The following is a 45,767-nucleotide window of genomic DNA, read 5'->3' as shown; positions in this document are numbered from 1 at the left end:
TCGGCATCCATGCCTCAGCCACGTTATTTGCGCCAACGGCTTTCGGCGACACCGAGGGGGAATCGGTGCAACTCTGTTAGTCCTGAGCAGCTTGAAATATTTGAGCGATTTGCAGACATACGCCTATTTTCCAGTCACAGGATCACCTGTGCGAAAGCTCTCCCCAGGTGCAAAGCCGAGGCTTTGCAGAAACACTCATTAGTGGCTTTTATACCGATTAAGATAAATACACCTTTGAAGCCATCTTTGGGCTTGACTTCAATGACAGTTTCTCTAGTATGTGGACATATAGACGTCCAAACGTCCAGATAGACAGTTGAGGGAATTTTCAATGGCTTTTCATCACGCACAACATGCGCACTCGCTGAACCAGAGCTTGTCCGAGCTCAACGGCGACATCAATGTTTCTTTCGAGTTCTTTCCGCCCTCAACACCTGAGATGGAAACTTTATTGTGGAACTCAATTCAGCGCCTGGAGCCACTGAATCCCAAGTTTGTTTCTGTCACCTATGGTGCCAACTCAGGAGTGCGGGATCGCACTCACAGCGTGATCGAGCGGATCCAGCAGGAAACCGAGCTGGTGGCGGCGCCGCACCTGACATTGGTGGATGCCAGTGATGAAGAGTTACTGGAGTTGGCGCGTCACTACTGGAACAGCGGTATTCGTAACATTGTGGCGCTGCGAGGCGATCTGCCGGAAGGCAGCCCCAAGCCGACACGTTTTGCCTCAGATTTGGTGCGTTTGCTGCGCTCGGTCGCCGACTTTGATATTTCGGTGGCTGCCTATCCTGAGGTGCACCCGGATGCGACCAATGCTCAGGCCGACCTTATCAACCTGAAGCGCAAGATTGAGGCCGGTGCCAGCCGTGCCATCACCCAGTTTTTCTTCGATGTGGAGTCTTATCTCAGGTTCCGCGACCGTTGTGTGGCCGCCGGCATTGATGTGGAAATTGTTCCCGGGATATTGCCTGTGGGCAACTTCAACCAGCTTAAGCGTTTCGCAGCCATGACCAATGTGTCTTTGCCAGGATGGCTGCACCGCCAGTTTGAAGGTTTGGATAACGATCCCGGTACCCGGGCGTTGGTGGGCGCCAACGTGGCCATCGACATGGTCAAGGTGCTTTCCCGTGAAGGAGTGAAAGATTTCCACTTCTATACCCTGAACCGCGCCGAGCTCACCTATGCCATCTGCCATACACTGGGAGTGCGTCCAGGCAAGTGATGGCCTCTCAGTGAACCTTTGATAAAAGGAAGCCCACCAACAGGTGGGCTTGTCTTTAGTGAGTTAAACCTTGAATTGGCTGACCAACTGCTTGAGGCGTACCGACAGCTGCGCCAGCTCTTCACCGGCGACGGCTATCTGGGCTGCGCTTTCACTGCCCTGAGCCACGCCATCATTGATATTATTGAGATTGCGATTGATCTCGGCCGAGACGGCGCACTGCTCGTTGGCGGCGCTGGCTATCTGGATATTCATCTGGGTGATGGCGGAAACCGCGGCGCGGATCTCATTGAGAGCCGCATCGGCGTTTTGCACTTCGGCAACACACTTATCCATGGTTTGATTACTGCTCTGCATCACACCGACGGCTGACTGCGCCCCTTGTTGCAGGGTTTCAATCATCTGTTGAATTTCGGTTGTCGATGCCTGGGTGCGGCTCGCCAGGGTGCGTACTTCATCGGCTACCACGGCAAAGCCCCGTCCCTGCTCGCCGGCCCTGGCCGCTTCAATGGCGGCATTGAGTGCCAGCAGGTTGGTTTGATCGGCAATGTTGCGGATCACTTCCAACACTGAGTCTATCGCCTGACTGTCCTGCTCTAGCTGGTCGATAGCAGCCGCGGCGCCGCGGATCTCTGACTCCAGCCCGGCCATCAGCTCAACCACACTGTTGACCACCTGTTTACCTGAATCTGTGGCGGTATCGGCTTGCTCTGCCGAGTCGGCGGCAACAGTGGCATTTTGGGCGACCTCCTGAACCGTGGCGGCCATCTCGTTCATGGCGGTAGCCACTTGTTCGGTTTCCCTTTGCTGCTGCTCGGCGCTGTGGCGGCTGTCGCTGGTGATGCCGGACATCTCTTCGGCCGAGGTTGCCAGTGAGTCCGTGGCTTGAGTCACCTGCTGAATAGTTTGCTGGATTTTGGCGACAAACAGATTGAATGCCCGCGCCAGATCGGCAATTTCATCCTTGCTGCTCACTTCGATACGCTTGGTCAGGTCGCCTTCCCCTTGAGCGATATCTTCCATGGCGCTGGTGGTTTGCGCTATAGGGCGGGTGATGCTGCGGGCGATAAAGAAGGCGATAACGGCGCCCGCCAACAGCGCTATGGCACCAATGGCTACCAACTTGAGTTTGATATACCAGAGGCTGGCTTCCGAGTGGCTGCGATCCATGGCGATCGCCAGTACGCCAATGGGATTATCGGAAAAGTCAGTCACCTGATGCAGGTAGAGGACATGACTATTGTTATTCAGACTTATCAAAGACTTGTCAGCTTTCCCCTGTTGTACTTTCTGCAGCAGCGCCGTGTCTTTGAAAGCCGCGGTTTCAAAGGTTCCGCCAAAACGGCGGTAACCGCTGCTGTCAGGTGTCAGCAGGGCAATTTCGGCCTGGTAATTCTGTTTGAAGGCATCGAAGAAAGGTTGGCCGAATGACATGCCAAATTCAACCGAACCTGTATGTTGTCCCTGATAAGTCATAGGAGCCAGGCCGCGGATCCCGAGGCCGGCTACCCCCTTCTCGAGTCCCATTATCGGTTGCTTGCTGTTGTTGGTTTGCACTACCGTTTGGCGAAACCCAGAGAGATCGTCACCGAACTTTTCCGGTTTATGTACCCTGAGGAAGGAGGTGGCCGGTGGCAGATGGAATTGAAACTGCTGCACGGCAAAATCCCGCTTCAACGGGACAAACAGTTGTTGGCTGCGGTTGTTGAGTGAATCCCGGTCGCCGAAGGCGAATTCCTGTTGCATTTCCGGGGTATTGGCCACCACAGTGGCCAACGCCTCGGCCAATTTGCCTGAAGAGTCTATTTCAGCAATCGCGGTTTGATATAGCTTATGCAGTTCACGCTGCTCGGCATTATCAATTTGGCCGGAAAATTCCGACAGTACCAAGGGCATGATAAAGCTCATCATGGCGATAAGCACGGCGCAGATCCCCAGCACGATTCGAGTGCCGATTTTTAGATGTGAGAACAAGTTAGCCTCCAGGCATGGGAGTGATGAAACGAGTGCGGCGGCTTGACGTGGCCTGGTAATCGCCACGATCTTGCGCCGGGCTCATTGTACCTTCCCAGGTTCAAACAAGGTTGAATAATTATAGTGAGCCAGGTGTTAAGCAATTGCGACTTATGACAAATTTTTGCTCCGATCCGTTTACTTACTGAGCAGATGTGCGAGGCAGATCGGGTTTATTTTCGATCGGCTATTTACTTAGCAGGCTAAATAAATAAAATGCTTAGCCTGCTAATTAATTAGTGAGTCGAGATGCACAGATATATAGAACAGCTGACCGAGACCTCTCTGGGAGAGCGCTTGGGGCGTTTACACCGTTTATGGCGCATGGTCGCCGACAATGAATTGGCTCCTTTGGGGCTGACCCATCCCCGTTGGACCGCGCTGTGGAAGTTGAGACGCATGGGCGACCACATCAGTCAAAAGCAGTTGGCCGAGTCGCTGGAAATTGAATTGCCTTCTTTGATGCGGACCCTGGGTCAGTTGGAGCAGCAAGGGCTAATCTCCCGCCACAGCTGCGAGCATGACAAAAGGGCTCGCATCGTTTCCATGACGGCTGAAGGTGAAGAAGTTATTCGCTCCATGGAGGCCAGAATCATCCAGGTACGGGCCAAGTTGTTGGCGGGCATAGATCCGAATGAGCTGGCTCATTTTGAAGCTGTGATCACCAGGATTTGCGATAACGCCCAACATCAGCTGCAGCAAGAGCAAGCGAAATGAGAGAGACTTTATGACGCCAGATCAACAATTTGCCAGACTCGTTAAATTTTCCATGGTGGGCTTTGTGCTGGTCTTCGCCTATTTCATGTTGGCGGATCTGGAGATGCCGCTGACGCCACAGGCGATGGCGACCCGCACAGTGGTCAAGGTAGCCCCCCAAGTGAGCGGCCCGGTGCAATCTGTGGCCGTAGCCAACAATCAACATGTAGAGGCCGGGCAGTTACTCTTCGCCATTGACCCGGCTCCTTTTGAGCTCGCGCTGGAGCAAGCCAAACTGGCGCTGGAGCAGGCGGTGCAGGATAACGCCGAGCTGGATGCTGCCATAGAGGCTGCCAGCGCCGATGTCAGCGCCAATGAGGCCATGTTGCAACAGAAACAACGTGAGGCCAGGCGCCTGGATGCCCTCTATGCCAGTAATGGTGTGTCACGCCAGCTCAAGGATCAGGCCGATACCGATGCCAGCTCGGCACAAGCAAAGTTGGTGGCTTCCAAGGCGCAGTTGGCTAAACTCAAGGTTTCCCGGGGAACAGCCGGGACAGAGAACCTCAAGTTACGTCAGGCCCGCAGCCGTTTGGCTCAGGCTGAATTGGATCTGAGTTACACCAAGGTGCTGGCAGAACACGAAGGCATAGTGACTAATCTGCAACTGGCGAGTGGCAGCATGGCCAACAAGGGCCAACCTGTATTGGCCCTGGTGTCGGAGCAGATGGATATCATTGCCGATTTTCGCGAGAAAACTCTCAGGGGAGTTGAGCCGGGCACTGAAGCCTGGGTGGCGTTCGATGCCGAACCAGGCAGACTCTACCCCGCCAGAGTCAGTAGCCGCGATGCCGGTGTCAGCGCCGGACAATTCGATGCTAACGGCATGTTGGCGACGCCGACCGAGTCGGATCGTTGGGTGCGGGATGCTCAGCGTCTGCGACTGCACTTTGAACTTCTGAGTGAAGAACACCCCATGTTGGCCGCTGGCTCCCGTGCTACCGTACAACTGCTGCCGGACAATAGTTTCTATCGTTTCATGGCCAAGCTGCAGATCAAGGCAGTCAGCCTGCTGCACTACATTTATTGAGGTGGCCGATGATCTTGCGTCACCACCCCTTGACTCAGAATGAGCTGCGCCAGTGCCTGCGCATCGCCACAGGTGCCAGTCTGGGCTTTCTGATCTGTAAGCTGATGAATTGGAACTATGGGGTGTTTTACACAGTTACCCCCATGTTGTTGCTGGGGCTGGTGCCAGTGATGAACGGCCATGCCGCGCGCCAGTTGCTGGCCGCGGCTGTTGTCTGTGGGATCGAGGTGGGCATCATAGGCGGTTTGTTTGGCAGCCATCCGGCACTGATGACCTTGATTGTCTTTGTGCTGTTTCTGTATCGCTTTGCCTGTATGTCCCGTGGCGCCCTGTTTCTGTTTGGTGCCAATGGAGTGATCAGCCTCAGCATCATGCTGCATTTTGCCAGCTATCCGGATACCGATCTTAACGATCTCATCTTCGGTAACTTTTGGGCCAGTGTACTGTCTGTGTTGATAGCTTATTTGATGACAGTGTTGATCCCGGATGTTGAACCTCGCAGCGCTTATGTGCCCGGGCCCAAGCAGCCCCACAGAATGCGCCATGAAGCGCTGATGGGGGCCAGCGTTGCAACCCTGTCCTTTCTGATATTCCAGGCTTTTGATCTGCGCGACTCCATGTCGGCTCAGGCAACTACCTTACTGTTGCTGTTCCCCATGCATTGGAATGGGGCTCTCGACTACGCCCGCAAACGGGCAATGGGCACTGTACTCGGGGTGGTATACGGGATGGCGGTGCAGCTGTTTCTGTATGATTGGTCCGGTGTGCTTTTGTTGGTCGTACCCATGCTCTGGTTTGGTACCCTGTTGTTTGCCCAAGCCCATGTCAAAGAGGCCAGCGGCTCGGCGGTGGGCTTTGGTGCCATGACCACCTTGGGAATACTGTTCGGCCAATACCTGACTCCGGGGAATGATCTGATCTTCAGTGCCCTGTATCGGGTGAGCAGCATTCTGGTGGCCATAGTCGGTACTTTACTGGCCTGTTACCTGTTACATCATTTTCTCAACAGTTTTGAGGCGACCCGCTTTGGAGAGTAATTACCTCTAAACGAGAATCGTTATCCAATACATTGTTAGAAAAGGGTTTTTTATAAAACTCAAATCGTAAGCAAATATTTCAAAGCCTGGGATTTATTTGAGCTGCAAACCTTATGGCATCTGGATTGTGCCCGGTTACTCTGGTTTTTTGATATTTATCGCAAACTTCTCATATATGTGATTTGGATCTATGCTATAGCCCTTACTCATAATGGGGGATAACAGATGAAATCAATCACGCTCGCCGCAGGTGGCCTGCTGCTGTTGGCTCAGTCCATAGGGACAGCCATGGCAGCACAACCGGCTATGCCACCACAGGCCGCGCTTTGTGGCAGTTGCCACGGCCCTCAGGGACAGGGCGTAGAGCCGCTGGGCCCAAGGCTCGCCGGACTTTCCAGCCAATATATTCAACAACAGATCAAGCTGTTCCAGGCGGGAACCCGCCAAAACGCCACTATGATGCCGATGGCAATGACTCTGCAGGGTGATGAGGTTATCGGTCAGGTGGCGAATTACTTCTCTGCCCAGAGCGTCGCCGAGGTCAAACCCAAGCTCAGAGGTGAGCAAGTGGTATTTGCCGATCCGACTGAAAAACTGGTGTATCAGGGCGACTGGACCCGGAACCTACCCGCCTGTGTAACATGCCATGGCCCGTCAGGCCTGGGTGGCGGCACTTTCCCAAGGCTTGCCGGTCAGCAAGCCAGCTACATCAAGACTCAACTGCACGCCTGGCAGGATGGCAGCCGTAAAGGTGATGTCGATGGCATGATGGAGCATGTTGCCAAACAGCTCAATAGCGCCGAAATCGACGCCATCGCCAGTTATTTTGCCAATCTCAAGTAAGGACGCAGCATGAAAAAATCTACTCTGTTTATCATGGGTGCTGTGGCCGCAATGACAGCTCAGGCCCAGGCCGAGAATCTTCCCGATCGCCAGGCGCAATTGCCTTCTTCTCCCAAGGTGGAGGGACAGGAATATCTTATCCCCAGACCGCTGGATACCATTCCGGCCGGTGCCTTTGGTGACAAGGTGCGCAAGGGCTATCAGCTGTTCGTCAATACTCAGCAACTGCGGGATAAATACGTCGGCAATGAGCTGAACTGTGTCAACTGCCACATGGATGCCGGCCGTGAGCCCAATGCTTCTCCTATCTGGGGTGCCTATTTCGCTTATCCTGCTTATCGGAAGAAGAATGATAAGGTCAACAGCTTCGAAGAGCGTATCCAGGGCTGTTTTACCTATTCAATGAACGGCAAGGCGCCAAAGAGCGGCAGCCCTGAGTTGGTGGCCTTGTCTGCCTATGCCTATTGGCTTGGGGTAGGTGGCTTGATGGATCAATACGGCGTCAAAGGCGAAGTGCCTGAACTGGCCGATGCCGAGCTTATCAAGGGCGGAAAACGGGAAGACTTCCCTATTCCTGAAGCCATTAAGCAGCAATTGACGGTAGAGCAACGCGCCAATCTGCCGGGCCGGGGTTACCCTTCAATCCCCAAACCTGAGCAGGCCTATGACCCTGCCCGTGGTGAGCAGGTTTATCAGGCCCATTGTCAGGCATGTCATGGTGCCGATGGCCAAGGTCAGGCGATAGCAGGTGTATATGCCTTGCCACCTCTTTGGGGGCCTCAGAGCTTTAACTGGGGCGCCGGAATGCACAGGGTTAACACGGCTGCCTTCTTTATTCACGAGAATATGCCACTGGGTAAGAGTATGCAGCTAACCACTCAGCAAGCCTGGGATGTGGCTGCCTATATCAACTCCCATGAGCGTCCTCAGGATCCCCGCTTCAAAGGAAAACTCGAGGAAACCCAAGGCAAGTATCACAAGCATGCCGGTTACTATGGTAAAGAAGTAAAGGGTATCTTGCTGGGCAAAGAGGCTTATCCAGTCTTCCCTAAGAAGCAGTAAGCTCAGAGCCTTAATCTGTTCAGCGCGCCTATAGGCGCGCTTTTTTATACCTGACTGCAAGGAGTAGGGATTGCGGCTCTGCTGGCTATAGACCGCCGAGGGGACAGGCATTGAATAGCCGGGAGGGTATAGAAAGAAATAGAAAGGCCGGTCTCAGGGGATGACCGGCCTTGGATACTGATGGGCTCAAGCGGAGATGAGCCCAGGCATTATGCTCTGCTTAGATGATCAGAGATTATTTTCCAGGTACTGGCGGATAGCTGTGTCGTTAAAGACACAGGCGTGGTTGCCGCCGAAACCGACTTCGAGTGCGAAAACGCCATCGCCGATACGCATGTTCTTGGCTTCTTCGGCATTGTCGTTGATGTTCTTGATATGCAGGGTCTTGATCTGCGCAACAATCTCTTCCTTGGCGTCCTGGTCGTTGGCGAGTTCTCTGAACGCGGATTTGACACGATCCAGTGCATAGGTGGGCACGTACATGATCTCTTTGGCGCTGTCGAAGCTATCCCAGTCAAAGGTTACGTCCAGGTCGGCATCCAGAATGCTCTTTATGTCCTGCTTGAACTCAACCACATACTGCTCTTCGATAGAGCGCTTCCATTGCTTTTCTTGTAAACCCATTATTTCCTTCTCTATAAGTTGAGGAGAGCGCGTACTGGCCACTCAAGCAACCGATTTACGCCCCCAAATCATATCCCTTGGTTTGTTTCCAAGGAGGTAAACCGGGGCCAGTCTACCTACTTTGTGGCATGGGATCCATAGGGTTATGACCGAAAAATGCTTCCTTAAAAATAAATTAAAAACTCAGCTAATCAATGAGATTGGTTGTTTTGCTCCGATAGTATGCGATTTGTTCGCTATCAGAAACATTCGTTGGCAACACCTCGGCGGTGATGACAAATCCTCGGTGCCATAGGGGCGGTAAGCCGCCTGATAGCGCTATTATCAATAGAGCAACCATTATCAACATTATCGGTTCAGGCATGGATTTGAGAACTTCAGCTTCAGGAACTCGAAGCCGAATGTTCCATTATGGCATCTGGAATAGTGGCAATTTACTGTAACAATATCGGGTGAAATGCTTACCCATTGTCAGGAGGATAAGCATAGAATGAATGCCTGAACGGAGAATTATTTAGCTTGGCAGTTCAGCTTCTGTCTATTGGCAAGGGTTTTTCCCTGGGGCAAGATGAAATAAGCCGTATGCCGTTTTGCTTGAATTTTCAGCATAAGCTTGCCCGATAAAACAGGATTACAGGGATTGTCATGACTCAGACTCACTATATTGCCCGTTGCCATTGTGGCGGGATTCAGTTGGCGCTCACTTTTCCCAAGGGAGTCAACAATGTTCGCCGTTGTGATTGCTCCATGTGTCGCCGCCGCGGCGCGCCGGTAGCCTCTGTGTCCTTGGCCAATCTCAAGCTGGTGAGCGGCGCAGAGCTGCTCAGCTGTTATCAGTTCAATACCCATACCGCCAAACACTATTTCTGTAGTCGCTGCGGTATCTATACTCACCATCAAAGGCGCTCAAACCCACAAGAGTACGGCATTAATCTGGGGTGCATCGACGAGTTGGATCCCTTTGCCTTCAAGGATGCTCCCGTGATGGATGGCATCAATCATCCCGCTGACAGGGAGGCTTCATGACCGAAAAGTCCGCTGCTCGCTGCCCTGTATGTCAACAAGCCAACCAATGCGCCATGGCGGCCGGTACAGATCCTGCGCTTTGCTGGTGCATGAAGGCTGATTTTAGTTACCTGGAACTGACCCTGCGGGATATTCCCAAGCACAGTTGTATCTGCCGACACTGCTTAATCAATATAAAGAAAAATGCCGCTCACCATGAGTGAGCGGCATTTTTACCGAGTTGATTTAATCCGCTGGATCAGCTGCGGTCATCACGACGACGGGGCTTACGATCCGGACGGCGTTCGCCCGAGTGCTTGCGAGGGCGACGAGCAGGGCGCTGTTCACCTTCGAAGCTCTGGCTACCTGCTTCACGGATATTAATAGGCTTGCCGCATACCCGAACTTTCTTCAGGTGCGCCAGTACGTCTTTAGGCATACCGGCAGGCAGATCGACTGTAGTCAGAGAGTCAAACAGTTGGATTTGGCCTATGTAACGGCTGTCTATGCTGGCTTCATTGGCGATGGCACCCACGATATTGCCCACACCCACTCCGTGCTCACGACCCACATCCAGTACATAACGGCACATCTGCAGATCCGGGTTATCCTTCAGGGAATCGGCCTTGCCGAGATCGCCGGGAACCGGACGAGAGTCACGACGGCGCGAACCACGATCGTCGCGTGAGCTACGATCATCTCGGCTGTCACGCTGACGCTCCTGGATCGGAGGCAACTGCAGCGGACGCTCCTGCTGTACTTGTTGCAGCAGTGCGGCCGCCAGAATATCTGTGTCCACTTCCAACTGCTGACACAGTTGAGCCACGGCGCCCTTCATAAAGTCCAGCTCTTCGTTGGCTATGGTGGCAGCTACCTGATCGCCCAAACGTGACAGACGGCGCTCGGCCACAGTCTCAGGGCTTGGAACCTTCATTGGAGAAATACGGCTGTTGGTGGCACGCTCAATGGTGCGCAGCATGCGCATCTCTCTGTGAGTCACAAACAGAATCGCCATCCCGGTACGACCGGCGCGGCCGGTACGACCGATACGGTGTACATAGGCTTCGGTATCGTAAGGGATGTCATAGTTGACCACGTGACCGATACGCTCAACGTCCAGACCACGGGCAGCAACGTCGGTGGCAATCAAAATGTCCAGCTTACCGGACTTGAGTTGATCCACGGCGCGCTCACGGGCCTGTTGATTCATATCACCGTGCAGTGGTGATGAGGCGTAACCGCGGGCTTCCAGCTTCTCGGCCAGTTCCACACAGGAGTTACGGGTACGCACGAAGATGATGATACCTTCGGTGTTTTCCACTTCGAGCACACGTACCAGGGCTTCCAGTTTATTGTGCTGAGACACCTGTACAAAACGCTGTTCAATGGAGTCAACCGTGGTGTGGCTGGCGGCAATGCTGATGGTGGCAGGGTTGTTCAGGTGCTTATTGGCAACCCGCTTGATCTGCTCAGGCATAGTGGCAGAGAACAGTGCCAGCTGACGCTCGGCCGGAGTATGATCCAAGATCCACTCGATATCGTCGATAAAGCCCATTTTCAGCATTTCATCGGCTTCATCCAGCACCAGAGCCTTGAGGCTATCGAGCTTGAGGGTGCCACGGCGCATATGGTCCATGACTCGGCCTGGAGTACCAACGACTACCTGAGGGCCGCGACGCAGCGCCTGCAGCTGTTGGTGCATGCTTTGACCGCCATAGATAGGCAGTACATGGAAACCTTTCATGAATTTGGCGTAGCTTGAGAAAGCTTCAGCTACCTGTACCGCCAGTTCGCGGGTCGGTGCCAGCACCAGAATTTGCGGTGCGTTGAGGTTATGATCTGTTGCATTAAGCAGAGGCAGAGCGAAGGCACCGGTTTTACCTGTACCTGTCTGTGCCTGGCCAAGAATATCCTGGCCCGCCATCAGGGGGGCGATACTCGCGGCTTGAATTGGGGTCGGGTTCTCGTAGCCGAGCTCATCTAGAGCACGCAGCAATGCCTCGGAGAGGCCGAGTTCTCGGAAAGTTTTTTCACTGGATGACATGGGTTGTAGCCTTGTGGACGCGTCTGGATGACGCAGAAAGTTTCACAGACAGAAAATCAACCCCGTGTCGATTTCCCGCACCGAAAACGCCAGATTATAACAGCGAAATCTGCTATTTTCCACGACTAAAGGTGTTTTTATGGCAAATTTAAAGCAAATAGTAGGCCAACTATCGGTTTTGTAGCTGTTCCGATGGCAGTCGCAGCAGCAGATCGGCCGCTTCGGTCACGGCGCCGATAAAAGGATAATCCAGTCTGTCGGGCGTGTCATCACGGGTATGGTACTGGGCGTGGGCGGGAACGCCGAAATAGAGCCAGGGGATCCCAGCCTGGTGGAAGGGATAATGATCCGAGGCCCTGAGCCAGTCGCTGCGCTGCACGCTGCGACCAATAGGGCGCGGATGACTGGGGCGAATGCACAGCCCTGTGCCCGCCATCAGATAGGCGCTGAAGTCATCATAGTGGCGGAAATAGCGGCTGCCTTCGAGGTAGATGGCATAGGGAAGCCCGGGTCTGCCTATCATATCCAGATTGACCGCCAGCGAGATGTGCTCGGCAAAACCGCTTTGTTGCAATGCGCTCACCAAGGCCTTGCTGCCATAGAGTCCGGGTTCTTCGGCGTCACTGGCAATAAATAGCAGGTTATAGCGACTGGGCGCTTGTTTGACTCTTCGGGCTATGGCCAACAAGGCCGCCACGCCAGAGGCGTTGTCGTCGGCTCCCGGATAAAAGCCCGGGCCGCGATCGCCCAGGTGATCATAGTGGGCAATCAGCAGGCGCCACTCAGTGGTCGGTTCGGCAGCCGGCAGCCAGCCCAAAAGGTTGATGCCCCGAGCGTCGGCAAAGCCATCGACATAGTTGAATGAGTGTTGAAAGCCGCTCAGAGTCTCGGCCAGGGGCGGAAATACCGAAGTGAGCGGCTGCAGGCCGATTTGTTCAAAGCGCTCTGTGAGGTACTCGCGGGTCAGCGCAGCGCCTTGGGTGCCGCTGCGCCGACCTTGCAGCCTGGGCGAGGCAAGCATTTCGATATCCTGTTGCAGCTGCTTTGTCTCGGCCCAGTTCAGTTGAATCTCAGCGCCGCAGCGTTCGGGCGAACTGCTGCAACCGGCAGCAAGCATCGGCAATATCAATAGGAGTGCCCACAGCGGAGAGCGAATAGAGAGTGCCCACAGCGGCGGGTGGATAGAGAGTGTCATCGGCATCCTGCCTCCGGCAAGGGTAATCAACTCAAGCTATGTTGCAGTTTATACCATTCTCCGAGACAGGTTTGCCTGCTTATTTCGCGGCTTGTGCCACGCCGCCCTGATAGCCGGGCGGTAGGGGATTGCCGCCATGGCTGGCCGAAGGCGTATCTGCCTCTGCTCGGCCTTTGAGCTTGAATACCTCTATTCCCGATACCAAATGACGCTTGGCGCCTATGGTGACCAGAGTCGCCGGGGGCAGGGCACTGGGTTCAACCAGCGCCGTGCGGCCATCGGGCAGGGCGACGGTAGTGCCATCCGGGCCGGAATGGACCACTTCACCCAAATAGCGTTTGCAGTTGCCTACCAAGGGGTCCAAGGCTGCCAGTAATAAACCCGCCATACAGATAACCAGGGCCAATAACAGTAGTCTGTTGCCTGTCACAGTCACCTCACAGCATAGGTTTAAGGAAGCGGGCGGTATGGGACTCTGGATGCTCGGCTACCTGCTCCGGGGTGCCGGCCACCAGAATAGTGCCGCCACCCGAACCACCTTCCGGCCCCAGATCCACTATCCAGTCGGCTGTCTTGATCACATCCAGATTGTGTTCAATCACCACTATGGTGTTGCCCTGGGACTTGAGTCTGTGCAGTACATCCAGCAGCAGTTGGATATCGGCAAAGTGCAGCCCTGTGGTGGGTTCATCCAGAATATAGAGGGTCTTACCTGTATCCCGCTTCGACAGCTCTTTAGCCAGTTTGACCCGCTGAGCCTCGCCGCCGGAAAGGGTGGTGGCGCTCTGGCCCAAACGTATATAAGACAGACCGACATCCATCAGGGTTTGCAGTTTACGGGCAATGGCCGGCACCGCATCGAAGAACACACGGGCTTCCTCGACCGTCATCTGCAGCACTTCGTGAATGTTCTTACCCTTGTACTTCACTTCCAGCGTTTCACGGTTGTAGCGCTTGCCCTTACAGACATCGCAAGGCACGTACACATCCGGCAGGAAGTGCATCTCTACTTTGATAAGGCCGTCACCCTGACAGGCCTCACAGCGGCCGCCCTTGACATTGAAGGAGAAACGCCCCGGCTGATAGCCGCGGGTACGGGATTCCTGAGTCGCCGAAAACAGCTCGCGGATCGGGGTAAATATGCCGGTGTAGGTGGCCGGATTGGAGCGCGGCGTGCGGCCTATGGGGCTTTGATCTATGTCCACCACCTTGTCGCACAGCTCCATGCCCTCGATACGCTCATAGGGCGCCGGCTCTTCGGCGGTGGCGCCGTTGAGCATGCGATGGGCAATCTTGAAGAAGGTGTCGTTGATCAGGGTGGACTTGCCTGAGCCGGATACCCCGGTGACACAGGTCAGCAGCCCGACCGGGATCTCCAGATCCACCTGCTTGAGGTTGTTGCCGCTGGCACCGAACAGCTTGATCATCTTGCCGGGATCGCAGGGCACCCGACCTCCGGCCACAGTGATCTTTTTCTTGCCGGACATATATTGGCCGGTAACAGATGCTTCACAGGCCATGATGGCGTTGATGTCACCGTCACAGATCACTTCACCGCCATGCACCCCGGCGCCGGGGCCGATATCAATAATATGATCCGCCATGCGGATGGCGTCTTCATCGTGTTCAACCACAATCACAGTGTTGCCCAAGTCCCGCAGGTGAGTGAGGGTGTTGAGCAGGCGCTCGTTGTCGCGCTGATGCAAACCAATCGAAGGTTCATCGAGTACATACATCACCCCGACCAGACCGGCGCCAATTTGGCTGGCCAGACGGATCCGCTGCGCCTCGCCACCTGAGAGGGTTTCTGCCGAACGAGACAAACTCAGGTAGTTGAGGCCGACATTGACCAAAAAGCCCAGGCGATCGCCCACTTCCTTGAGGATCTTCTCGGCTATCTGTGCCTTTTGCCCCTCAAAGCCCAGGGTGGCGAAGTAGTCGCTGGCCTCGCCAATGGACCAGGTGGTCAACTCCGGCAGATTGATATTGCCGATAAATACGTTGCGGGCCTCTTCGCGCAGGCGTGAGCCGCCACAGCTGGAACAGGCCTGGTTGCTGATATATTTGGCCAGCTCTTCACGCACCGAGTTGGACTCTGTCTCCCGGTAGCGTCTGTCCATGTTGTTGAGGATGCCCTCGAACGGGTGGTTGCGAACCACTACATCGCCGCGGTCGTTGATATAACGGAAGGCGACATTCTCTTTGCCTGAGCCATAGAGCACTATCTTCTTCACTTTGGCAGGGAGATCGCCAAAGGGGGTTTCCACATCGAAGCCGTAATGCTCGGCCAGTGAGGTGAGCATCTGGAAATAGTAGAAGTTGCGTCTGTCCCAGCCTCGAATGGCGCCACCCGCCAGCGACAGCTCGTCGTTGGTGATCACCCGATCGGGATCGAAAAACTGCTGTACCCCGAGGCCGTCACAGGTCGGGCAGGCACCCGCTGGGTTGTTGAAGGAAAACAGCCTGGGTTCCAACTCGGCCATGGAGTAACCACAGTGAGGGCAGGCGAAGTTGGCGGAGAACAGTAACTCTTCATTGCTGCCTTCCTCCATGCTGGCTACAGTGGCCACACCGCCGGACAGCTCCAGTGCGGTTTCGAAAGATTCCGCCAGCCGCTGCTGCAGATCTTCGCGTACCTTGAAGCGGTCAACCACCACATCGATATTGTGTTTTACATGCAGATCCAGTGGCGGCGGGTCGGACAGATCGCACACCTCGCCATCGATCCGGGCGCGAATATAGCCCTGGGCCGCCAGGTTCTCCAGTAATTTGACATGTTCACCCTTGCGGCCCTGCACTACGGGGGCCAACAGCATCAGGCGCTCGCCTTCGGGGCGCTCCAGCACCTTGTCTACCATTTGGCTAACAGTTTGTGCCGCCAGCGGCTGGCCGTGAACCGGGCAACGGGGCTCACCCACGCGGGCAAACAGCAATCTGAGATAGTCGTAGATTTCGGTAATGGTTCCCACGGTAGAGCGCGGGTTGTGGGAAGTGGACTTCTGTTCAATCGAGATCGCCGGGCTCAGGCCTTCGATATGATCCACGTCCGGTTTTTCCATCAGACTCAAAAATTGGCGGGCATAGGCCGACAGGGATTCCACATAGCGCCGCTGACCTTCGGCGTAGAGGGTATCGAAGGCGAGAGAAGATTTACCCGAACCAGATAAGCCTGTAATAACAATGAGTTTGTCTCGGGGAATGGTCAGATTGATGTTCTTGAGATTGTGGGTTCTGGCACCGCGAATGTCTATCTTGTCCATCAGTCTCTACTTTGGCTAATCACTGGAGAAAAAGAGCACAAGTATCACATATTTTGCGCTGTGCCGATAGCGGCGGCGCATTTGTCCTACTGACAGCATACTGTCAGTAACAAGCCTTCAGTCGTGGGCTGAGGGCGACTTGGGTTTTTCTCTTTGAGCTGTTCAAAACCTTCGTGGTAACATGCGCTCCCTTAAAAAATTCTTAATCCAGGGCATAAACTATGGCCAACGGTGGACTTTCCGGCACAGAAAGAAAAGTCGCGTTCTCATTAGCCAGTGTATTTGGGCTGCGCATGATGGGCTTGTTCATGATCATGCCTGTCTTCGCGCTCTATGGACAAGATCTCAAAGGCTTCTCACCTCTGTGGGTGGGTATTGCCATCGGCGCCTATGGTCTGACTCAAGCGATACTGCAGATCCCCATGGGGATACTGTCAGACAGAATTGGCCGCAAGCCGGTTATCCTCGGCGGCCTGTTGGTGTTTGCCCTCGGCAGTGTCCTGGCGGCTATGTCCGACAGTATTTACGGCGTTGTCGCCGGCCGTGCTCTGCAGGGTATGGGCGCCATCGCCGCCGCGGTGCTGGCATTGGCGGCGGATCTTACCCGGGATGAGCAACGCACCAAGGTGATGGCTATCATAGGTATGTGCATAGGTTTCTCCTTTGCCTTGTCGCTGCTGGTGGGGCCTGTGGTGGCGCAGCATCTTGGGCTATCGGGCTTGTTTGCCCTGACTGCGGGCCTGGCGCTGCTGGGTATGCTGATAGTGCAACTGCTGGTGCCCAACCCTGTGGCCCATGCGCCCAAGGGCGATACCATGGCGGAACCGGGCAAGCTGAAAAATATGCTTAAAGATCCGCAGTTGTTTCGCCTCGATGCCGGTATTTTTATTCTGCATTTGGTGCTGACGGCGGTATTCGTGGCATTGCCGCTGGACTTGGTGGACGCAGGTCTTGTTAAAGAAAAGCACTGGATGCTGTATTTTCCGGCCTTTGTCGGCGCCTTCTTTTTGATGGTGCCGCTGATCATCATCGGCGTGAAGCGCAACAATACCAAGGGGATGTTTCAGTTTGCTTTGTTGATCATGCTGGCCTCTTTGCTGGCGATGGCGCTGTTTTCCCATAGTCTTTGGGTGTTGGCGTTGGCCATAGTGGCCTTCTTTACCGGCTTTAACTACTTGGAAGCCTCGCTGCCCAGCCTGATCGCCAAATTTTGTCCCGTGGGAGCCAAAGGCTCTGCCATGGGGGTGTATTCCACCAGTCAGTTTCTCGGCGCCTTCTGTGGCGGTTTGCTCGGTGGTGGCGCCTATCAAATCATGGGCGCTGCCGGAGTGTTTAGCGTGGCAGTGGTGCTGCTGATTATCTGGCTGGCATTGACCCTGGGAATGAAAAATCCTGTGCTGCTCAAGAGTTATACTCTAGAGGCCCAAGTGAGTGGCCGTGAGCAGGCGCAGAAGATGGCCGCCGAGCTTTCTCAATTGCCGGGGGTTGCCGAAGCCATAGTGGTTTTGGAAGAAAGAGTCGCTTACCTCAAGGTGAACGATCAATTCGATTTAAGACAAGCCAGAGCTGTGTTAGGCTCTGTCAATTAAGCTAAGTTTAAGTGAAAATCGCAGGAGATTTCGATGGCCAGTCGTGGTGTTAATAAGGTAATTCTGGTGGGCAATCTGGGGCAGGACCCAGAGGTGCGCTACATGCCAAACGGCAACGCCGTAGCGAATATCACAGTGGCCACCAGTGAGTCATGGAAGGACCAACAGGGCCAACAGCAAGAGCGTACCGAGTGGCACAGGGTTGTCATGTTCGGCAAGCTGGCTGAAATTGCCGGTGAGTACCTGCGCAAAGGCTCACAAGTGTATCTGGAAGGCAAGCTGCAGACCCGCAAGTGGAAAGATCAGAGCGGTCAGGATAAGTACACCACTGAAGTGGTTGTCGATATGGGCGGTACCATGCAGATGCTGGGTGGCCGTAACCAAAATCAAGGTGGTATGAGCCAGGGCGGCAATCAGGGCGGTATGAACCAAGGTGGTTACGGCGGTGGTCAGGCACAGTCTCAATACAATGCGCCACAGCAGTCCGGCGGCTATCAGCCCAAGCCTGCTCAGCAACCACAACAGCCACAGCAACCACAGCAGCAGTACAACGCGCCGCAGCAGCAAAGCTATGGTCAGCAGCAGAACTCAGGTTATGCGCCCAAGCCACAGCAGCCAGCGCCACAACAGGCGGCTCCACAGCAGCGTCCGGCACCACAGCCTCAGCCACAACAGCAGAACTACACGCCGGATCTGGATGACGGCTGGGATGATGATATCCCATTCTGAGGTCTATTGGAGATAGGCACTTGTGCTTGATACCAGAAAAAGCCACTGCAACTGCAGTGGCTTTTTGCTTGGCGCCTCTCGAGCGATAGGTGCTGTTCTTTTGCGGTAATAGCTTGAAGCTCGAAAACGGGCCATTGCTTGTTTGGCTCCGTCTCCTTGAACCTGACCAGGCCTTTAGCAATATTATCGGCGTCATGGACGCTTAACTGAGATGCTTTCCTGATAGGTACAGATGAGACTCTGCTGAGTGGCCTTTGGCTCAAATCAGTGTCCGCTATGCCTGATTCGCCAATAGCGGCAGGATATTTTTGATAAAAACTGACAATCTTTACATTTGTGAGTGGCTTATCTGTCGTTTAGTATTTGACTGTTTTTTAGGCGGTGGGTCAATTTGACTTGATGGCGGTTATTCTGTTCCTCCGGTTGGCTACTGCAGATAGTGTAAAGGTGTTAATGATGTAATACTTTGTTTTATCTGTTATATTCCTTCATTCAGTTATCTCCCCTTGTCTTCGCTGTCGGCTTTTTTAGCACTATTCTTTTCTCTTTCCCGTCGATTGAGTCTCATTTAATGGTTATTCATCCTGCTTTTTTATTGCTGGGACAAAATTTACCTATGCATTTGGACAAAATGTCTTTTGGTGCAATTTTTGTTCGTTTTGGTGTTATAAACCATTTTTTGTTTTATTGCTGGGTTTTAATGCTGATTCTGGTTGGCTTTGTGGTTCAATTTGTCATAGCTACCCCTTTGTGATCTTGGTCTCGTGTCATTATTTGTTATCCTGAGTGTCTTTAAGGATAATCTTGCGCAGAGTGTGGTCTTTGATTCGACTGCACTTGGCAGGTCGCAGCCAAGGGTTGCGACCCCCATCAAAACTCATAACGACAAGAGTGTGAGGACGCTATGAACAGACGTCAGTTTTTCAAACTGTGCGCTGCCGGGGCGGCAACTTCAGCCATATCTGCGCTGGGGTTGTTGTCCGAGAAGGCTTATGCCGCAGTTCGGGAATTCAAACTACTCAGAGCTAAAGAGACCCGCAACAACTGCCCGTATTGCTCGGTGGGTTGTGGCTTGCTTATGTATAGCCAAGGCAGCGGTGGCAAAAACTCTGAACATGCCATTTTTCATATTGAAGGTGATGCCGATCATCCGGTAAACCGTGGGGCGCTCTGCCCTAAAGGCGCAGGCCTGGTGGACTATGTCAACAGTCCGCACCGTCTGCAGTACCCAGAGTATCGCGCTCCGGGTAGCAATGAATGGAAGCGCATCAGTTGGGGCGAAGCTTACAAGCGTATTGCCCGTTTGATGAAAGACGATCGTGATGCCAACCTGATTGAGAAAAACGCCGATGGCGTAACAGTCAACCGTTGGTTGACTACAGGGATGATGACCTCATCCGGTATGGCGAACGAGAGTGGTTTTGCGACTCAAAAGTTTGCTCGTTCTCTTGGCTTAGTCGCCATCGATACCATTGCACGTAACTGACACTCCCCAACGGTAGCAAGTCTTGCTCCAACATTTGGGCGCGGTGCCATGACCAACCACTGGATCGACATCAAGAACTCTAATGTAGTGATCATTATGGGCGGTAATGCTGCAGAAGCGCACCCTGTCGGTTTCGGCTGGGTCACGGAAGCTATGCAACATAACAATGCCAAATTGATTGTGGTTGACCCTCGTTTCAACCGTAGTGCTGCTTTGGCCGATCACTATGCTCCTATCCGCTCAGGCACAGACATTGCGTTCTTGCTGGGTGTGATCCGCTATCTGATCTCCACCAACCAGATCAACTTCGACTATGTGAAGGCCTATACCAACGCCAGCTATCTGGTGCGGGAAGACTTTGAATTCCACGAAGGTCTGTTCTCAGGTTTTGATGAAGAGAAGGGCGACTACGATAAAGAATCCTGGTTCTATCAACTCGACGAAAACGGCTATGCCAAGGTGGATGAATCCCTTGAGCACCCTCGTTGTGTGTGGAACCTGCTGAAACAGCACGTAGAACGTTACGACTTTGCCACTGTCAGCAACATCACAGGGACACCGGCAGACGACTACCAAGTGGTCTGTGAGGCGATTGGCAGCACTTACACCAAAGACAGGGCGGCGACCTTTATGTATGCCCTGGGCTGGACTCACCATAGTAAGGGTGCGCAGAACATTCGTACCATGGCGATGGTGCAGTTGCTGTTGGGTAACATTGGCCAGTTGGGCGGTGGGGTTAACGCCTTGCGTGGTCACGCCAACGTTCAGGGCTCGACCGATATGGGTCTGCTGTGTCAGAGCTTACCGGGCTACCTTAAGCTGCCCAATGATAAAGACGTCAATCTGCAGACTTATCTGGGCCACTATACGCCTAAGCCGTTGCGTCCGGGTCAAACCAACTATTGGCAAAACTATCCCAAGTTCTTTATTTCGCAAATGAAGGGCTTCTGGGGCGAGCATGCCACAGCTGAAAACGACTTTGGTTATGACTGGTTGCCTAAGTGGGATCAGATGTATGACTTTGGCCGCTATCTCGACATGATGTATCGCGGTCAGATCAACGGTTGTATTGTGCAGGGGGTTAACGCGATTAACTCTATGCCTAACCGCAACAAGAACCTCAAGGCGCTGAGCAAGCTCAAGTATTTGATTGTACTTGATAACTTGGCATCTGAAACTGCGACCTTCTGGCAAAATGAGCCGGATTACAACGAAGTTGATACCGCCAGTATCCAAACGGAAGTGTTCCGTCTGCCCACAACCTGTTTTGCCGAGGAAGAAGGTTCCATCGTCAACTCGGGTCGCTGGATGCAGTGGCATTACAAGGGTGCCAATGCTCCCGGCGAATCCATGCCCGACTCTGAGATTGTGGCCGGTATTTTGCTGGAGATGAAAAAGCTGTATCGCGAAGAGGGCGGCAAACTGCCTGAGCCTGTGGAAGCGGTCAAGTGGGACTATGCCGATCCGCATAACCCAAGCTCGGTGGAGCTGACCAAAGAGTTGAACGGATACGATGTTAACACCGGCCGTCAACTGAGCAGCTTTAGTGAACTCAAGGACGATGGCAGCACCGCCTGTGCCTGTTGGATCTATGCCGGTTCCTGGACCGAGCAAGGCAACCAGATGGCACGCCGCGACAACCATGATCCATCCGGCAAGGGGATTACCCCTGGATGGGCATTTGCTTGGCCTGCCAACCGCCGAGTGCTCTACAACCGCGCCTCTTGTGATGTCAACGGTAAGCCTTGGGATCCAAACCGCACCATAGTCGAGTGGAAAGATGGCAAGTGGGAAGGCATAGACGTGCCTGACTTCAACGCCAAGCTCAATCCACAGGACAGCGCGCACCCATTTATCATGCAGGCAGAAGGCGTGGGCCGTTTGTTCGCCCTGAAGCTGCTGAAAGAAGGGCCGTTCCCTGAGCACTATGAGCCGGTGGAATCACCAATCGGGACCAACCCATTGCATCCTAAAGTGGTGCACAGCCCAGTGCTGCGTTGGTTTGAGGGTGTGAAAGAAACCATAGGCACCAAAGAGGAGTTCCCTTACGCCTGTACCACATACTCGCTCACTGAACACTTTAACTTCTGGACGACTCACTGCCGTTTGGCGGCGATCTCCATGCCAGAGACCTTTGTGGAAATGAACGAGCAGTTGGCAGCAGAAAAAGGCATCAAGAATGGTGATTTGGTGAAGGTGAGCTCCAAGCGTGGCCACATCTTTACCAAGGCTCTGGTGACCAAGCGTTTGCAGCCACTGCAAGTCAATGGTCAAACGGTACACACCCTGGGTATTCCACGTCACGGTAGTCATAACGCCCTCACCAAGAAGGCATATACCTGTAACGTGCTGACCACAGAGATGGGTGATGCCAACACGGGTGTTCCTGAGTACAAAGCGTTCCTGGTGAACGTTGAGAAGGCGGAGGTCTGATAATGGCAACACAAGATATTATTCGACGCTCAGGCACCTCAGCGGCAACGCCGGCATCGCAAACTCGGATTGGTGATATCAAGCAGGTTGCAAAACTGTTTGATGCGACCAAGTGTAACGGTTGTAAGGCCTGTCAGGTGGCGTGTTCCGAATGGAACGATCTGCGTGAAGAAGTGGGCAGTTTCGAGGGAAGTTATCAAAACCCGATGAAACTCTCCGGCCAGGTCTGGACCTTGATGGAGTACAACGAGGTGATGGACGAGCGCAACAAGTTGCGCTGGCAGTTCACTCACTCAGCTTGTATGCACTGCGCCGATCCCGCCTGTCTCAAGGCGTGTTCGACCGCAGGCGCCATTATCCAGCACGCCAACGGGGTAGTGGATTTCGATTCAGACAAGTGTGTTGGTTGCGGTTACTGCGCCAGTGCCTGTCCGTTCGATATCCCTAAAATCGACCCCAAGGACAACAAGGCCTACAAGTGCACCATGTGTTCCGACCGCCTGGCGGTCGGGCTGGAGCCTTCTTGCGTCAAGACCTGTACCACAGGCGCACTGCGCTTCGGTACTCGTGAAGACATGTTGTTCTATGCCGACAAGCGGGTGGCCGAGCTCAAGGAGCGTGGCTTTGCCAAGGCCGGGTTGTACAACCCGGAAGGTGTGGGTGGCACAGCGATGATGATGATATTGCACGATGTCACTCAGCCTGAAAGCTACAACATGCCGGAAGATCCGCAGATCCCACTGTCTGTCACTCTGTGGCAGGACTGGGTCAAGCCTTTGGGTACTGTGGGGATCCTGGCAACCGCCGCCGTGGCTTGTCTGCACAAGATCACCGTTGGCCGCAACATAGTCGAAGAGGATCAACCCGGTTATCAGCCGCCTGAGGAAGATCAGCAAGCGGCTCAGAAAGAGGAGGACGGCAAATGAGCAAGCATCACAAGCAAGAGATGATAGTGCGTCATAAGCTGTTTGACCGCATCTGCCACTGGTTCATTGTGGCGGCAGGTTTGGTCACCTTTCTGACCGGGTTTTCGTTCTTTTATCCTTCCTTCCAGTGGATGGGGGCTATTGCGGGCACGCCTCAATTGGCGCGCTTCGTTCACCCCATTGCCGGGTTGTTTATGTGTCTGCCGCTGATGTTGATGTTGGTGCGTTATTACCATCACAACAAGTGGGAGAAGAACGACCTGAAATGGATGCTGTCCATCAAGGATGTGATGTTTGAGAACGAGGACAAGATCCCGCCTATCGGCCATTACAACCCTGGGCAAAAGGTGCTGTTCCGTGCTTTCGTGGTGACCTCCATCGGACTGACGGTGACAGGCTTCATCATGTGGCAGCCCTATTTTGCACCTTATTTCTCAGCCACAACCATTGGCTGGGCGATTTTGGTGCATGCCATCTGTGCCCTCATCATGCTGATTTTCGTGATGGTGCACTTCTGGATGGCGACCTGGGTAGAAGGTTCGGTTGCGGGCATGCTCTACGGCAAGGTCTCCAAGGCCTGGTGCCGTAAGCACCACCCCAGAATGCTGGAAGAAGATTCGGAAGCGGAGAAACACTAAATGAGTCAAACAGCCGAGATACCCCTGGCCCCCGGCAGCGAGTCGCCGCTGGAGCTCAAACCACTGAAAGCCGCCGATCCTGTCAGCGTTTATCTGCGCAGAGCCAAGCGTCTGGAAGTGTTGGCCAAGGACTCGCCGCTGGCTGATTACCTGGAGCTGTGTCGCCGTTTGGTCGCCGTACAGGCCAAACTGGCGGCGGAGGAAGACTTCGGCCTTCCTCCCGCCTGGGACAAGTCCGAGGGATTGCCCCTCGCAGACTTGGGCCCCAGTGCCGACAGCTATTGGCAGAGTTTGCTGCAGCAACTGCTCAGTGAACTCCTGCCTCAGGTGGATGAGTCGGTCGCCCGGGTGCTGCGTCTTTTGATGCAACAGGCGCCCGAGCAATTGAGTGCCTGGGGGCAGGCGCTGCGTCAGGGCAACCTGAGTGCAGTGCCCGCCAGGTTCAGTCTGTTTCTGTGGGCTGCCATGGGGCTTTATTGGTCTCACTGGGCGCCGGCAGTCATTCAGCGCATGGATCAGCGCCAGGTCAAACAGCAGAGCCTGTGTCCGGTTTGTGGCAGTCATCCGGTTGCCAGCGTGATAGTCGATGAACCCAGAGCCGGTTTGCGTTATCTGCATTGCAGCCTGTGTGAGAGCGAGTGGCACTTCATACGTGCCCATTGCACTTGCTGCGGGCATGACAAGGAAATGACCCTCTGGTCTTTGGACGACTATCAGGCCGAAGTTCGCATCGAAAGCTGCGAGGCTTGTCATGGTTATACCAAGATGATGTTCCTCGAAAAGTCACCGCTAATGGATGTGGCCGCCGACGATTTGGCAACCCTGATGCTCGACAGTCAGCTCAATGAGAAAGGCTATGGTGCCACCACAGTCAATCCCTTGTTGCTGGCTCACGAGACGGAAGACAGCGAGTAACTAGCTCGTTAGTAACGAAAGCCGGGAGGGCTTAGGCCCTCCCTTTATTCAGTCAATGATGAAACAGATGATGACCCAAACTGCCGATACCCTCAAAGACCTCTATCGGGCTTTGCCTTCCATGGATAGCCTGCTGGCCGAGCCAGCACTGGCTCCGCTGCTGAGCCGCTTTGGCAAGGCCGCCGTCAAACAGGCGCTGGATGGACAACTTCGGCTGGCAAGAGCCGGGATAGGCCGTGAGCAACGCCTGCCCGACTGGTGTCACTCACACCAAGCCTTGTATGGCATTTTGGTTGATCAGCTGTCCAGCGATTATCGCCACAGTTTAAGGCCGGTATGGAACCTCACCGGCACCCTGCTGCACACCAACCTGGGACGGGCGCAGCAGTCCGAGGCGGCCATCGAGGCCGTTACTTCTGTGATGCGTTACCCGACCCCACTGGAATTTGAGCTGCAGGCCGGCAAGCGCGGCCATAGAGACAATGCCGTCAGCTCGCTTATTCACCGCCTCACCGGCGCCGATGCTTGCTGTGTGGTTAACAACAATGCCGCCGCCGTGCTGTTGATGCTGTCGGCGGTGGCCGCCGGTAAAGAGGTGATAGTTTCCCGCGGTGAGCTGGTGGAAATAGGCGGCGCCTTCCGGATCCCCGATATCATGCGTCAGGCCGGAGTGACGTTAGTGGAAGTGGGCAGCACCAACCGAACCCATCTCAGGGATTACGAGCAGGCGATAACCGACAACACCGCCGCCATCATGAAGGTGCACACCAGTAACTATCATATTCAGGGCTTTACCGCCTCGGTGGAAGAGTCACGGCTGGCGACATTGTGCCGCGAGCATGATATTTCGCTGATCTCGGATCTCGGCAGCGGCTCGCTCACCGACTTGCGCCGCTTCGGGCTCAAGCAGGAACCTACTCCGCAGGCGATGCTGGCCGATGGCGTCGATTTGGTGAGCTTCTCCGGCGACAAGCTGCTCGGTGGCCCTCAGTCGGGATTAATAGTCGGCAAACAGTCGCTTATCAATAAGTTGCAAAGCCATCCGCTCAAGCGGGCGCTGCGCTGCGATAAGCTGATTCTGGCGGCGCTGGAAGCCACACTGATCCACTATCTCAACCCGGAAACCCTGGATACTGAACTGCCTATGATGGTCAAGTTCGGCCGCAGTCAGCAGCAACTCAAGCTGCTTGGCAGCCGTTTGCACCAGGCGTTGCAGCCCCTGTTTGCCCCCGGTTATCAACTGCAGCTGGTGGAGTGCCGCACCCAGGTGGGCAGCGGCTCACAGCCGGATACCTTCCTGCCTTCGGTGGCACTGGCGTTCAGTGCCAATCCGGGGGCTAGCCTGATTGAGCTTGAGCAACATTTCAAGCAGGCCGAACGGCCGGTGATCGGCCGGATCAGCAATGAGCAACTGCTGCTGGATCTGCGCGGGGTCGACGATGAAGCCGAGCTGCTGGCCGAGCTGAGCACCTTGGGAGTGTCGCTGTGATCTTGGTAACCGCTGGCCATGTAGACCATGGCAAGACCAGTCTTATTCGGGCCTTGACAGGGCAAAATACCGACAGATTGCCGGAAGAGAAACGCCGCGGCATGACCATAGATCTGGGTTATGCCTTTATGTCGTTTGCCGACGAACAACGGCTGGCCTTTATCGATGTGCCGGGTCATGAAAAGTTTATCAACAACATGCTGGTGGGCGTCAGTCATGCCAGACACGCGCTCTTGGTGCTGGCCTGTGATGACGGCGTGATGCCGCAGACCCGCGAACACCTGCAGATTTTAGCCATGTTGCCGCTTGAGAGCCTGACACTGGTGCTTACCAAGAGTGACCTGGTGGAGCGGGCCCGCATCGATGAAGTGGTTGCAGAGAGTGAGGCTCTGCTCTGTGAGTTTGCCCTCAAGGCCTCCGGTGTGTTTAGCGTTTCGGCCAGCAATGGCCAGGGGATTGAATCGCTGAGGGACCATATTCTGGCGCTGGCAGCGAGCGAGCTGCAGCATGAGAAGGCTTGCGTTGCCGCAGACGCGCAGCAGGCCTTTCGCCTGACCCTGGATCGCGCCTTCAGTGTCAAAGGCGCCGGTTGGGTGGTCACGGGCACAGTGATCAGTGGCAGTGCCAATGTTGGTGATAACCTTTATAGCTCGGGTCAGAAAGACAAGCTGAGGATCCGCGGCATTCACTGCCAGGGACAGGAGTCGCAGACGGCGTTGCCGGGCACCCGGGTCGCCCTCAATCTCAGTGGTGTTGATAACCACAGGGCGCCGCAACGCGGCGATTGGCTCAGTAGTTTGCCCCAGCCGGACGCCTGTGGTCGCCCTGTGGTGCAGATCCGCGCCTTTGAACCTGTGACTCACTGGCAGAGCGTACATTGCCACCACGGCGCCGATCATACTCTGGGACGCATATCCCAGTTAACCGAGGCCGATGAGCGCGGCTACTGCCTGGCTGAGCTGGTGCTGGATAAGCCGCTGTTGTTATGTCAGGACGACCCTATAGTGCTGCGTCACGCCAGTGGCAAGCACACCCTGGGCGCCGGTAGAGTGCTGGCGCTGACAGTTCCCAATCGCAAGAAACGCACCGACGAGCGGCTCGCTCTTATTGGCTGTCTCGCCGATGCCGAAACACCGGCCACTGCACTGGCTTACCTAGGTAAACAGCAGGCCTTGGCTGTGGCTGACTTGGCCTGGCGCTGGCAACTGACTGAAGCCGGTTTGACTCGACTCATTCAGGAGGCCGGACTCAGCCGCCACGGCAGTTTCCTGTTGGCACCTGAACTGCTGGAAGCCGAGCAACAGCTCTATTTGTCACTGCTGGAGCAATACCATCAGCAGCACCCGGATCAATTGGGGCTGGGGCGCAATCGCCTGTTGCGTATGAGTCACAGCAAGTTCCCCTTGCCACTGGCCAGTTTGATCCTGGAGCGCCTCTGTCGCGATCGCCGCATGGTGCTGCGCGGAGCCTTGTTGCAGTTACCGCAGCACAGAATGACCTTGGACCCTCAAGCCGAAGCCTGTTGGCAGCGTTTATCCCCCTGGCTGGAACAGCAGGATACTCCTGTGTGGGTGACTGAGATGGCCGAATATCTTGAGCTGGAGCCGGGTGAGCTGCGGCCGCTGTGTTTCCAGTTGGTGCAGCAAGGGTTTATTACCGCCGTGGTGAAAGACAGATACCTGCTCAGCAGTAAGCTGTGTCACTACGCCGATCTTATTCGCGGTCATTTAGCGCAAAAGGGGCAACTGGAAACCGCTGAGTTCAAGGCGATGATAGGTCTTGGTCGCAAAGTGAGTATCCAACTGTTGGAGTTTTTCGATCGCAGCGGTTTTACCCGCAGGAAATATCGCAGTAACAGTCGGGAGATCCGGGACGCTGAACTTTTCTGGTCCCATGAAGATTGGCGGAAGAACATAGGAGTCGAACCTACCCGGGACTGCTGGCAGCCCCACCCGGATTTGAAGTCCGGACGCCTCACCGGAGACGACGTTCTTCCATCGAAAGACAGGGAGATAATAGAAAATGAATTCAGTTGAAGCAACCCTGTTTTTATTTACTTTATGAGTTTGTGATATAGCTCTTATTTTATTTTAAAGTCTGTAAATTTTTATTATTTAGATAGGTTCAGAGGGTACTTATGGATTATTATTCGCATGACGTTGTCACCGAGAAACAAGTCACCCTTATGGAACAAGGGCAGGCTTCGGAATTAACTGACTATTTAGCGAACGAAGTGAGAATCGCCCTGGTATATAACGGCATTTCCCATACAGTAATGTTGGCCAGTCCGCAGGATCTTGAAGCCTTTGCTATCGGCTTTACTCTGTCGGAGCGCATAGTTAGAAACATAAATGAAATCAAGGGTGTTGAGCTGGAATATACCGAAGAAGGTGTGCTGGTTCAGATTGAGATAACCCAAAGATGTTTCATGGAATTAAAGCAACAAAGACGCAATATGGCCGGTAGAACCGGTTGTGGACTTTGCGGTGTTGCCCAACTTGAAGAAGCGGTTAAACCTGTTATTCGAGTTGATAATGGTGCCGAGTTTAATATCAACAATTTAAAGGTTGCTTTGAATTTTGTTAAGGACAATCAACAGCATTTTAAATTAACTGGCGCCACCCATGCTGCAATGGGTTTAAATAATGATGGGCATATTATTGATGCCTATGAAGATATTGGAAGACATATAGCACTGGATAAGTTAATTGGTGCCTTTTCACAGAAACATGCCGAGCGGCCAATCGCGGTTTTATTGACCAGCAGAGCCAGTTTCGAGATGGTGCAAAAGGCTGCCAGTGCCAATATTCAGATTCTTTTTGCCATGTCCGCCGTGACCTCACTGGCGTTGGAGTTGGCCGAGAAGAGCAACATCACGCTGGTGGGCTTTTGCCGCAACGGTCGTGCGACGCTCTACACCCATGGTCACAGACTGACGGGGTTGAGCCGCGATCGCCTGGCCAAGGCCATTTAAGTAAGTAAAGACAAAGTCCTCGCGGGACTTGTTCGCCCTTTCTTTAGCACAGCGCCTACTGTCTGCTCATCATCGTTGTTAAACACTGTTTATGGCCGGTCGGAACCCAGTTTCGGCCGGTCTTTAGTGCTTTGATGATGCCAGACAGCCGTCGTTTGCTGCACTCCAGCGGTTTTATCGCCGTAAAGGCATGAAATAAGGTGCGACAGGTCAGTTGCTGTGGGCTGTTTGTTCGCACCTTACAAAATGGTTGACGGACACCCAGTGTCCGTTTTGGCAAGGTCTCGTTCATTAGGGTAATGACATGACATGGCAACAATTTAAACAACAATATCTGGTCCGTTTTTGGGCTCCCATGCCGGCTGTTATCGCTGCTGGTATTCTTTCCACTTACTATTTTGGTCTGACCGGTACCTTCTGGGCCGTGACCGGCGAATTCACTCGCTGGGGTGGCCACTTGCTGCAAATGTTCGGTGCCGAGCCGGAAACCTGGGGTTATTTCAAGGTGATAGGTCTGGCCGGTACGCCGCTGGATCGTATCGACGGCATGATGATTATCGGCATGTTCGGTGGCTGTATCGCCGCGGCGCTATGGGCCAATAACGTCAAGCTCAGAATGCCACAGAGCCGGGTGCGCATCATGCAGGCCCTGGTTGGCGGCATCATTGCCGGCTTCGGCGCCCGTTTGGCCATGGGTTGTAACCTGGCGGCCTTCTTTACCGGTATTCCGCAGTTCTCGCTGCATGCCTGGTTCTTCGCGCTGGCCACTGCCGCCGGTTCTTACTTTGGCGCCAGGTTCACCTTGCTGCCCATGTTCCGCATTCCGGTGGCGCTGAAGAAGGTCACCAAGGCCAGCTCGGTCAAGCAGGATGAAAACCAGGCCAGAAGGCGTTTTCGTATCGGTATGCTGGTGTTTATCGGCATAGTCGGTTGGGGACTCCTGACCCTGTTCAACGCACCCAAGCTGGGTATTGCCATGCTTTGCGGTGTCGGTTTCGGTCTGCTGATTGAAAGGGCACAGATCTGCTTTACCTCGGCATTTCGCGACATGTGGATCACCGGCCGTACCCATATGGCCAAGGCGATCATCATAGGTATGGCGGTCAGTGCCATAGGGATTTACAGCTATGTGCAACTAGGGGTTTCACCCAAGATCATGTGGGCTGGTCCCAACGCGGTTATCGGTGGCTTGCTGTTCGGTTTCGGTATAGTGCTGGCCGGTGGCTGCGAAACCGGTTGGATGTACCGCGCCGTGGAAGGGCAGGTGCACTTCTGGTGGGTTGGCCTGGGTAACGTCATTGGCTCCACTATTTTGGCCTACTACTGGGACGACTTGGCCGAACCACTGGCCACCAGTTGGGACAAGGTCAACCTGCTTTCCAGCTTGGGGGACAAGGGCGGCTTGCTGGCCACCTACCTGATGCTGGGCCTGGCGTTTGTCGCCATGCTCGCCTGGGAAAAACAATTCTTTGCCCGTAAAGCCAAACGGGATGCACAACTGACTGCGGAGGCCGCGTAATGAGCCAATATACTCCTGATTACCAATTGGATATGGTTGGTGAACCCTGTCCTTATCCCGCCGTTGCCACCCTGGAGGCCATGCCCCAGCTCAAACCCGGTGAAATTCTGGAAGTGATCAGCGACTGCCCACAGTCGATCAACAATATTCCATTGGATGCCAAGAACCACGGTTACAAGGTGCTGGAGATAGAACAGAACGGCCCGACTATCCGTTATCTGATCCAGCGCTGAATTAACATTAATTTCCGCTGTTTCAATCGTTCAAAGACGCTGCTTTTGCAGCGTTTTTTTATGCGGGTTTAACGTATGGCGGTTGCGAGGCTTGGTATTGGGGCATCATAACTGTTCAAATATTGAGATTGCCGAACGCGGCGAGACAATGGCCGCCATGACTCTATGCCAGATTTGCACTGAACCGAGTTAAAGGCAAATATAAGCTGTGGTTCGGCTCTTCCCTACATCAAGGAGCAGTAATGAAACAGGTTATTTTTGATACTCCAGGGCAACCGGAAGTGCTCTATTTGGCTGATGCCGAGATCCCTACTCCCGGCCCGGGGCAGGTGTTGATCAAGGTGGCTGCGGCCGGTGTCAATGGTCCGGATTTGGCCCAGCGCAAGGGCAACTATCCGCCCCCTGCAGACGCTTCTCCCGTGCTGGGACTGGAAGTAGCCGGTGAGATAGTCGCGTTGGGGCAAGGCGTAGACCAATGGCAGACCGGACAAGCGGTCTGTGCCCTGGTGCCGGGTGGTGGTTACAGTGAGTATGTGCTTACCTGGGCGGGTCATTGCTTGCCTGTGCCCAAGGGCTGGAGCTTGGAAGAGGCCGCTGCGATTCCCGAGACCTTCTTTACCGTGTGGGGCAATCTGTTTATGCGAGCCAGGTTACAGCCAGGCGAGACAGTGCTCATTCACGGCGGTTCGGGCGGCATCGGCAGCAGCGCCATTGCCCTGGCCAAGGCTTTTGGTGCCAGAGTACTGGTGACTTCCGGGAGCCCGGAGAAATGCGCCTGGTGTCGGCAACTGGGAGCCGAGCTGGCGATCGATTATCGACAACAAGATTTTGTTGAACCTGTACTGGACTGGACCCAAGGCAAGGGGGTCGAAGTGGTGCTGGATATGGCTGGCGGCGACTTTGCCAACAAGAACCTCAAGGTACTCGCCTGTGATGGCCGCATGGTGTCTATTGCCATGCAAAGGGGAGCCAGGGCTGAAGTGGATATCTTTCGCCTGATGGCCAAACGCATTGTTTGGACCGGCTCAACCTTAAGGCCTCAAAGCGTCGCGGCCAAGGCGGCAATTGCTGCCGAACTCAAGGCCAAGGTCTGGCCGTTATTGAATGAAGGTGCCCTGAAGCCCCATATCTTTGCCCGTTTTTCGCTGCAAGATTGCGCTGCTGCACATCACTTGTTGGAATCCGGCAATCACTCGGGCAAGGTGGTGCTGACACTGAAGTAAGTAGCTACTGACGCGCCACTCCCTATGGCTGCTGAATATTCCTTCGGCAGCTTTTTCTTCATTGTTGCTGGTTGGCTGTAACATGCAGCCTTAAGGCGTTTGCGTGCAAAATTCAACTTGCCCTGGTGGAAATTTCGGCTAAAGTCCTTTGTGAGAGCACTCTAGGGTGCTGTCATGAAAAATTAATCGTTATTTAGTTGGAAAAATCACGGTTTGCAGCATTGATTCTCGGAAAGATTCTGTAAGAATACGCACTTGAAAACGCCACCTTCCAAAGGTGGAAACCTATTTGTGGCAAAGTGAGCAGTAGTGCGCTTCTTTGGCCGAAAAACTTTAGGGAAGGCGTGAGCAAGTCTAGGCACAAAGCGCAGCGACTTATTGGCAACTTCTCTGGTGTATGTGTTGATTTAAGGGTATTGGCATATATGTATAACACTGCAAAGAAACAAGTTTGGTATGGCGAGCTCAGAACCGCACGTGGCAATGCTATCGTCGTCCATGACAATCAGTTACCCGAAGCCTCTCCTGGACGTATCTACCTGTTCAACTCTCAGCGCAATGCGATTATTGAATATGTGGAAGATATAGTTAAACCCAACTTGCATGAGCTGGGTGAGGATGAAGCCAAGGCTGCCGAGCGTGAGTTCGGTAGTGCGTTCAAAGCGGTCCGCAGCGAGTTTATGCAAAAGCAGCAGGCCAGAGTCAATCTGAACAACGTCAAAGACAGCGCTCCGGCGCGTAAGCCCAAGCCGGAACCTGAGGTCGAGGTTGAAACCGACAACATGGGTGATGATTTCGATGACGATTGGGATGACAGCTTCGACGACTGATATCCTTCTGCCCGGCCGTCCGTCTTCAGTTTACTGAAGCGGTGGCCCGGGTATACCGGACAGTCGAATACTGACATTAGCTATTGGATAGCCGATTATTCTTTATCGAAGCTATCGACTATGATGGCGCCCATAGAGGCAGGCATGGCGATCAGCAGGGTGCGCTTCAGCGCCAGTAAGGGATCGCTCAATAATGGCCATTTATCCAGGGCCAGTAAGACGACACTCACCACCAGCAAGGTCAGGGCATAAGCCAGCAGGATCCGCAGCCAAAATCCCCACACCCTGGCCTTGATATTGGCCTGAAACACACTCTGATAGGCAAACAGGGCGATAAAGCTCAGGCTTAATACCACCACCAGTACCAGATTCAGCACCGGCAGATTGGCCGCCAGCATCCAGGCTTCCTCGGAAAAGGAGATGGGCACGGACAAGGCAAAGGCGCCTATGCTGATCTGGCCGAGATCCTCGGCGTTGAAATAGAGTTTGGTCATGCCTGGGTGTCGAACTCGTAGCGGCTCAAATGATGATAGATTTGTCCGGGCGTTATCCAGGGATCGCCGTGCAGCTGTGGCTGATTGGCGCCGTCCGGCAGCATTTGTGGCTCGAGACAGACCCCTTGCCAGGCCTTCATCGCCTGGCCCTTACGACCCTTGACGCCTTCGAGCCCGGCGCCTGTGTAAAGCTGCACTCCGGGTTGATTGGTATACAGTGTCAGGCCGCGACCGGATAGCGGCGCGCTCAAACGGCCCACACGCCAGAGCTCATCTTTCTGTTGCCGGCTGATAAAGCAGTGATCCAGCCCTTGGCCGCCGGCCAGTTCCGGCTGTCCAAGCAGCATCTTGAGTGCCTTGCCCTGACTGAGATCCAATATGCCGCCTTGGGTATCGATTATACCGCTGGGAATGCCTTCAGAGTCGGTTGCCAGGGCTTTGTTGCTATCGAGTTGCAACTGGTGCTCACTGATATCTGCCCGGCCATCGAGGTTGAAATAGCTATGCTGGGTCAGGCTCACCGGGCAGTCTTGGCTGCTTGAGGCCATAAACTCCACAAACAGGTTGTTGCCCGCCAGGCGATAGTCCAGTTGTACCCGGCATTCTCCGGGAAAGCCCATGTCGCCATCCGGGCTTATCAGGCTAAGGCGCACCCCGTCCGGCAATGTGCCCAGTTGCCACTGGCGCCGATGAAAGCCTTCGCGGCCGCCGTGCAGACAGTGGCCGTTGAAGTTCTTATCCAGAGAAAAAGTCTTGCCGCGGTAGTTGATTTGACCTTGCTTGATGCGATTGGCGTAACGCCCTACAGCGGCGCCCAAACAGGCGTCCTGAGCCAGATAATCGGCCGCAGAGTCACAGCCAAGCACGATATTGGTTCGTTCACCGTGGCGATCCGGTGCCCACAGTGAGCGAATAATGCCACCGAGACTGAGCACTTCCAGTGCCAGAATGCCGTTATCGATTCTGAGTCTTTCTATCTGTCCGCCGCGGGGATCTTCCCAATTGTCGAGCGCGCTGAAACGTATCATCTGCTACTTCCTTTTGGCTTTAGGGCTACAACTCAGTCCAGGCGGCTGGCTCCGTCGCTGGGGCTGCACAGGTACACACTGACCTCCAGCTCGGTTTTGGCCGGATATTGCTGTTCGACGGCGGCGATCACCTTGTCGGTCAACTCATGTTCCACCAGGGCGATGACGCAGCCGCCAAAGCCCTTGCCTGTCATTCGTACTCCACCGCGTTCGCCGACGACTTCGGTTATCAATTCCACCAGGGTATCAATTGCCGGATGGCTGATTTCAAAGTCATCGCGCATCGAGCGGTGCGATTCGGCCATCAGTTTGCTGAGCCTGGCGATATCGCCCTGCTCCAGGGCGCGACAGGCGCTCTGGGTGCGTTGGTTTTCACTGATCACATGGCGGGCGCGGCGAAAGGCAACCGGGTCCAGTTCATCCTCGGCGCTTTGCAGCGCCCTGAGCGACAAGTGGCGCAGGGTATCCAATCCGAAATGTCCGGCCACCTGTTCGCAATGCAAGCGGCGCTCGCCAAACTCTTTGTTGTGAGCGATGGAGGGTAGGCCGGAATTGATGATCAGCAGACTGATATCCTCGGGGAAGGGCACGCTTTCGCAGTCCAGATCCAGGCAATCGATCAGCAGCGCTGCACCGGCTTCGGCCATGGCACAGGTGATCTGATCCATAATGCCGCAGCTATGGCCGACATAGTGGTTTTCACCCCGCTGTGCCAGTTGTGCTATGGCCAGTGGCGACAAGTGCAGTTGACTGGTGTCATTGATGGCGGTGCCGAAGGCGATTTCCAGCGAGGCCGACGAGGCCAATCCGGCGTTGGCGGGCACATTGCCGATCACTGCCAGGTCCAGGCCACGAGCCGGCAGACCACTTTGGGCCATGGCCGAGGTAAAGCCCTTGAGGTAGCTGACCCAGCCCTCATCCTCGTTCATGCTGCCTTCATCGCCATAGTGCCATTCAAAAATGCCGGGAAAGGCACCTGATACGGCGCGGAACTTGTCGTCGTCACGGCGCTTGACCGCGATCACTGTGTGAAAGTTGATTGCCGCCGGCAGCACCAGACCTTCGTTATAGTCTGTGTGTTCCCCGATAAGGTTGACCCGTCCGGGGGCCTGATACAGGGCATCGGGCTTGGTGCCGAAGGTTTTGACAAAGAGTTTTGTAACGCTGGGGGCAGGATTCGACATGCTCTTATGGATTCCGCAAAAAAACGCTCGAACAGCAACATAAATGACTGCTTTTTTGTTGTTATATCATTTCTGTCACTGAGGTGTAAGTGAGATTTTTATCCCGGTTGCATTCCAGGGGGGATTGGGGGTATTCGGAAAGATGAAAGGAAAAAGCCTCACCCGCCGTGAGTGGACAGGGTGAGGCTGAAAGCCGGTACTGATAAGTGGCGCTTGTCGCTTGCGCCGAGTATCAGGAAACCGCTTTCTTGGCGTCGGCTTCCTTGACGGTTTCGGCCGCCAGCAGTTCACAGACCACATGCTCGACGAAACCGGCACCGGCGGCTTCATAGAGGTTGTAAACACTGTGTACGCCGGATTCACGCAGCGCCACACCTTCATCACCATATTGCACTATGGCGCTGATTTTGCCTTGGTAATTCAGTTTCTTGAGTTGCTCAACCGCAAACATGTTACCCGCATGATACGGCATCGCCAGCAGCACCAGCTCAAGCCCTGGAGCTCGGTCGAGTTTTTCCCAGAAGTCGGTATCCGAGGCATCACCTTGCACTACGTTACGCCCTTGCTCGCGGTGGAAATCCACCAACTCCTGTTTGTGTTCAATACCCAGAATCTCGCCATCGAATCTGGCCTTAAGCTCATCATAGGCACCTGAGCCTATGCGCCCCATCCCCAGAATAAGGAAGCGCGGATTGCCCACGGGGATCTGCCTGTCTTCCGGGTGCAGCGGGTGCTTTTCGAGCTTCACCAGCTTCTGCTGGTACTTCTGGTAGATGTTGCCCACCATGGCGTTGAGTGGTGCCGCCAATACAAAACTGAAGCTCAGTGCCACGGCAATGATCACCAGCCACTGAGAGGGTAGCCAGCCTTTGCTGGTGGCCACCGCAGCCACAATCAGGCCAAACTCACTGAAGTTACCCAGGTTGAATGAGCCCAGCATAGAGGTGCGCGAGCGCAACTTGAAGCGGGTGAGGATATAGACAAACAACAGGATTTTCAGCGGGATCAGCGTCACCAGCAATACAGCCAGCATAATATCTGTCACGCTCGGCAGACCGTTGAGACCTATGGTGAGGAAGAAGGCCACCAGAAACAGTTCTTTAAAGTAGAACAGTGACTTGGCCAGTTCGGATGCCTTTTTGTGTCCTGCCAGCAGTATGCCTATGATCAGCGCGCCAAGATCCGGTTTTAGCCCCACAGACTCAAACAGCCAGGCGCCGACCACCAAAGCCATCACCAAGCCGAAGAGTACCAGGAGTTCACCGTGGCCGACCTTATCAAAGGCTCTGTATATCAAGGGTTTGGCTAACGGTAGTAACAGAAGTGCCAGCGCCCATATCGAGGGAAACTCGCCCTTGGAAATGGTCAGGAACAATACCGCAAAGATATCCTGCATAATCAGAATACCTATAGCGACCCGGCCGTAGAGGGATTGCATATCGCCCTTGTCTTCCAACACCTTGACCGCAAACACAGTACTGGAAAAGCTCAGGGCAAAGGCCAGCAGGGTCAGCTGTTCGACCGTAAGATTGGTCAATTGCACCAGGCCAACCAGCCCCAGCAGTTTGAGAATAGGGACAAAGATCACCATGGATAACATCAGGTGCAGGCTGGAGCCGGCCCAGACTTCGGCCTTGAACAGGCTACGGATATCCAGCTTGAGGCCTATGGCAAACAGCAGCAGGGTAACCCCTAAGTTGGCCAGTTCGTTAAGCATTGGCAGGCTGTCATTGTCTACTCCCAAGGTATAGAGCACAAAGCCGGCAGCCAGATAGCCGATAAGCGGTGGTAAATTGATGCGGTTGACCAGCATGCCGCAGGCCAAGGTAATAACAAGAATTGCTGGTTCCATTTTTATTCTTTCGGGAAAAATGATGGCTATTTGAAGGGTATTCTATAAGAAGAGCATTAAATTTAAATAAAAAAGCGAACTTATCTGCTGATAAGTTCGCTTTTCCAAAAGTATTGGTGCTTAAGTAAGGTGTCTGCAAGTCCCATATCTGCTTCGGGTGGGCCTACAGACTAGTGCTCCTTAGTAAAGAGCCTAGATCCTTTGCCAAGGTCCCTGAACACTAATTTTCGAGCAGTATGTCCAGGTGGGCGGCAAACTCTTTCGGGGCCATGAAACCTGTCACTCTCAGCTCATTTTTCAGCTGGCCCTGCTCATCGATAAACAGCAGTGTCGGCAGCCCCAGCACATCGTAGGCTTCCAGCAGGGCGACATCGGTTTCATCCATGGCGGTCACATCGGCCTGCAGCAGCACCATCTGTTCCATCCGCTGTTTAACCTCGGCATTCTTGAAGGTGATCTGCTCAAACTCCTTACAGGCCACACACCAATCGGCATAGAGATCCAACATCACCGGCTTGCCGGCGGCCTTGGCATCCGCCAGTTCGCTCTTGAAGTCTTCAAGCGACTTGATCCGTTTGAAGGTATGATGCTCGGCTTGCTGCTGCCCCATGAAGTGGTAGCCCATGGCGCTCATAACCGCCTGGAAGCCATAGGAGAAGCTCGACAGCAACAGCAGGGTCAGGAGCACGCTGCGCACTGTCTGTTTCCAGTTGAACTGGCTCAGCTTGTTCTGGTGCATCAGGTAGCCGACAAAGACGATGGCCCACACAGACCACATGAGATCCGACACCAATCCAGGCCAGATACGGCCCAGCATTATGATGGACACGGCCACCAGCAGGAAGCCGAACACATGCTTGATTATGTTCATCCAGGTGCCGGCGCGCGGCAGCAACTTACCGCCCGAGGTGCCTATCAGCAGCAGTGGTAGTCCCATCCCCATGCTGAGAATATAGAGGGTTAAAAAGCCCTGCAGCAGATCGCCGGTTTGCGCCACGTACACGAGTACTGCCGATAAAGGCGCCGTGGTACAGGGCGAGGCCACCAGGCCCGAAAGCACACCCATGACGAACACGCCCAACAGATTGCCACCCTTTTGTTTATTGGAGAGGCTGTTCATCCTCTGCTGCCAACTGGCGGGCAGGCGCAGCTCATAGAGACCAAACATAGACAAACTGAGTACTACAAACAGTATGGCTATGGTGATCAGCACAGCCGGGTGTTGCAGCGCCGCCTGATACTTGAGGCCGGCCGAAGCCACCACCAACCCCAGCAGCGAATAGGTAATAGCCATACCCTGCACATAAGCCATCGACAGGGTAAAGGCCTTGCCGGTGGAGACTTTCTGCCCCTGGCCGACAATGATCCCCGATAGAATGGGATACATGGGGAACACGCAAGGAGTCAGTGCCAGACCTATCCCCAACACGAAGAAGGTCAGGTAGTTGAGTAGGGTGCTGTCGCCGGAGAGCAGTTTATCCAGCAGGTTATCCTGTTGGGTTACCGCCTGGCCCTTGGGAGCCGGCGCTTTTGCATCGGCACTCTTGTCGGTATCGGGCAGTATGCCATCATTGGCCGCCACAGGTTTAAGCAGGGCGTCTCTGGTGGTCGGCGGGAAGCAGAGCTTGCCCTCGGCGCAGCCCATAAAGGTGACGGATAACTTGGCGGCTTCACCTGCCTCTTTGATGGCAACTGGAATTTCGATGAAGGAGTAGTACACCTGCTGCTCACCGAAATACTCATCCGTGTGGCCCTTGCCCTGGGGCAGGGCTATCTCGCCCAGTTCACCGCCATCTATGCTGAACTTGAGTTTGTCGCGGTACATGTAATAGCCGTCGGCTATCACCCAACTGAGCTTGACCTTATTGCCTTGCTGACTGAAGTCGAAGGCAAAGGCCTGATCCACGGGCATCAGCTCAGGTTCACTCTTGAGAAAATCGAATTGCTTATTGCCAAAGATCCCATCGGCCTGAACCAGTGGGCTGAGAAGCAACAGGCTGCCTAGCAGCAGGGTAAGTATTTTCTTCATAGCTTAGTGTTGTCTTTTATCCAATCCAGATAGGCGGGCAGCCCATGACTGATGGGCACAGCAATAATTTCAGGTACTTCATAGGGATGCAGCTCGAGTATTCTCTGCTCCAGCCTGGGGTAGGCGCTAGCCAGACACTTGAGCTGCAGACTGACTTCAGCCTCCTGGCAGAGTTCGCCCTGCCAGACATAAAAGGAATCCACAGTCTGGCTCACCTGAGCACAGGCCACCAGCGACTCGCGCACCAAGGTTGCGGCCAGGCTTTTGGCACTGTCTGTATCCGGGCAACTGCAAAAAACCAGCAGCGCTTGTTGAGATTTTATGTCCATAATGAGCGGGTTAAATTAAACCTGACTTAAGCCAAGGGGATTAAAATCGAGCGTCTACTTTACGTGTTTTGCCGCAGGCTTGCATTAAGGCTTTGCTGAAACAGTGAGCTTAAGCGCCAAACCCGCTGCAGGCTGCGGACTTGAAATCAGACCGGGTTATCCCCATTTAGTTTTCAACTACTGCAAAAAATGAGGCCTACATGCCATTTCTGATAATGTTGATCATCTTTGTGCTGATCCCTGTCGTCGAACTCTCGGTGCTTATCCGGGTTGGCGAAGTCCTGGGCAGCTGGAACACTGTGGCATTGGTGATCCTCACCGCGGTGGTCGGTGTTTCTCTGGTTCGTAGCCAGGGCTTGAGTACCCTGATGTCGGTACAGAAAAAATTGGCCGTCGGTGAAGCGCCGGGGCAAGAGATAGTCGAGGGCATGATGCTGGCCATGGCCGGTATTCTGCTGCTTATTCCGGGGTTTGTTACCGACCTTATCGGTCTTATTCTACTGACCCCTATCACTAGGGCACCGCTGGCGCGTTATTTCTATCAGCGGATGCAGCTCAAGGTGGTTGCCAGCGCTCAATTCAGAGCCGGTCCGAACCCCTTTGAGCCACCTCATCAAAGAGGTCAAGGCGGTGATGTATTCGAGGGCGAGTTTGAGCGCAAGGCCGACCCTTCCGATAAGCGTCCTGAGAGCCATCAGCTGGAAGAAGAGAGCCCTCAGCTGGAAGAAGAGAGCCCTCAACGAGGTGAAAATAGCCCTCAACGAGGTGAAAATAGCCCTCAGCGTAATGAAGGCCATCAGCAGCAGGATACGGAAGATAAAACAGACCAAGATGATAGTCGGCCCGGCAGCGCAGGTGATCGGCACAAACACTGATAAAAAAGACCTTCCGCTCGGAAGGTCTTTTTTATTCACCCCTCATAACTTGCAGCGCTGGCTGGAAAAATTTATCACTTATTTATCAGTGGTTTATCACTGTATCAGTGGCTACTGCAGCTCTTTGAACAGGCGCCGTAACAGTGGCCGCGGCGTCAGTTTTCGGATACTGTGGCGGCAACCACAGCCGTACATACTCTCAGCTCTCTGGCGTCGCCAAGCGCTTATCCCTCGTTGGGGCAGGGAGATTTGATTTTCTGCGGCTCGCTGATATTGCTGGCCAGATAATAGCTGGCAATGCCCATGAGTATGTTGGTTACCGGCAGCGCCAGCATCAGGCCTTTTACCCCACCGAGGAAGGCGCCCAGCGCCGCCAGTGGCAGCATCAACAGGAACAGGCGACACAGGTTCAGCACCAGTGAGGCCATGGGTCTGTGATAGGCGTTGAGCGAGGTGGCCACTATGATCACCACGCCAAGAGGGCCGTAAGCGGCGGGCAACACCAGAATATAGAAGCTGAGCCATTCCAGCACCTGAGGGTCGGTACTGAACAGGGCGGCAATTTGCGGCGCCAGCAGCGCCAGCGGAATATACAGCAGGGTCTGGAACAGGAGCACAAACTTCAGCGCCAGCAGCAATGCCTCACGGGCACGCTCTTTCTGACCGGCGCCCAGATTCTGGGCGATAAAGGGCACCAGGCTGGAAGAGAGCCCCATCACCACAATCAGCAGCAAAGATTCCAGCCGGGTACCGGCACCGAAGGCGGCTACGGCGGCGTGATCTATCCTGGCCAGCATGGCCATCATCACGGCATTGGCCAGGGGGTTGATCATATTCATCAGCGCCGCCGGTTGGGCGATATGGGCCAGCTGTTTCCAGTTATCGACAAAGCGGCTGAAACACCAACCCGCGGCCACCAACATATGGCGTTTGACCACCAACAGATAACTGGACAGCGACAGCGCCATCAGCCAGGAGATCAGGGTCGCCACGGCGGCACCTTGAATTTCCAGCCTGGGGAAAGGGCCGATACCAAAGATCAGCAGCGGATCGAGGATCAGGTTAATCAGCGCCGCCAGCGACAAAATCGCCGCCGGTGAACGGGTATCGCCGGTGGCTCTCAGGCCCTGATTGCCCACCATCAACAGCACCAACAGCGGCGCCCCCAGATACCAGAGATTCATATACTCATGCACCAGCGGCAGTATGTCGTCTTTGGCGCCCAGCAGAGAAAACAGCGGCTCGATACACAAACTGCCCAGCAAGGATAGCCCGGCAGTCAAAATAAAGGTCAGTAGCAGGGCGTCGTGCAGAAACACCTTGGCCTTGGGGGCGTGTCCGGCGCCAATCAGGCGCCCCAGATTGGTGGACACTCCGGCGCCTATGCCGATGGCAATACTCGACACCACCAGGGTCACGGGGAAGGTGAAGCTGATTGCCGCCAGCGCCTCTGTGCCCAGCTTACTGATGAAGTAGGTGTCTACCAGGTTGAAGCCCAGCACGGTGAGTATTCCTAACATATTGGGAACACTCATATTAAGCAGTACACGACCTATCGGCTGACTGAGCAGCCCGTGTCTGTCTCTCATGGCCCGTATCTGCCTCTTGTGAAATGGATGAAGTCAATCGTGCGGAAGCGCGATTCTAACAGGATTGCCCTGGCTTTAAAAAACGAGGCTCAAAAATTTTCAAAAAATTTTGAGCTGTCCCCTTGGAAGTGCCAAATACGGCCCCCATATAAGCCAACATCAAGCGGCTAAAGCCCGTTGGCACGGCCGCCTTTTACATCAACCATGAACCGCCTCATATTGGGCAAAAATCATTAGGAGAATCCATCGATGAATATTCGTCCATTACATGACCGCGTGATCGTCAAACGCCTGGAAGTTGAAAGCACTTCGGCCGGTGGCATCGTACTGACCGGCAGCGCAGCCGAAAAGTCTACCCGTGGTGAAGTACTGGCTGTTGGCAATGGCCGTATCCTGGAAAACGGTGACATTAAGCCATTGGACGTGAAGGTAGGTGACGTAGTGATCTTCAACGAAGGTTACGGTGTCAAGAAAGAGAAGATCGACGGTGAAGAAGTCCTGATCTTGTCAGAAGCTGACCTGATGGCCGTAGTGGAATAAACCACTCGAACCATTAAAGACCTTCCAAAGTAATCGAAAAATTTAAGGATAATCAACATGGCAGCTAAAGAAGTAAAATTTGGCAATGACGCTCGCGTAAAAATGCTGGCGGGCGTGAATGTTCTGGCTAACGCAGTTAAAGTCACACTGGGCCCTAAAGGCCGTAACGTCGTTCTGGACAAGAGCTTCGGCGCACCACTGATCACCAAAGACGGTGTTTCAGTCGCCAAAGAGATTGAACTGGAAGACAAGTTTGAAAACATGGGCGCGCAAATGGTTAAGGAAGTTGCTTCCAAGGCCAACGACGCAGCCGGTGACGGTACCACTACCGCCACAGTACTGGCCCAGGCTATCGTGACCGAAGGTCTGAAAGCCGTTGCCGCCGGTATGAACCCAATGGATCTGAAGCGCGGTATCGACAAGGCTGTAATCGCCGCCGTTGCCGAGCTGAAAGCCCTGTCTCAGGATTGCTCCGACTCCAAGTCTATCGCTCAGGTAGGTACTATCTCTGCCAACTCTGATGAGTCTATCGGTGAAATCATCGCTACCGCGATGGAAAAAGTGGGCAAAGAAGGCGTGATCACAGTTGAAGAAGGTCAGGCGCTGGAAAACGAACTGGACGTAGTTGAAGGTATGCAGTTCGACCGCGGTTACCTGTCTCCTTACTTCATCAACAAGGCGGAAACCGGCTCTGTTGAACTGGACAACCCATTCATCCTGCTGGTTGACAAGAAGATCTCCAACATCCGTGAGCTGCTGCCTATCCTCGAAGGTCTGGCCAAGACAGGCAAGCCACTGCTGATCGTTGCCGAAGACGTTGAAGGCGAAGCCTTGGCGACTCTGGTGGTCAACAACATGCGCGGTATCGTTAAAGTGGCTGCCGTTAAGGCGCCTGGTTTCGGTGACCGTCGTAAGGCCATGCTGCAGGATATCGCTATCCTGACCGGTGGTACTGTTATCGCTGAAGAGATTGGCCTGGAGCTGGAAAAAGCCACTCTGGAAGACCTGGGTACCGCCAAGCGCGTGGTTATCACCAAAGACAACACCACCATCATTGATGGCAGCGGTGAAGAGTCTCAAATTCAAGCCCGTGTTGCCCAGATCAAGCAGCAGGTTGAAGAATCGACTTCAGATTACGACAAAGAGAAACTGCAAGAGCGTATGGCCAAGCTGGCCGGCGGTGTTGCGGTAATCAAAGTCGGTGCCGCTACCGAAGTGGAAATGAAAGAGAAGAAAGCCCGCGTTGAAGATGCGCTGCACGCTACCCGCGCCGCCGTTGAAGAAGGTGTGGTTCCTGGGGGCGGTGTTGCCCTGGTTCGCGTTGCCTCCAAGATTGGTGAGCTGGACGTGAGCAACGAAGATCAGAAGCACGGTGTGGTTATCGCCCTGCGCGCCATGGAAGCCCCACTGCGTCAGATCGCCACCAACGCAGGTGAAGAAGCCTCTGTTGTTGCCAACAACGTTAAGAACGGCAGCGGTAACTATGGTTACAACGCCGGTAACGACACTTACGGCGACATGCTGGAAATGGGTATCCTGGATCCAACCAAGGTTACCCGCTCTGCGCTGCAGTTCGCGGCCTCTGTAGCCGGTCTGATGATCACCACCGAAGCCATGGTAGCCGAGCTGCCAAAGGAAGAGGCTGCGCCTGATATGGGCGGTATGGGTGGTATGGGCGGTATGGGCGGCATGATGTAATTCTAGCTGGTTAAAATCGTCTATAGCGGCGTTATCTTGCCACTCGTTTAGTTCACTAAACGTCGCGGCAAGATGCCTGGCTCTAAAACGATTTTTCCTGCGCTAGATGCAATGTCGGTCTTAAGCTCAGAAGCTTAGAACTTAAAAAAGAAAGCCCCGATGCCAAGAGGTATCGGGGCTTTTGTTTATTCCGGGAATGGAAAAAGGCCCGTGCATCGAACGCGGGCCTTTTCCATCTCAGCGTTTTCTGCCGAGGGCGGGGGATTGGTTTGGGTTTGGAATGGCTTCCGGCTGATTGTGCCACTCATTGCCTGCCGCAGGCCTTATGCATATGCGCCTCAGTGACACGCTGTGAATACATCCTTGTAAGCTCGGCGCCAACATCCATGTTGGCGACGGTCACTGATGCGCATATGCCGGGTGATTTGGTGCAATCTGCGGGTGAAGTGTTATAGCTGTCCTCACTCTTTCATGAAAATCAAATTCTCTTTATGCTGCACTGCTCCAACAATATTTCCGGCTTATATCCTACAGTGTTAAAGTCCGCTTTAACAGAAACCGCTCCGGGTGCTGGGGAAGTTGATATCACAACCCATCTTTTATTTTCTTCAATTAAGATAAGTCCGCATTCAGCAATTATGTCATCTTCTTCATTTATTAGAATATCAAGCGATGAAATATCTATCGGCTCAATAGCCACATATGTAATTAACTCTTTATTACTTTCAACTGGCTTCAAGTCCATTCTTAAATACCCATATTCTTTCCATCCTGTAGAACTCGCAACATCTGATGAAAAACTGAGAGTTTTATCAAAACCTTCAAAATAAAGGTTAAATATCCAAGCACAAGATAAGTTCTGTGATGTTGGGACACCATACCCAATCACTCTATTGTTCAAAAGAATGTGTTTTATAATGTTCAGTGAAACATCACCAGTACTAAACTTTAAGTATTTCATTGTTTATTCTGCTCTTTTGATGGGTAATGCAATGTCTCATGAGGTTTGTCGCCATTAGGGAAGGTGCGAATAAGTCCGAGATGTGAGATCATCGTGTTGTAACCTGAACCCAG

36 protein-coding genes, 1 tRNA gene and 2 pseudogenes are annotated in these 45,767 nt (G+C 54.1%); 24 read left to right on the top strand and 15 right to left on the bottom strand.

Annotated features, from left to right (window positions below; genetic code table 11):
* The first annotated feature begins 331 nt into the window (after positions 1–331).
* Positions 332–1,222, top strand: coding sequence for a methylenetetrahydrofolate reductase (gene metF / locus CX651_RS13060; RefSeq protein ID WP_101056402.1), 891 nt, complete (start codon positions 332–334; stop codon positions 1,220–1,222).
* 63 nt (positions 1,223–1,285) lie between these two features.
* Here the strand turns inward: metF and CX651_RS13055 are convergent, their stop codons facing one another.
* Positions 1,286–3,133 carry a methyl-accepting chemotaxis protein gene (locus CX651_RS13055; RefSeq protein WP_101056403.1) on the bottom strand — a complete coding sequence of 616 codons (1,848 nt, stop codon included), beginning with the start codon at positions 3,131–3,133 and terminating at the stop codon, positions 1,286–1,288.
* Positions 3,134–3,484: 351 nt separating this feature from the next.
* Between CX651_RS13055 and slyA the strand changes: the two genes are divergently transcribed.
* From slyA to CX651_RS13030, 5 genes are all read left to right on the top strand, one after another.
* Positions 3,485–3,952, top strand: a complete 468-nt coding sequence (gene slyA, locus CX651_RS13050; protein WP_101056401.1) for a transcriptional regulator SlyA — start codon at positions 3,485–3,487, stop codon at positions 3,950–3,952.
* A 10-nt stretch (positions 3,953–3,962) separates the two neighbouring features.
* A complete protein-coding gene (locus CX651_RS13045; protein WP_101056400.1) occupies positions 3,963–5,021 on the top strand; it encodes an HlyD family secretion protein in 1,059 nt (352 codons plus the stop codon).
* An 8-nt stretch (positions 5,022–5,029) separates the two neighbouring features.
* On the top strand, positions 5,030–6,058 hold the full coding sequence (locus tag CX651_RS13040) for a DUF2955 domain-containing protein (protein WP_101056399.1): 1,029 nt from the start codon (positions 5,030–5,032) through the stop codon (positions 6,056–6,058).
* Positions 6,059–6,346: 288 nt separating this feature from the next.
* Positions 6,347–6,901 (top strand): c-type cytochrome, encoded by a 555-nt coding sequence (locus CX651_RS13035; protein WP_229839757.1) that lies wholly within the window; start codon positions 6,347–6,349, stop codon positions 6,899–6,901.
* Positions 6,902–6,910: 9 nt separating this feature from the next.
* On the top strand, positions 6,911–7,963 hold the full coding sequence (locus tag CX651_RS13030; protein ID WP_101056397.1) for a c-type cytochrome: 1,053 nt from the start codon (positions 6,911–6,913) through the stop codon (positions 7,961–7,963).
* Positions 7,964–8,191: 228 nt separating this feature from the next.
* On the opposite strand, the gene CX651_RS13025 is transcribed toward CX651_RS13030, so the two are convergent.
* The gene (locus tag CX651_RS13025; protein WP_025010187.1) at positions 8,192–8,587 is read right to left on the bottom strand and encodes a hypothetical protein; all 396 of its coding nucleotides are present in this window, start codon (positions 8,585–8,587) and stop codon (positions 8,192–8,194) included.
* Between the two features lie 645 nt (positions 8,588–9,232).
* On the opposite strand from CX651_RS13025, the gene CX651_RS13020 reads away from it, so the two are divergent.
* A complete protein-coding gene (locus CX651_RS13020) occupies positions 9,233–9,613 on the top strand; it encodes a GFA family protein (RefSeq protein WP_101056396.1) in 381 nt (126 codons plus the stop codon).
* Positions 9,610–9,816: a cysteine-rich CWC family protein gene (locus tag CX651_RS13015; RefSeq protein WP_101056395.1), complete on the top strand. Its 207-nt coding sequence runs from the start codon at positions 9,610–9,612 to the stop codon at positions 9,814–9,816. The genes CX651_RS13020 and CX651_RS13015 overlap by 4 nt, the downstream gene beginning before the upstream one ends.
* A gap of 35 nt (positions 9,817–9,851) precedes the next feature.
* Here CX651_RS13015 and CX651_RS13010 read toward each other — a convergent pair whose 3' ends face one another.
* The 4 genes from CX651_RS13010 to uvrA all read right to left on the bottom strand — a co-directional run bounded on the left by CX651_RS13010 (position 9,852) and on the right by uvrA (position 16,091).
* Positions 9,852–11,636, bottom strand: coding sequence for a DEAD/DEAH box helicase (locus tag CX651_RS13010; RefSeq protein ID WP_101056394.1), 1,785 nt, complete (start codon positions 11,634–11,636; stop codon positions 9,852–9,854).
* 169 nt (positions 11,637–11,805) lie between these two features.
* Positions 11,806–12,837: a M28 family peptidase gene (locus CX651_RS13005; RefSeq protein WP_229839754.1), complete on the bottom strand. Its 1,032-nt coding sequence runs from the start codon at positions 12,835–12,837 to the stop codon at positions 11,806–11,808.
* Positions 12,838–12,910: 73 nt separating this feature from the next.
* Positions 12,911–13,261 carry a hypothetical protein gene (locus CX651_RS13000; RefSeq protein ID WP_146225990.1) on the bottom strand — a complete coding sequence of 117 codons (351 nt, stop codon included), beginning with the start codon at positions 13,259–13,261 and terminating at the stop codon, positions 12,911–12,913.
* A gap of 7 nt (positions 13,262–13,268) precedes the next feature.
* Positions 13,269–16,091, bottom strand: coding sequence for an excinuclease ABC subunit UvrA (uvrA, locus tag CX651_RS12995; protein WP_093983773.1), 2,823 nt, complete (start codon positions 16,089–16,091; stop codon positions 13,269–13,271).
* Between the two features lie 221 nt (positions 16,092–16,312).
* Between uvrA and CX651_RS12990 the strand changes: the two genes are divergently transcribed.
* From CX651_RS12990 to selB, 8 genes and pseudogenes are all read left to right on the top strand, one after another.
* On the top strand, positions 16,313–17,680 hold the full coding sequence (locus CX651_RS12990; protein ID WP_101056391.1) for an MFS transporter: 1,368 nt from the start codon (positions 16,313–16,315) through the stop codon (positions 17,678–17,680).
* Between the two features lie 33 nt (positions 17,681–17,713).
* Positions 17,714–18,409 carry a single-stranded DNA-binding protein gene (gene ssb / locus CX651_RS12985; protein WP_101056390.1) on the top strand — a complete coding sequence of 232 codons (696 nt, stop codon included), beginning with the start codon at positions 17,714–17,716 and terminating at the stop codon, positions 18,407–18,409.
* 904 nt (positions 18,410–19,313) lie between these two features.
* Entirely contained in the window at positions 19,314–22,328 is a 3,015-nt protein-coding gene (gene fdnG / locus CX651_RS12980; RefSeq protein WP_101056389.1) for a formate dehydrogenase-N subunit alpha, read from the top strand.
* 2 nt (positions 22,329–22,330) lie between these two features.
* Positions 22,331–23,254, top strand: coding sequence for a formate dehydrogenase subunit beta (fdxH, locus tag CX651_RS12975; protein WP_039033520.1), 924 nt, complete (start codon positions 22,331–22,333; stop codon positions 23,252–23,254).
* Positions 23,251–23,892 (top strand): formate dehydrogenase subunit gamma, encoded by a 642-nt coding sequence (locus CX651_RS12970; protein ID WP_039033519.1) that lies wholly within the window; start codon positions 23,251–23,253, stop codon positions 23,890–23,892. Before fdxH ends, CX651_RS12970 begins: the two co-directional genes overlap by 4 nt.
* The gene (gene fdhE, locus CX651_RS12965) at positions 23,893–24,807 is read left to right on the top strand and encodes a formate dehydrogenase accessory protein FdhE (RefSeq protein WP_039033518.1); all 915 of its coding nucleotides are present in this window, start codon (positions 23,893–23,895) and stop codon (positions 24,805–24,807) included.
* Positions 24,808–24,874: 67 nt separating this feature from the next.
* Positions 24,875–26,296 carry an L-seryl-tRNA(Sec) selenium transferase gene (gene selA, locus CX651_RS12960; RefSeq protein WP_071238746.1) on the top strand — a complete coding sequence of 474 codons (1,422 nt, stop codon included), beginning with the start codon at positions 24,875–24,877 and terminating at the stop codon, positions 26,294–26,296.
* A pseudogene (gene selB, locus CX651_RS20365) lies at positions 26,293–28,128 on the top strand (selenocysteine-specific translation elongation factor); the annotation flags it as partial. The gene selA and the pseudogene selB, both read left to right, overlap by 4 nt.
* A 69-nt stretch (positions 28,129–28,197) precedes the next feature.
* Here selB and CX651_RS19875 read toward each other — a convergent pair.
* Positions 28,198–28,292: transfer RNA gene (locus CX651_RS19875), tRNA-Sec, on the bottom strand.
* 141 nt (positions 28,293–28,433) lie between these two features.
* Between CX651_RS19875 and fdhD the strand changes: the two genes are divergently transcribed.
* The 5 genes from fdhD (at position 28,434) to CX651_RS12930 (ending at position 33,075) form a co-directional block, all read left to right on the top strand.
* The gene (fdhD, locus tag CX651_RS12950; RefSeq protein ID WP_071238705.1) at positions 28,434–29,270 is read left to right on the top strand and encodes a formate dehydrogenase accessory sulfurtransferase FdhD; all 837 of its coding nucleotides are present in this window, start codon (positions 28,434–28,436) and stop codon (positions 29,268–29,270) included.
* Between the two features lie 304 nt (positions 29,271–29,574).
* Entirely contained in the window at positions 29,575–30,789 is a 1,215-nt protein-coding gene (gene yedE / locus CX651_RS12945; RefSeq protein ID WP_101056387.1) for a selenium metabolism membrane protein YedE/FdhT, read from the top strand.
* Positions 30,789–31,022, top strand: a complete 234-nt coding sequence (gene yedF / locus CX651_RS12940) for a sulfurtransferase-like selenium metabolism protein YedF (RefSeq protein WP_025010175.1) — start codon at positions 30,789–30,791, stop codon at positions 31,020–31,022. The genes yedE and yedF overlap by 1 nt, the downstream gene beginning before the upstream one ends.
* Positions 31,023–31,264: 242 nt before the next feature.
* Complete coding sequence (locus CX651_RS12935) at positions 31,265–32,245, top strand: NAD(P)H-quinone oxidoreductase (RefSeq protein ID WP_101056386.1); 981 nt, start codon at positions 31,265–31,267, stop codon at positions 32,243–32,245.
* Between the two features lie 425 nt (positions 32,246–32,670).
* A complete protein-coding gene (locus CX651_RS12930; RefSeq protein ID WP_071238709.1) occupies positions 32,671–33,075 on the top strand; it encodes a hypothetical protein in 405 nt (134 codons plus the stop codon).
* A 95-nt stretch (positions 33,076–33,170) separates the two neighbouring features.
* On the opposite strand, the gene CX651_RS12925 is transcribed toward CX651_RS12930, so the two are convergent.
* The 6 genes from CX651_RS12925 to cutA form a co-directional block, all read right to left on the bottom strand.
* Positions 33,171–33,629, bottom strand: coding sequence for a DUF2391 family protein (locus CX651_RS12925; RefSeq protein ID WP_373296803.1), 459 nt, complete (start codon positions 33,627–33,629; stop codon positions 33,171–33,173).
* A complete protein-coding gene (locus CX651_RS12920; RefSeq protein ID WP_101056384.1) occupies positions 33,566–34,597 on the bottom strand; it encodes an aldose epimerase family protein in 1,032 nt (343 codons plus the stop codon). Before CX651_RS12920 ends, CX651_RS12925 begins: the two co-directional genes overlap by 64 nt.
* Positions 34,598–34,629: 32 nt before the next feature.
* Positions 34,630–35,781, bottom strand: coding sequence for a galactokinase (galK, locus tag CX651_RS12915; RefSeq protein ID WP_101056383.1), 1,152 nt, complete (start codon positions 35,779–35,781; stop codon positions 34,630–34,632).
* A 232-nt stretch (positions 35,782–36,013) separates the two neighbouring features.
* Positions 36,014–37,633, bottom strand: coding sequence for a cation:proton antiporter family protein (locus CX651_RS12910; protein ID WP_101056382.1), 1,620 nt, complete (start codon positions 37,631–37,633; stop codon positions 36,014–36,016).
* Between the two features lie 220 nt (positions 37,634–37,853).
* Positions 37,854–39,662: a protein-disulfide reductase DsbD gene (locus CX651_RS12905; protein WP_101056381.1), complete on the bottom strand. Its 1,809-nt coding sequence runs from the start codon at positions 39,660–39,662 to the stop codon at positions 37,854–37,856.
* Positions 39,659–39,991 carry a divalent-cation tolerance protein CutA gene (gene cutA / locus CX651_RS12900; protein ID WP_096141068.1) on the bottom strand — a complete coding sequence of 111 codons (333 nt, stop codon included), beginning with the start codon at positions 39,989–39,991 and terminating at the stop codon, positions 39,659–39,661. The genes CX651_RS12905 and cutA overlap by 4 nt, the downstream gene beginning before the upstream one ends.
* Before the next feature lie 200 nt (positions 39,992–40,191).
* Here cutA and CX651_RS12895 point away from each other — a divergent pair.
* A pseudogene (locus CX651_RS12895) lies at positions 40,192–40,749 on the top strand (FxsA family protein); the annotation flags it as partial.
* A gap of 341 nt (positions 40,750–41,090) precedes the next feature.
* Here the strand turns inward: CX651_RS12895 and CX651_RS12890 are convergent.
* Positions 41,091–42,455: an MATE family efflux transporter gene (locus CX651_RS12890; RefSeq protein WP_101056379.1), complete on the bottom strand. Its 1,365-nt coding sequence runs from the start codon at positions 42,453–42,455 to the stop codon at positions 41,091–41,093.
* A gap of 249 nt (positions 42,456–42,704) precedes the next feature.
* Here CX651_RS12890 and CX651_RS12885 point away from each other — a divergent pair, with 249 nt between their 5' ends.
* Entirely contained in the window at positions 42,705–42,995 is a 291-nt protein-coding gene (locus CX651_RS12885) for a co-chaperone GroES (RefSeq protein WP_025010152.1), read from the top strand.
* A gap of 57 nt (positions 42,996–43,052) precedes the next feature.
* Positions 43,053–44,693 carry a chaperonin GroEL gene (gene groL, locus CX651_RS12880; RefSeq protein ID WP_039033505.1) on the top strand — a complete coding sequence of 547 codons (1,641 nt, stop codon included), beginning with the start codon at positions 43,053–43,055 and terminating at the stop codon, positions 44,691–44,693.
* Positions 44,694–45,171: 478 nt separating this feature from the next.
* Here groL and CX651_RS12875 read toward each other — a convergent pair whose 3' ends face one another.
* Positions 45,172–45,654 (bottom strand): hypothetical protein, encoded by a 483-nt coding sequence (locus tag CX651_RS12875; protein WP_071477206.1) that lies wholly within the window; start codon positions 45,652–45,654, stop codon positions 45,172–45,174.
* Positions 45,655–45,767: the final 113 nt, after the last annotated feature.

It is taken from the genome of Shewanella chilikensis (assembly GCF_002836945.1).
Classification (GTDB): Bacteria; Pseudomonadota; Gammaproteobacteria; order Enterobacterales; family Shewanellaceae; genus Shewanella; species Shewanella chilikensis.
Note: the sequence above shows the minus strand (reverse complement) of the source record. Positions and strands in the feature narration are given on the sequence as shown.

Bases quoted from the DNA above. Each gene is read 5' to 3' on its own strand.
- CX651_RS12970 (WP_039033519.1), top strand. From the start codon at position 23,251: ATGAGCAAGCATCACAAGCAAGAGATGATAGTGCGTCATAAGCTGTTT.
- fdhD (WP_071238705.1), top strand. From the start codon at position 28,434: ATGGATTATTATTCGCATGACGTTGTCACCGAGAAACAAGTCACCCTT.
- fdxH (WP_039033520.1), top strand. From the start codon at position 22,331: ATGGCAACACAAGATATTATTCGACGCTCAGGCACCTCAGCGGCAACG.
- slyA (WP_101056401.1), top strand. From the start codon at position 3,485: ATGCACAGATATATAGAACAGCTGACCGAGACCTCTCTGGGAGAGCGC.
- fdhE (WP_039033518.1), top strand. From the start codon at position 23,893: ATGAGTCAAACAGCCGAGATACCCCTGGCCCCCGGCAGCGAGTCGCCG.
- CX651_RS13010 (WP_101056394.1), bottom strand. From the start codon at position 11,636: ATGTCATCCAGTGAAAAAACTTTCCGAGAACTCGGCCTCTCCGAGGCA.
- cutA (WP_096141068.1), bottom strand. From the start codon at position 39,991: ATGGACATAAAATCTCAACAAGCGCTGCTGGTTTTTTGCAGTTGCCCG.
- yedF (WP_025010175.1), top strand. From the start codon at position 30,789: ATGAGCCAATATACTCCTGATTACCAATTGGATATGGTTGGTGAACCC.
- CX651_RS12930 (WP_071238709.1), top strand. From the start codon at position 32,671: ATGTATAACACTGCAAAGAAACAAGTTTGGTATGGCGAGCTCAGAACC.
- yedE (WP_101056387.1), top strand. From the start codon at position 29,575: ATGACATGGCAACAATTTAAACAACAATATCTGGTCCGTTTTTGGGCT.
- groL (WP_039033505.1), top strand. From the start codon at position 43,053: ATGGCAGCTAAAGAAGTAAAATTTGGCAATGACGCTCGCGTAAAAATG.
- CX651_RS13015 (WP_101056395.1), top strand. From the start codon at position 9,610: ATGACCGAAAAGTCCGCTGCTCGCTGCCCTGTATGTCAACAAGCCAAC.
- selA (WP_071238746.1), top strand. From the start codon at position 24,875: ATGATGACCCAAACTGCCGATACCCTCAAAGACCTCTATCGGGCTTTG.
- galK (WP_101056383.1), bottom strand. From the start codon at position 35,781: ATGTCGAATCCTGCCCCCAGCGTTACAAAACTCTTTGTCAAAACCTTC.
- CX651_RS13020 (WP_101056396.1), top strand. From the start codon at position 9,233: ATGACTCAGACTCACTATATTGCCCGTTGCCATTGTGGCGGGATTCAG.
- CX651_RS13040 (WP_101056399.1), top strand. From the start codon at position 5,030: ATGATCTTGCGTCACCACCCCTTGACTCAGAATGAGCTGCGCCAGTGC.
- CX651_RS12935 (WP_101056386.1), top strand. From the start codon at position 31,265: ATGAAACAGGTTATTTTTGATACTCCAGGGCAACCGGAAGTGCTCTAT.
- CX651_RS13035 (WP_229839757.1), top strand. From the start codon at position 6,347: ATGGCAGCACAACCGGCTATGCCACCACAGGCCGCGCTTTGTGGCAGT.
- CX651_RS13030 (WP_101056397.1), top strand. From the start codon at position 6,911: ATGAAAAAATCTACTCTGTTTATCATGGGTGCTGTGGCCGCAATGACA.
- CX651_RS12905 (WP_101056381.1), bottom strand. From the start codon at position 39,662: ATGAAGAAAATACTTACCCTGCTGCTAGGCAGCCTGTTGCTTCTCAGC.
- CX651_RS12885 (WP_025010152.1), top strand. From the start codon at position 42,705: ATGAATATTCGTCCATTACATGACCGCGTGATCGTCAAACGCCTGGAA.
- ssb (WP_101056390.1), top strand. From the start codon at position 17,714: ATGGCCAGTCGTGGTGTTAATAAGGTAATTCTGGTGGGCAATCTGGGG.
- CX651_RS13055 (WP_101056403.1), bottom strand. From the start codon at position 3,133: ATGATGAGCTTTATCATGCCCTTGGTACTGTCGGAATTTTCCGGCCAA.
- CX651_RS13025 (WP_025010187.1), bottom strand. From the start codon at position 8,587: ATGGGTTTACAAGAAAAGCAATGGAAGCGCTCTATCGAAGAGCAGTAT.
- CX651_RS12875 (WP_071477206.1), bottom strand. From the start codon at position 45,654: ATGAAATACTTAAAGTTTAGTACTGGTGATGTTTCACTGAACATTATA.
- CX651_RS12920 (WP_101056384.1), bottom strand. From the start codon at position 34,597: ATGATACGTTTCAGCGCGCTCGACAATTGGGAAGATCCCCGCGGCGGA.
- CX651_RS12890 (WP_101056379.1), bottom strand. From the start codon at position 42,455: ATGAGAGACAGACACGGGCTGCTCAGTCAGCCGATAGGTCGTGTACTG.
- CX651_RS13045 (WP_101056400.1), top strand. From the start codon at position 3,963: ATGACGCCAGATCAACAATTTGCCAGACTCGTTAAATTTTCCATGGTG.
- CX651_RS12910 (WP_101056382.1), bottom strand. From the start codon at position 37,633: ATGGAACCAGCAATTCTTGTTATTACCTTGGCCTGCGGCATGCTGGTC.
- metF (WP_101056402.1), top strand. From the start codon at position 332: ATGGCTTTTCATCACGCACAACATGCGCACTCGCTGAACCAGAGCTTG.
- CX651_RS13005 (WP_229839754.1), bottom strand. From the start codon at position 12,837: ATGCCGATGACACTCTCTATCCACCCGCCGCTGTGGGCACTCTCTATT.
- uvrA (WP_093983773.1), bottom strand. From the start codon at position 16,091: ATGGACAAGATAGACATTCGCGGTGCCAGAACCCACAATCTCAAGAAC.
- CX651_RS12990 (WP_101056391.1), top strand. From the start codon at position 16,313: ATGGCCAACGGTGGACTTTCCGGCACAGAAAGAAAAGTCGCGTTCTCA.